This window comes from Streptomyces sp. CA-251387, from assembly GCF_050936625.1.
In the GTDB taxonomy this organism is placed as follows: Bacteria; Actinomycetota; Actinomycetes; order Streptomycetales; family Streptomycetaceae; genus Streptomyces.
Window position 1 is genome coordinate 343,466 of record NZ_JBNJMJ010000002.1, and the last position, 57,671, is coordinate 401,136.

General features: G+C 66.0%; 25 protein-coding genes and 30 pseudogenes. 21 read left to right on the top strand and 34 right to left on the bottom strand.

Going from position 1 to position 57,671, the window contains the following annotated elements:
* Positions 1 to 90: 90 nt before the first annotated feature.
* Complete coding sequence (locus ACQEV2_RS43280; protein ID WP_433056145.1) at positions 91 to 798, bottom strand: hypothetical protein; 708 nt, start codon at positions 796 to 798, stop codon at positions 91 to 93.
* A 46-nt stretch (positions 799 to 844) separates the two neighbouring features.
* On the opposite strand from ACQEV2_RS43280, the pseudogene ACQEV2_RS43285 reads away from it, so the two are divergent.
* Positions 845 to 1,248 (top strand): annotated as a pseudogene (locus ACQEV2_RS43285) (transposase family protein); the annotation flags it as partial.
* Between the two features lie 160 nt (positions 1,249 to 1,408).
* Here the strand turns inward: ACQEV2_RS43285 and ACQEV2_RS43290 are convergent.
* Complete coding sequence (locus ACQEV2_RS43290) at positions 1,409 to 3,961, bottom strand: LuxR C-terminal-related transcriptional regulator (protein WP_433055992.1); 2,553 nt, start codon at positions 3,959 to 3,961, stop codon at positions 1,409 to 1,411.
* Between the two features lie 582 nt (positions 3,962 to 4,543).
* Between ACQEV2_RS43290 and ACQEV2_RS43295 the strand changes: the two are divergent.
* Both ACQEV2_RS43295 and ACQEV2_RS43300 read left to right on the top strand, forming a co-directional pair.
* Positions 4,544 to 5,432: pseudogene (locus ACQEV2_RS43295) on the top strand (IS481 family transposase); the annotation flags it as partial.
* A 1,512-nt stretch (positions 5,433 to 6,944) separates the two neighbouring features.
* Complete coding sequence (locus ACQEV2_RS43300) at positions 6,945 to 7,379, top strand: ATP-binding protein (protein ID WP_433055995.1); 435 nt, start codon at positions 6,945 to 6,947, stop codon at positions 7,377 to 7,379.
* Positions 7,380 to 7,614: 235 nt separating this feature from the next.
* On the opposite strand, the pseudogene ACQEV2_RS43305 reads toward ACQEV2_RS43300, so the two are convergent.
* Positions 7,615 to 7,854 (bottom strand): annotated as a pseudogene (locus tag ACQEV2_RS43305) (hypothetical protein); the annotation flags it as partial.
* A gap of 11 nt (positions 7,855 to 7,865) precedes the next feature.
* A pseudogene (locus ACQEV2_RS43310) lies at positions 7,866 to 8,342 on the bottom strand (transposase family protein); the annotation flags it as partial.
* A 537-nt stretch (positions 8,343 to 8,879) separates the two neighbouring features.
* Here ACQEV2_RS43310 and ACQEV2_RS43315 point away from each other — a divergent pair.
* Positions 8,880 to 9,062, top strand: a pseudogene (locus ACQEV2_RS43315) (IS110 family transposase); the annotation flags it as partial.
* Between the two features lie 433 nt (positions 9,063 to 9,495).
* On the opposite strand, the gene ACQEV2_RS43320 reads toward ACQEV2_RS43315, so the two are convergent.
* Both ACQEV2_RS43320 and ACQEV2_RS43325 read right to left on the bottom strand, forming a co-directional pair.
* The gene (locus ACQEV2_RS43320; protein ID WP_433055998.1) at positions 9,496 to 10,218 is read right to left on the bottom strand and encodes a hypothetical protein; all 723 of its coding nucleotides are present in this window, start codon (positions 10,216 to 10,218) and stop codon (positions 9,496 to 9,498) included.
* A gap of 113 nt (positions 10,219 to 10,331) precedes the next feature.
* The gene (locus ACQEV2_RS43325) at positions 10,332 to 12,038 is read right to left on the bottom strand and encodes a protein kinase domain-containing protein (RefSeq protein ID WP_433056001.1); all 1,707 of its coding nucleotides are present in this window, start codon (positions 12,036 to 12,038) and stop codon (positions 10,332 to 10,334) included.
* Between the two features lie 1,004 nt (positions 12,039 to 13,042).
* On the opposite strand from ACQEV2_RS43325, the pseudogene ACQEV2_RS43330 reads away from it, so the two are divergent.
* Positions 13,043 to 13,687, top strand: a pseudogene (locus ACQEV2_RS43330) (IS30 family transposase); the annotation flags it as partial.
* An 8-nt stretch (positions 13,688 to 13,695) separates the two neighbouring features.
* Here the strand turns inward: ACQEV2_RS43330 and ACQEV2_RS43335 are convergent.
* Positions 13,696 to 13,928, bottom strand: a pseudogene (locus ACQEV2_RS43335) (DDE-type integrase/transposase/recombinase); the annotation flags it as partial.
* A 101-nt stretch (positions 13,929 to 14,029) separates the two neighbouring features.
* Between ACQEV2_RS43335 and ACQEV2_RS43340 the strand changes: the two are divergent.
* Positions 14,030 to 14,221: a hypothetical protein gene (locus tag ACQEV2_RS43340; protein WP_433056148.1), complete on the top strand. Its 192-nt coding sequence runs from the start codon at positions 14,030 to 14,032 to the stop codon at positions 14,219 to 14,221.
* A 180-nt stretch (positions 14,222 to 14,401) separates the two neighbouring features.
* On the opposite strand, the gene ACQEV2_RS43345 is transcribed toward ACQEV2_RS43340, so the two are convergent.
* Both ACQEV2_RS43345 and ACQEV2_RS43350 read right to left on the bottom strand, forming a co-directional pair.
* Positions 14,402 to 14,995, bottom strand: coding sequence for an ATP-binding protein (locus tag ACQEV2_RS43345; RefSeq protein ID WP_433056003.1), 594 nt, complete (start codon positions 14,993 to 14,995; stop codon positions 14,402 to 14,404).
* Positions 14,996 to 15,032: 37 nt separating this feature from the next.
* A pseudogene (locus ACQEV2_RS43350) lies at positions 15,033 to 15,349 on the bottom strand (transposase); the annotation flags it as partial.
* Positions 15,350 to 15,982: 633 nt separating this feature from the next.
* Here ACQEV2_RS43350 and ACQEV2_RS43355 point away from each other — a divergent pair.
* The 3 genes and pseudogenes from ACQEV2_RS43355 to ACQEV2_RS43365 all read left to right on the top strand — a co-directional run bounded on the left by ACQEV2_RS43355 (position 15,983) and on the right by ACQEV2_RS43365 (position 19,524).
* A complete protein-coding gene (locus tag ACQEV2_RS43355) occupies positions 15,983 to 18,664 on the top strand; it encodes a LuxR C-terminal-related transcriptional regulator (protein WP_433056006.1) in 2,682 nt (893 codons plus the stop codon).
* A 498-nt stretch (positions 18,665 to 19,162) separates the two neighbouring features.
* Positions 19,163 to 19,300 (top strand): annotated as a pseudogene (locus tag ACQEV2_RS43360) (Tn3 family transposase); the annotation flags it as partial.
* 122 nt (positions 19,301 to 19,422) lie between these two features.
* Positions 19,423 to 19,524, top strand: a complete 102-nt coding sequence (locus ACQEV2_RS43365) for a Tn3 family transposase (protein ID WP_433056122.1) — start codon at positions 19,423 to 19,425, stop codon at positions 19,522 to 19,524.
* A gap of 337 nt (positions 19,525 to 19,861) precedes the next feature.
* Here ACQEV2_RS43365 and ACQEV2_RS43370 read toward each other — a convergent pair.
* A pseudogene (locus ACQEV2_RS43370) lies at positions 19,862 to 21,113 on the bottom strand (MFS transporter).
* 75 nt (positions 21,114 to 21,188) lie between these two features.
* On the opposite strand from ACQEV2_RS43370, the gene ACQEV2_RS43375 reads away from it, so the two are divergent.
* A complete protein-coding gene (locus tag ACQEV2_RS43375) occupies positions 21,189 to 22,049 on the top strand; it encodes a zinc finger domain-containing protein (protein ID WP_433056009.1) in 861 nt (286 codons plus the stop codon).
* A gap of 226 nt (positions 22,050 to 22,275) precedes the next feature.
* Here the strand turns inward: ACQEV2_RS43375 and ACQEV2_RS43380 are convergent.
* Positions 22,276 to 22,412, bottom strand: a pseudogene (locus ACQEV2_RS43380) (IS5/IS1182 family transposase); the annotation flags it as partial.
* 108 nt (positions 22,413 to 22,520) lie between these two features.
* On the opposite strand from ACQEV2_RS43380, the pseudogene ACQEV2_RS43385 reads away from it, so the two are divergent.
* Positions 22,521 to 23,131: pseudogene (locus tag ACQEV2_RS43385) on the top strand (transposase family protein); the annotation flags it as partial.
* Positions 23,105 to 23,374 (top strand): annotated as a pseudogene (locus ACQEV2_RS43390) (transposase family protein); the annotation flags it as partial. The pseudogenes ACQEV2_RS43385 and ACQEV2_RS43390, both read left to right, overlap by 27 nt.
* A 10-nt stretch (positions 23,375 to 23,384) precedes the next feature.
* On the opposite strand, the pseudogene ACQEV2_RS43395 reads toward ACQEV2_RS43390, so the two are convergent.
* The 8 genes and pseudogenes from ACQEV2_RS43395 to ACQEV2_RS43430 all read right to left on the bottom strand — a co-directional run.
* Positions 23,385 to 23,547 (bottom strand): annotated as a pseudogene (locus tag ACQEV2_RS43395) (IS5/IS1182 family transposase); the annotation flags it as partial.
* A gap of 8 nt (positions 23,548 to 23,555) precedes the next feature.
* Complete coding sequence (locus ACQEV2_RS43400; protein WP_433056125.1) at positions 23,556 to 23,702, bottom strand: amidohydrolase family protein; 147 nt, start codon at positions 23,700 to 23,702, stop codon at positions 23,556 to 23,558.
* Positions 23,639 to 26,680, bottom strand: coding sequence for an amino acid permease (locus tag ACQEV2_RS43405; RefSeq protein WP_433056012.1), 3,042 nt, complete (start codon positions 26,678 to 26,680; stop codon positions 23,639 to 23,641). The genes ACQEV2_RS43400 and ACQEV2_RS43405 overlap by 64 nt, the downstream gene beginning before the upstream one ends.
* A gap of 324 nt (positions 26,681 to 27,004) precedes the next feature.
* Positions 27,005 to 29,911, bottom strand: a complete 2,907-nt coding sequence (locus ACQEV2_RS43410) for an AAA family ATPase (protein WP_433056015.1) — start codon at positions 29,909 to 29,911, stop codon at positions 27,005 to 27,007.
* A 212-nt stretch (positions 29,912 to 30,123) separates the two neighbouring features.
* A pseudogene (locus ACQEV2_RS43415) lies at positions 30,124 to 30,929 on the bottom strand (transposase family protein).
* Between the two features lie 91 nt (positions 30,930 to 31,020).
* Positions 31,021 to 31,768 (bottom strand): annotated as a pseudogene (locus ACQEV2_RS43420) (transposase family protein).
* 137 nt (positions 31,769 to 31,905) lie between these two features.
* Positions 31,906 to 33,113, bottom strand: a pseudogene (locus ACQEV2_RS43425) (IS110 family transposase).
* A gap of 239 nt (positions 33,114 to 33,352) precedes the next feature.
* Positions 33,353 to 34,095: pseudogene (locus ACQEV2_RS43430) on the bottom strand (transposase family protein).
* 9 nt (positions 34,096 to 34,104) lie between these two features.
* Between ACQEV2_RS43430 and ACQEV2_RS43435 the strand changes: the two are divergent.
* From ACQEV2_RS43435 to ACQEV2_RS43445, 3 genes and pseudogenes are all read left to right on the top strand, one after another.
* Positions 34,105 to 34,467, top strand: a pseudogene (locus tag ACQEV2_RS43435) (hypothetical protein); the annotation flags it as partial.
* Between the two features lie 376 nt (positions 34,468 to 34,843).
* A pseudogene (locus tag ACQEV2_RS43440) lies at positions 34,844 to 35,229 on the top strand (flavin reductase family protein).
* 368 nt (positions 35,230 to 35,597) lie between these two features.
* The gene (locus tag ACQEV2_RS43445) at positions 35,598 to 36,440 is read left to right on the top strand and encodes a GNAT family N-acetyltransferase (protein WP_433056018.1); all 843 of its coding nucleotides are present in this window, start codon (positions 35,598 to 35,600) and stop codon (positions 36,438 to 36,440) included.
* Between the two features lie 264 nt (positions 36,441 to 36,704).
* Here ACQEV2_RS43445 and ACQEV2_RS43450 read toward each other — a convergent pair whose 3' ends face one another.
* Complete coding sequence (locus ACQEV2_RS43450) at positions 36,705 to 36,905, bottom strand: IS3 family transposase (protein ID WP_433056021.1); 201 nt, start codon at positions 36,903 to 36,905, stop codon at positions 36,705 to 36,707.
* Positions 36,886 to 37,218, bottom strand: a complete 333-nt coding sequence (locus ACQEV2_RS43455) for a DDE-type integrase/transposase/recombinase (RefSeq protein WP_433056128.1) — start codon at positions 37,216 to 37,218, stop codon at positions 36,886 to 36,888. Before ACQEV2_RS43455 ends, ACQEV2_RS43450 begins: the two co-directional genes overlap by 20 nt.
* A gap of 230 nt (positions 37,219 to 37,448) precedes the next feature.
* Here ACQEV2_RS43455 and ACQEV2_RS43460 point away from each other — a divergent pair.
* Positions 37,449 to 37,603, top strand: a pseudogene (locus tag ACQEV2_RS43460) (IS5/IS1182 family transposase); the annotation flags it as partial.
* Positions 37,604 to 37,720: 117 nt separating this feature from the next.
* On the opposite strand, the pseudogene ACQEV2_RS43465 reads toward ACQEV2_RS43460, so the two are convergent.
* Positions 37,721 to 38,200 (bottom strand): annotated as a pseudogene (locus ACQEV2_RS43465) (IS5 family transposase); the annotation flags it as partial.
* A 29-nt stretch (positions 38,201 to 38,229) separates the two neighbouring features.
* Here ACQEV2_RS43465 and ACQEV2_RS43470 point away from each other — a divergent pair.
* The 4 genes and pseudogenes from ACQEV2_RS43470 (at position 38,230) to ACQEV2_RS43485 (ending at position 43,948) form a co-directional block, all read left to right on the top strand.
* Positions 38,230 to 39,210: pseudogene (locus ACQEV2_RS43470) on the top strand (IS701 family transposase).
* A gap of 151 nt (positions 39,211 to 39,361) precedes the next feature.
* Positions 39,362 to 40,179 (top strand): IS5 family transposase gene (locus tag ACQEV2_RS43475; RefSeq protein ID WP_433056024.1). Its coding sequence is split into 2 segments (ribosomal slippage): positions 39,362 to 39,704 and positions 39,704 to 40,179, totalling 819 coding nucleotides; the frame shifts between segments, so codons are not numbered across the junction.
* 750 nt (positions 40,180 to 40,929) lie between these two features.
* Positions 40,930 to 41,731: pseudogene (locus ACQEV2_RS43480) on the top strand (transposase family protein).
* A gap of 378 nt (positions 41,732 to 42,109) precedes the next feature.
* On the top strand, positions 42,110 to 43,948 hold the full coding sequence (locus ACQEV2_RS43485) for an MFS transporter (protein ID WP_433056027.1): 1,839 nt from the start codon (positions 42,110 to 42,112) through the stop codon (positions 43,946 to 43,948).
* Positions 43,949 to 44,008: 60 nt separating this feature from the next.
* Here the strand turns inward: ACQEV2_RS43485 and ACQEV2_RS43490 are convergent.
* The 3 genes and pseudogenes from ACQEV2_RS43490 to ACQEV2_RS43500 all read right to left on the bottom strand — a co-directional run.
* A pseudogene (locus tag ACQEV2_RS43490) lies at positions 44,009 to 44,403 on the bottom strand (transposase); the annotation flags it as partial.
* 17 nt (positions 44,404 to 44,420) lie between these two features.
* Positions 44,421 to 45,503, bottom strand: coding sequence for an IS110 family transposase (locus ACQEV2_RS43495; RefSeq protein ID WP_433056030.1), 1,083 nt, complete (start codon positions 45,501 to 45,503; stop codon positions 44,421 to 44,423).
* 273 nt (positions 45,504 to 45,776) lie between these two features.
* Positions 45,777 to 46,172: pseudogene (locus ACQEV2_RS43500) on the bottom strand (transposase); the annotation flags it as partial.
* 119 nt (positions 46,173 to 46,291) lie between these two features.
* On the opposite strand from ACQEV2_RS43500, the pseudogene ACQEV2_RS43505 reads away from it, so the two are divergent.
* Positions 46,292 to 46,808 (top strand): annotated as a pseudogene (locus ACQEV2_RS43505) (transposase); the annotation flags it as partial.
* 129 nt (positions 46,809 to 46,937) lie between these two features.
* Here ACQEV2_RS43505 and ACQEV2_RS43510 read toward each other — a convergent pair.
* From ACQEV2_RS43510 to ACQEV2_RS43550, 9 genes and pseudogenes are all read right to left on the bottom strand, one after another.
* On the bottom strand, positions 46,938 to 47,618 hold the full coding sequence (locus tag ACQEV2_RS43510) for a 4'-phosphopantetheinyl transferase family protein (RefSeq protein ID WP_433056033.1): 681 nt from the start codon (positions 47,616 to 47,618) through the stop codon (positions 46,938 to 46,940).
* Positions 47,615 to 47,921 (bottom strand): annotated as a pseudogene (locus ACQEV2_RS43515) (metallophosphoesterase); the annotation flags it as partial. The gene ACQEV2_RS43510 and the pseudogene ACQEV2_RS43515, both read right to left, overlap by 4 nt.
* 141 nt (positions 47,922 to 48,062) lie before the next feature.
* Positions 48,063 to 48,281: a WhiB family transcriptional regulator gene (locus ACQEV2_RS43520; protein WP_433056036.1), complete on the bottom strand. Its 219-nt coding sequence runs from the start codon at positions 48,279 to 48,281 to the stop codon at positions 48,063 to 48,065.
* A gap of 82 nt (positions 48,282 to 48,363) precedes the next feature.
* Positions 48,364 to 49,488, bottom strand: a pseudogene (locus ACQEV2_RS43525) (ISAzo13 family transposase).
* A 1,352-nt stretch (positions 49,489 to 50,840) separates the two neighbouring features.
* Entirely contained in the window at positions 50,841 to 51,272 is a 432-nt protein-coding gene (locus tag ACQEV2_RS43530; protein WP_433056039.1) for a hypothetical protein, read from the bottom strand.
* Between the two features lie 249 nt (positions 51,273 to 51,521).
* Positions 51,522 to 52,587: pseudogene (locus tag ACQEV2_RS43535) on the bottom strand (transposase); the annotation flags it as partial.
* Positions 52,588 to 53,681: 1,094 nt separating this feature from the next.
* Entirely contained in the window at positions 53,682 to 55,454 is a 1,773-nt protein-coding gene (locus ACQEV2_RS43540) for a GMC family oxidoreductase N-terminal domain-containing protein (protein WP_433056042.1), read from the bottom strand.
* Between the two features lie 80 nt (positions 55,455 to 55,534).
* Entirely contained in the window at positions 55,535 to 56,848 is a 1,314-nt protein-coding gene (locus tag ACQEV2_RS43545; RefSeq protein WP_433056045.1) for a hypothetical protein, read from the bottom strand.
* Positions 56,849 to 56,922: 74 nt separating this feature from the next.
* Positions 56,923 to 57,639, bottom strand: a complete 717-nt coding sequence (locus tag ACQEV2_RS43550) for a FadR/GntR family transcriptional regulator (RefSeq protein ID WP_433056048.1) — start codon at positions 57,637 to 57,639, stop codon at positions 56,923 to 56,925.
* Positions 57,640 to 57,671: the final 32 nt, after the last annotated feature.

Consider the following 57,671-nt stretch of genomic DNA (forward strand, 5'->3'; position numbering starts at 1 on the left):
ATCACGAGACACTAGGTCAGGGATCGCTTCAGGTGGGCCGGCAGGGTACCCCCCAACCGGATGAGAAAAGTTCAGCAAGGTGCTGAGTTCCTACTGCGGGACCGTGATCTTGTAGGTGACGTCACAAAGTGCATCTCCGGTACCACTGTGGATGGTGACGAGCGTGCTCTTACCTCTCTGCAAATCGCCCGCCTTCACCTCATACTGCGCGTTCGTGGCATCACACAGAGTATCGTCGGATGAATTTTGATCCCAATCCTTGAGGTAGTATCCGAGATTGATCTTCTCGTTGGAGTCGAGGAAGAATCCCCATCGATTGTTGGGCGCCTTGCATGGGGTGCGCGCAGCGTCCTCCGAGCGGAAGTCGTGGACATCGTCCCAGGTGGGATTGCCCCAATAGTTAACTCTGCATAGAATTGTTGCCGCAAAATTCTGCGCAGGCCAGCTGCCGGCAACACGTTTCGGACTGCACGACGTGGAGTTCCATGGGACGTCGCCGTACGAAATCCAGCGGGTCTCCGTGTCATATCCGATCTCCGATCCGCCCCTCGGGCACTGGCCGATCCTCCATATACCCGGAGCTCCGGTCTCCGTCGTGTGCTGCACCCAGAGGTGACCGTAAACCTCTGCTGTACTGTCCAACCATCCGTCCTCAACGTTTTCGAGGTTCAAGCTCTCGATCGAGATGTACACAGGGACGTTCTCCGCAACCCCCGGGATAGGGGTGCCTGCTGCTGCCGGAACCGCCATCCCAATACCTGCAGCGAGTACAGCGAACGGCGCGACAAATTTCGCCATACATGAAACAGATCGTGACATACAGCCCTCCAAGCCAAGGCCAGCCGGAACATTTGTAGTGATACCAAGGGTTGAGGTTTCGGAGAAGAGTAGATGTCACTCAAAACACCGGTTTTCGCGGGCAACGCCGGGACGCACCCATGACCTGACCGCAGCCCGCGCCCACGGCATCGTCCCAAGCCTGCCTTCCCCGCCAGGTCCTCGTCCTGGCCGATCGCGCCTACCAAGGTGCCGGTGCCACCGTCCGCACCCCTACTACGGCCACCGCGAACTCCCGGAGCACTACCATCAGTACAACCGCGCGACCACGCCCGTCTCCGCGCTCTAGACGAACGTGCCTTCGCCCGCCTCAAGTCCTGGCGACTGCTACGGCAAGCCCGATGCTCGACCAACCGCATCGGCAGGATGATCGCAGCAGTCCACATCCTCCTCACCTGCGACTACGCATGATGAAAGAGGTTTACTGATTCCTAATGCGGTCTGCCAAGCCGCGAGAGCGGTGGGCGGGGTGCGTTCGTAGCGCCGTCCGTCGCGAAGGAGGGCCCAGAGGAGGTTGACGCGGCGGCGAGCGAGAGCAAGCACGGGCTTGATGCTTTTCTGTTTCATCTGGTCAGATGGGACCGTCGCTTGCGGATGATCCCCGGTTCGTCGGGACGGCTCGCTGCAGTTCCCGTCGGCTGGTCACACCGATTTTCCGGTATATGCGGTAGAGGTGGTTGCCTACTGTGCGGACGGACAGTGTCAGCCGCTCGGCGATCTCCCTGTCGCTGAGGCCTTGTGCCACGAGCAGCATCATTTCCCGCTCCCGCAGACTCAATGGTGCAAGTGACTCCAGCAACAACAGGGCTGGCGTGGTTGCTCCCTCGCAGCGGGAGGCGAGTGATTGTGCGTGGTGAGACGCCGCCGTCGCCGCTCGGTCCTGGTTAGACCGACGGTGTAGCCGGGACAACTCTGCATAGGCCTCGGCCGCGAACAGCTCGGCGCCTGCCTGAACGAACGTCTCAGCGGTGCGGCGAAGTAGGCGTATGTCCGCATTGACGATGGACTTGGCGTAGTCGAGGCGGGCCTGCAGGTAGGGGCCTTGGACGATTGTGTCCCAGTAGGGTTGCGTGTGGTCGGCCAGGCCCAGCCGGGCCATTTCGTGGCAGATGACGGCCACATCACCGTGTCCGCCGCGTTCCTGGCCTGTGTCTGCGGCGCGTGTGAGCAGGGCAGCAGCGTGGTTGCGTTCACCGGACAGGAATGCGGTCCATGCCAGGGCGATGTGATGGCAGGCGTTGATACTGCTGTCGACGGGTTGGGGCAGGTCTGCCTTGCCTGGGCGACCGACGCTGGCATTGGCCAGCGTGGTGAGAAGTTGCGCTTTTGTGTGCCATTGTTCCCAGCCCACTTGGTAGCCGGGGTGGAACGTGGACAACTCGCATGCTTGTCGGGGTCGACCGTGCTCCAGCAGAACAGCACTGAGGGCCAGGCCGTATTGGGCGTCGATACGCAGGTGGCGGTCGGCGACGGCACGGTCGTATGCGTGCGCCAGAAGGGCAGCTGCCTCCTTTAGACGGCCGAGGGCAGCCAGTGTCGCGGCGTGGACGAGCTCGAGGCAGTCGGCATGGAAGGGGTGGGCGTCGATGCCGTCGCGAGGGACGATGCCCTCGTAGAGGGCGAGGGCATCAGCCGGATGTCCAGCGTGCAGCAGTGCCGCCATCTGGAAGATGACGGCTTCCAGATAGTGCTCGTCGGCAGGGTTGTCTATCAGTGGGCCGCAGAATTGCAAGGTGCGGTTGAAGTTTCCCTGGAAATAGGAGGCCATCCCGTGAAACAAGCGACCTTGACTGCCGGTCAGGCCAGCGATGATGTCCTCGGCACGGTCGAATCGACCTTGCAACAGGAAGCCACGGGCCCGTGCAGCCTGCAATTCCGGGCACTGTTCGGCGCAGGCGGTCTCCGCGGCGTCCAGCACTGTGGTAGCGGCGTCGAAGTCGGCAAGCGATATGAGTGCCAGAGCGTGTGCGGCAGCCGTACGGGACGAGGGTTGCTGGTGCCACGCAGCGGCAGTAAACCGCAGGGCCATGGCCAGATCGTTGGCGGCAGCCGCACGGTGGGCAGCGTGCAGCAGCTCCTCCGTGCTGACCGAGTCGCCGACCTCCAGACGCCAGTTGGTGATTCGCAACGTCTCGGCGTCCGAGCCTTCTGTACGGTCACTGTAGGCAGCAATCCAGACCCGCAGATGGGCACGGCAACGCAGGACAGGCATGGTCTGCCGGATCACGTGCCCAACAAGTTGGTGAGACAAGCGCACTATGGCTTTAGGAGGTTCGGACGCATGGACCCTCGAGGCCTCAACGTGGAGGAGGTCCTGGTTCTCCAAGTGGAGCAGTGTCGGTGCCGGAACCAGGCGCTCGAGAAGGTCAAGGGGCACCGGCTCGGCAAGCACTACGAGCTCAAGGGCATCACGGGCCTCGGGCTCCAGGTCGCGGATCTTCCGAGTGATCAACTCGCTCAAAGGGACCGACAGCGGGACCTGGTCGGGCAGGGTCCACCCACCAGGAGAAGGTGCAAACAGACCCTGCTGTGCCGCGGCCCGGACCAGTTCCCGCAAAAGCAGCGGATTGCCGTCCGACAGCTGGGCCAGGTAGGTCGCCGCGCTGCGGGCAAGGCCGTCCCCCACGAGGGACGCAGCAAGCCGACGAGTCGATACTTCATCCAGCGGCCCTAGTTCCATCCGATGCAGAAGGTCGTCCTTCCACAGTGCAGTGATCGCCGCCGGCAGCGGTGCATCAGTGTTCACGATGAGCAGCAAGTACGCAGCCTGCTGTCGGGCCAGATCCAGAATGAGCGAGGCCATGGCCGGTTCTAGCAGGTGTGCATCGTCAACGAAAAGCACCGTGTCCTGTCGACTGTTGCCCGTCGGCCGCAAGGCCTGGAGCAGTTCGTGCGCGGGAACGCTGACGACATCCGTGCGCCCGGTGCGTGTGATCTTGGCCATGGAGCTCTGGGGCATGTCCTCGTCTGGCCAGGTCACCATCACCCGAACCACCCGGTAACTATTGGCCAGCACCACCAGCGCATCATTGGCCAGGCGGGTCTTGCCCACCCCGCTGGGACCGGCCAGCAACACCCCTGTATGCCGATCAGAGCGAGTCAACAACCGCAAGAGCCGGGTCATGCACGCTTCCCGCCCCACCAGGGCGATCGCGTCTGCAGGCACCACGTGCACCGTCGACTCAGAGTCGACGCACTCGTGGTGTCTCCCCTGCGCCGGCACCGCTGGACCGACCGGGGCCCGGCTCCCGGACACGCCACGCCGGAGGGACTCCGGATTCCAGTTGCCGCTCCTCCAGCCCGAATCTGACTGGCTCATTTCAGCACCCCATCGCCCATGGGTGCTGTTCCAAGCGCAGAAACGTTTCCCACGCGTCGGCACCCAGACAGGACGCCCCGCACACCGCGTTGCACAGCATGTGGAACGTGAGCAGGCAGCCACAGAGCCCGACGCTTCAAGTGGCCACCTTGCCGTCTCCGAGCCTGCGTGCCGTCTACCGGAAGGCGTTGAGCAATCGCTACTTAACCTGACCGTTTCGCTTTGGTTGGTTGAGGTGGCGTGAGCACAGTGGGCTGGTGTCTATCGGATGCTGGCCGGCCTTGATCATGGCGAAGGCCTCCGCGTGGGGTGGAGGTGTCGAATCTTCACCACACGGAGGCCTTCGTGTCCCACCGTAATGCCCGGCTAACCGTTTAGGGCAGACGACTGCCGATCGACCGCCTCCGCTCCTGCCGCCCCGTCGCCGCAGAGATGGGTATCTCCCGTTCCACGGCCCACAAGTGGGTCCGGTGCTGGCGGTCCGGGGGGGCAGCGGACCCTTCCACACCGAACCACCGCCGCAACCGAAGCCCGCGTCTGCCGGCTGCGGCAAAGCCGCACGCTCGGGCCCGCACGCCTCGCGTCGATCCTGGGCCTGCCCGCGTCGACCGTGCACCGGATACTTACCCGGCACGGCCTGAACCGACTGGCCCTGTTGGACCGGCCGACCGGCCACCTCATCCGCCGCTACAAGCGTGAACGACCGGGCGAACTCGTCCACGTCGACGTCAAGAAACTCGGCCGGGCCCCGACGGCGGCGGACACAAGGACTGGGCCGACAGGCCGACCGTGCCCGCCGCCGTAGCAACGTCGGCTTCGACTACGTCCACTCGCCGTTGACGCCCCCAGCCGCCTCGCCTACAGCGAGATCCACCCAGACGAGAAGACTGCCACCTGCGCCGCCTATCTCCGCCTGGCCGCTGCCTTCTTCGCAGGCTCGGGCATCGAACGCTTCGAGCGGGTGCTAACCGACAAAGCCTGGCCCTACCGCAAGAGCTTCACCTGGCGGCAAGCCCTGGCCGACCTCGGGAGCGACCGGCAAGTTCACCCGCGCCTACCGGCCGCAGTCGGCGCGCTCTACGCCGACCTCGTGCAACGGCAAGGTCGAACGCTTCAACCGCACCTGCTCGACGAATGGGCCTACCTGTGGCCCTACACCAACAACGCCGAACGCACCACAGCCCTGGCAAACTTCGTGCACAGCTACAACCACCACCGTTGCCACACCGCACTCGGCGACCATCCACCCATCACTCGCGTCAACTCGGCGGGTCAATGCAGATTCGTGCCAGGCGGCATGGAGGGAGACGGAAAGGATGCGGCTGAGGCTGGGGGCTTGCCGGCGACAGATGCGAGATGCGATGACCAAGGCGCGGGCACATACGAACTGAGGTCCTCCAACTGCCGTGCGAGGCTTTCGCCATGGGGGGCTGGTATGGATGATCTGGTGGTGCATGCCTCACCGTTAGCGGACAGCGAGAGCCGCGCCGGAGCGCGGGTGGGTCGGTTCTGGATCACCTTCCAGAGACCACCAGCAACCGGAAGGTCACCGTCCGTTGAGTAGCGCTTGCTCATGCTCAGGCCGCGGCAGGCGGATAAACATTGGGGACTATCGAAAGGCGCTGCGCACAGTGCGGCGGCATGCAGGATGTGATCGCCATGGACATCTCCAAGAACCATGTAACCACCCTCGGATCGGGCAGAGTGCATCAGCAAGGGCCAACTGTCGGGGAAACGCACTGCCCTGTGCTCCCCGGTAGCCTGCTAACAGCCGCGACGCCCGCCTGTGGCGTGGCATCGACAGAGCAAGCCCCGAATGCGCTGAGCAACTGGACAGCTGTCTTGCCGTGGTTCCGCAGCAGACTGGCGATGGCCCGGGTGAGACATCGAATACATCGCGTGGTGACTGGCAGCAGCTGCGCGGGCTCTTGGTGCGCGTTGCACTGCCGCATCGTCGCTTCCCGACCCGTAGTGGGCAATGCAGCGGATACCGGCTCTGAGTTACGCCGCCCCCACGGTATGCACCCCTGAAGGAGGTTCCCGTCCCGGCCGCATTGCGACCCTTCATCGAGCGAGGACGATTTGCTATGCCACGATGTCCCGCAGGCCTACCCGCGAAGTGTCCCTGCGGCTTCAGCGCAGCGACCATCTCTGCCCTGTTCCTTCTGCTTGTCGAGCACAACTACCTGATTCCTGAAGAGCGCGCCCTTGGTTGCATCATCCGGCGTGCCGCACGTCCGAGCACGCCCCTCGGCGATCCCGATTCACCTTCGTGAAGCCTCGAACCCGCCAGCCGGTGCACCAGCATGGGTAGTGTCGGGCAGGGCTCAATCCCCGTGTCGGCCTCCCTTCCATCCGGCGCATCGAGCGCGCCCGGTGCGGTTGAGACGGTTGCTCACCACGCGATGAAACTTGTCAATCCGGCGATGGAAGCGCCCCTGCTTCAACTGTTACGGCAGGTCAGATACTCGAGCACAGTGGAACGGCGGCCGCAATATCCCGCACACCATCGGGCATCGCCCTTGCTTGCTGCCGCGAACATGGCGCCGCCCTACCACGGGGGTACCCCGAACTCACGACGAATCAGAGATCACCGCGGACAACTGGCGTCACGTACTGGGCAAGACTCAACCCAACGACCACCTGGCTTCAGGGCGCCCTCGCAATAAGGCCCAGAACATACCGGCTGGGAGAGGGTTCGTACACCTTCCATACGCCCGAAATGCGGACGGCCTCAGTAAGCATTTGGCTGCGACCCAATCGGTGTTCCCCCTCAGGCACGGTGACCATGACCGCTTCCGATGGCCTCCCTCCATTGCCACATACGACGCTCTTGGCCGCCCTGCACAGGGTCAGTCGCTCTCCCGAGGAAGTGGCGACCATCCGACGGAGTGTGGCGGCGCAACTGGCAGCCTGGCAGCTTCAGCATGTCGAGCAGCAGGTCATGCTCATCGTCTCCGAACTCATCACCAACGCCATCACGCACGGCAAGGGACAAGTGTGGCTGGCCCTTAAACTGCTTCACACTCTGGAAGGTCCCACTTTGCGCATAGAGGTCTGCGACCATGGCGCATGGCCAGGTGAGTCGCCGCGCTTCGCCGACAGCAATGCCGAGCACGGACGTGGCCTTCTGCTCGTCCAAAATCTCGCCGATGAGGCGGGCCACTCCCTCGACCCACTCGGCCATGTCGCCTGGGCCCACCTACGGGTCAGCGACTGCTGACTTGATCATCAATCCGGAGCTTCCGGGACGACGCCGTCCGACTAGCTTGATCTTTAACCTGTGCGGCGGGGTCGTGGGGTCGTTGACTTCTTCATTCGCTGTTTCGCGTTGCCTGGTTTGCGGACTGTGTAACACGTCGTGGGCGCGGGGCGGGCCGGGTGTTCTTGCGGCCGGGTGGTCGTCCCGGGCGGGGCGGGAGGGTTTCGGCGCTCTGACGGGCAGGCGACTTGCGGGCGTGTCCACGGCGATGCTCGCCCACCAGCGACAGTTCCACCAGCGAACGGACCGGGCCGTCCGCACACAGCACGGCGTCGGCCAGCTCGAACAGCGCGTCAGAACGCTTGGTCAAACACGAATAGAGCTCGCCCCGGAAGCGTGACGGCTCCGCGAACGGCTCCTGCCCCACGGCAGGGTGCAACAGACTCCTCCCCACGGCCTTCGCGCTTGGTGTGTGCGTTCCTTGGTCGGAGCACATGGTCAGCCGAAGGCCGCCTGATAGGCGCGGTCGGCGAGCACCGGAACACCCTGGCGTTCGCAGATCCGGATGATCCGGTGGGTGCGGGCCGCGGTCAGGTCGTGGGCACTGCCGGGCAGGACAGGCGAGATCCACAGCAGTCGTCCGGCCGGATCAGCTACCACCTGCACGTTCACCCCGTGCCGTCGGTGCTTGTGCAGAAGTCGGCCCGGCTGAACGCCAGTCCGGTCGCACTCCGCAAGGGTGCCGTCCAGCAGGACATAGTCGGGGCCGGCTTCGCGTTGGAGGCGCAGGAGCCCGGGAGCACGGTCGGTGAGCAGGGCGATGCCGGCTGCGGTGCAGGCCTGGGCGGTACCGGCGGAGATACCGAAGCCAGCCCTGAGTTCCTCAAGGGTGTCGTGCCTGTGCAAGTACACCAAGCCGACCAGGGCACGCTGGTGCGGCGGCAGCTTGCAGCGGCGGTCATCCTCACGGGTGACGATGAGCATGGTGACCCACTCGACCACGGCATGGGGCAGGTCGAGTGCGGCAGGACAGGGAACAAACGAGGCTCCTGTGCCGGTGAGTTGAGACGTCGAACACCTCCCTCAACGGCACGGGCGCCTCATGCGTTGCCGACACCTACATCGTCACCCGATCAGTGGCCCCGCTGAAAGGGCTCCCTACGTTGTTCTGCGGGAGGCGGTGGGCCCTTCGTATGGTTCACCCACCCAGGGGCGGGGTGTGGTTCAAAAAGCTCTGCCGCTCGTGGCTTCCACTGAGCTGTTTCAGCCTGGGCACCGATCGGGTGACATGAGTGGCCACTGGACCAGGGCGTCAGCGTGGGAACGCGCTGGCCCGCCACCCGTCAACAGCAGCCGCGCCATCACCCTGGCGAGTGGCCGCTGAAAAGGCTCACTGATTGGCCGCCCGGCGCCCCACGACGACTCGACTGCCAATTAGGAATTCGAATGATCGCTCCGTAGGGAATCGACAGCGAGGTCGTCCGTGAGAGGCGCCAGCAGCACACCGCACGGAGGCACCACATGGCCGCGATCTGGGCCGGCATCGACGCAGGCAAGGCCCACCACCACTGCGTCGCGATCGACGACAGCGGCCGTCGGCTGCTGTCCCGCCGCGTCGCAGACCAGGTGACATGGGGCATCGACCTGGCTGATGGCGGAGCCGCCCTGACCATCGCGATCCTCCTCAACCACGGCCAGCCGGTGTAATACATCTCCGGCCGGGCGATCCACCCGGCCTCCGAGAGCTACCACCTCGGCGTTGTTCAGCATCCGGCACGCGCATCACCGGCATTGCCCTTACCATCCTGGCGCAAACCCTCACACCACGAGGCTCGTCACCCGACGCCGCCACCGGACGCCAGAACCAGACCCTGCAACTGCTCCGCACGGACCCGATCCGGCCATGGCACGCGAAGGAGATCGTCACCGTTCTCGGGATCGACCACTTCCAGCCTTTACGCACAGTTGGGTCCCTGGGTCGCGGCAGGCATGCTGCACCAGGTTTGGTCGTGGCCTCTGCAAACGTGCCCCCTGGGCCCGTGTCAGAACGCCTGAACATGATGCACGACAGCCACTTGCTTGCCGTGCTCCACAGCTAACTACGAGCATTGCGTTCACGGCCGAGTGGATCGACGACTCAGCGGCAGGTGTAGGTGAAGGTGGTTGAGGCGGCCTGCGGGTCGGGGGAAAGTACTTCGAGGGTCGCGGTGGCTTGCAGGGTGCCGTGGCCGTTGAACGTCCATCGGAGCACGACGTTGGTCTGGCGGGCGTTGGGGGCGACTCGCTGCTGGAGCGTGCGGGAAATGGTGCCGTCGCTGCGCTTCCAGCGGTAGGTGACCGTGCCTGGCTTCCCGTTGGTCTGCAGGGTGCCCGTGATGGTGGCAGTGCTGTCGCATGCCGGGTCGCGGGGGCTGGTGTGGACGTTGACTGCGGTGACCGCAATCGGGCCACCATGTCGTTGCCAGGCGAGAAGGGCGAGTGCGGCAAGAAGGATCAGGGGCGGGAGCAGCCAGCCGCTGAGCTGTCGCCGCCTGCGGCGGCCGGATGCTTCGAGCCTGGGCTGTTTGCAGGGGTGTGTCGCGCCGCGCCAGATGGCGGCGGCATGGTCGGGGATGGACGCCGAGACTCTGGGGACTCCGGGGCCAAAGCGGTATGCCTCTCCCGCCCCCGGCCGGCCTCGATCGAGGGCTGTGGCGAGGTGGGAACCTGCCGAGTGGTTCTTGTCATCCACAGTGGGGTGCGGCGGCGGGACCTCGGAGGTGGACAGCGGAGTGTGCCATACCTCGCTGTCGAGAAAGGTGGCGCGGGTGGCTGTGTCGTGGGACAGGGCAGACGGCGCCAGATCATGCGGCAGTCCCACGGCGGTGTCAGCCGACCTGTCCGGTCGCCCCTCGTGGCTGGTGCCACAAGGGTCATGCGGCTGCCGGTGATTTTGGGAAGGCATGGAAAATCCTGTGTGTGACGGTGAGCGGCTCAGCGAGGCGGGTCGCAGGAAGGCGATGCCTCGACAAGTGAGAAGGAGTTGTTGCCCGAGTCGGCGGAGGGACTGGTGGAGGCCCGCACGCCCTGATAGGCGTAGTGGTCAGGAATGCTGAACGCATGGCTGTAAGTGTCGGACACCTGCATTTGCCCCTTGGGAAGACGGATCTGCTCCGTGGCCACAGTCACGCTCCTGGTACCCGCGGCGGAGTTGGTGTGGAACCAACTAAGCGTCAGGATCCCTTCGGCGGCACCGTTGGTCCGCACGGTGACCTGGGTTTGGATGGAACATCCCTGGCCTTGCTGGGGCTTAGAGACTGACACCGAGTACACATCCAGTCGCGGCGAGTGCGACGGCGCGCTGCTGGTCGGTGTGTGGGATGGAGCGGAAGGCAGGGGGAGAGCAGGGGTGGACGTGGCGGCCGCAGGTGAAGAGCTGATGGCGGGCAAGCCGGAGGCGGACGGGGAGCTGGTCGAAGGTGGCGGGTCCTCCGCGGCGGTACCCGATGAGGTGCTCCCCTGGATGCTTCCGTCGGACGGGAACACACCGCCCGGGTTGGCGGTCGGTTGAATGCTTCCGTCGGACGGGTTAGCGGTCGGTGATCGGGCCGCCGATGGGGCCGAATGGTTTCCCGCATCCGGCCATGTCACTATCACTCCCCCGGCCAGCAGCGCGGCCGCTGTCCCCATAAGCACCTTGCCCTGGTGGCTGGATATGCGCCGTCGCCGGGGTGACAGGCGTTGCTTCGCGAGTGCCGATTCTGGCCAGGGCTCGGCCGGCTGACTCCCGGGCACATCGGCCCGCTCCAGCGAGGTGGTCGACAGGGCCGTCGTCCCTGAGTCGTTGGCGCCCGTCGAGGGAAGCAGGAGGGGCAGTAGCGTCACGAGGGCGGCGAGCTTGAACCGGCCGCGCTCCTCCCAGTCCTCACCGTAGGCGGCGGCGACGGCTTCGAGCTGCTCGACGAAGTCCGCCGCGCTGGCGGGCCGCTGCTGGGGAGTCTTGGCGAGACCGCTGAGGATCAGCGGGCGCAGCGGCTCCGGCACCATCTCGGCAGGGATCGGTGCCTGGGTGTGCTGGACTGCCAATTCCACGAGCGTGGATCCCGTGTAGGGCTTGGTGCCGGTCAGGCATTCGAAGAAGGTGGCGGTTGCGGCGTAGACATCGGTGGTCGGAGTCGGCGGGCGGCCCTCCCAGTGCTCGGGTGCCATATAGGCCGGTGTTCCCGCGATGTCCACGGATGCTCCGCTGCGCGCAGCAATCCCGAAATCCACCAGCTTGGAGCAGCCGTCGGCAGTAACGAGAACGTTCTCTGGCTTGTAGTCGCGATGGACTACTCCTGCACGGTGGGCCGACGCCAGGCCGAGCAGCGAACCCTTCAGGACCACCAGGGCCGCTTCAGGGCTGGCAGCACCCTCATGTCTGAGGAGTTCCCGCAGCGCGACACCGTCAACCAGCTCCATCACGATGGCGGCACCCTCGTCGGACTCAACGTACTCGTACAGCCGCGCGACGTGGGGCGACCGGAGGTCGCCAAGCAACCGGGCCTCGGCACGGAACTCGGCACGGAAGTCCCTGTCGGAGCGGATCTCCCGCGCCAGGTACTTGATCGCCACCGGCGTGCCGGTGTTATCGTGCCGAGCGAGGATGACCCGCCCGCTGGCGCCCGCACCCAGTTCCCGGTCGTGGGTGTAACCAGCCACACGCCACTGATCTGGACCTCTTTCCGGCAAAGCCCTGTCTCCCTCGCTTCGATACCCGCTCCGTGAGGTCAACGGACGACCTCGATCGAGAAAGCCCGAGCTCGCAGTGCCGGATACACTTCAATTTCCCTACCGTCGCAATGCCACTCCGGTCGATGACGTGACCAGTTGGGCTAGATATTGCCGCCCGGAACGAACATCGCGTGGCCGCCCCAAGCGGTTGGCCGTATAGAGCTCCACACTGACAGATGTCAAGGCTGCAATTCGAAGCAGCCGTCACGCGGCCAGCATTCGCACCCGTCGCGAAGCCTCACTCTGCCAACGTGGCCCGCCCCACCACAGGATGCACCTCTCGCCGAGGCATAATGAGGGAGATCCCGATGTGTCGAATTCAGTACAGGAAAACACACCTCTTGGGAATCCAGGAGTGCCCACAGCCCACTGCATGGCGGCCCAACCAGACCAGGTGAGTGGCCAACACCAGCCAACTGAACCAGTATCCCAAACACCCAGCTTCATTCCTGACACCTCTCCGCGAGAACGATCAGGCGCTCTCGGGTCTACCGTATTACCGCCCGCCAACGGCCCGCAGAGTAGAAGCTACTCACATCGGAATTTTGATTGGTTCGCGCCACAGACATGCCGAGCGCCTCGCTATCACACGCCGCCGGATCAGCACCTAGCTCAGGCCGCGGCGGGCGTGCCAATGACGTGATTCCAGAGCCGTTGCGCAACTTCCGCCCAGCGCGCGCATGGATGCTGATGAGACGCCTCGTTGAAACTCCAAGCGCTTGACACCGCGAGGGGCCGAGCACGATGCGGGGCACGGGGGCGGACCATCCGTCGTGCAGCTACTTCCCGCCGCCGGTACGGATGGTGGAGTTTCCCAAGCCAGGAGGGCGTGGGGTTTAAGGACCTTGGGGCGCTCCAGGTCGCGGACAAGATCGCGCAGCCGGTGTGGCCATGGTCGCTGGAGCCGGAGGTAGAACCCGGCGTTCCATCCCGAGCGCGAGCTGGTCGCCCGTGCGCTCCGTGTTCCGCGAGCGTGCTTCCGACAGCATGCCAATGGTCCGTCACACCTGAGGTGATGATCAGCGAGCGGCCTGCCGAGGCCGAGGACCGCGCGGTCCCAGGTCACTGCGCGGGCCGCCTCATCATCGGCACCGGCCGGTCCGCAATCGGCACGCTCGTAGAGCGCACGACGAGGTTTATCATGCTGCCGCGCCTGCCGCGGGTGGGCCGCTACGGTACAGAGCCACGGATCAAGAACGGCCCGGCGCTCGCCCGACCGCGGCGCCGAGGCCGTGAAAGACGCGATCGCCGCCACAATGACCACGCTGCCCGAGCAGTTGCGCCGCACGCTAACCTGGGACCGCGGCAAGGAGCTAGCCCAGCATGCCCAACTCCGCGTCGACACCGGCCTGCAGGTCTACTTCCCCGACCCGCACAGTCCCTGGCAACAGCGCACGAACGAAAACACCAACGGACTGCTCCGCCAGTACCTGTCGCGATGGGATACTGACGAACTCGAGGCCGTTGCTCTTGCACTCAGCAACATGCTCAGCAAACGCAGTCGGAAGGCACCCGCCGGAGCCGTCAACGAACATCTACTATCGGCCCAGGAGGCCGGTGTTACGACGACCGGTTGAGTTCCGGGCTGACTGCCCGCATCCGAATGATGCACCACCCAGCGGGAGTTCCGGCACGGTTCCGACGCCACAACGCGATGTCGAGAGCGGCGAGGACGAGCTTGGCCCCTTTTCTGGTGGCCGACCGACCAACCGACGATCAGCTGGGTGAACACGTCCCGACGAAGGCGACGTAGACGATACCGGACCAGGTGGTCACATACGTGAAGTCGGCCACCCACCGCTGGTTCGGACGAGACGCGCCTGCGGGCCCGGCCTTCCGATCACCCCCGCTGCGGGCGGCCGAGGCTGGACGGCAGCCAGCTGCGCGCGGATCACCGTGTTTCTCAAGCAGCCCGGGCCATGGACGGTGCCCGGCTGTATCGGTACCTGGGCAGACCACACGTCAGCCGACGCACGCTGTATCGCCGGGTGCGGCAGGTGGCCCTCTGGCGGCGACGCAAGCTGATCGCCCGCGGCGATCCGGCCCCCGCCGCGGTGGTGGCGGCGATCGCCAGACGGCTGCGGCTGCTGCCGGCCGAGACGGTGGAATAGGCCGCCGACGAGACGCACCTGCTGCCGCAGTCTGCTCCAGCTGGAGCTGCCCAGCCGCCGGCCTCACCTGCCCACCACGGGCAGGAACCGGCAGCTCACGGTGCTGGGAGCACGCTGGAGGTCACCCGGCACCTTCCGCATAACCCAGTGACCAGCGGAAAGAGGTTCAGGCCCTGCTTCTCAGACTGCCGCCTTCTCGGTGGGCAGCTGGGCCCAGTGCATGGTCCCGCCCGCGTGGGCGCAGGTTCCGTGGTCAGTTGTCAGGGCGTCGACGATGTTCAGGCCCCTGCCGTGCTCGTCCGGAGTGCACGAGGTGGTCCAGGCACCGTCGGACTCCGCGGGGCCGCCGTCGGTGATGGCCACCCACACCCGATGCTCCATTCGCTCCTGATGCAGGTGCAGTGCTACCGGCGGGCGGGCGTGCTCCAAGGAGTTGGTGACCAGCTCGGACACGACCAGCATCGCCGACTCCGCTGTTTCCTGCCCAACCTGCCAGTCCTGAAGGACGCTGCGGGTGATCGCGCGAGCCGCACTAGCGGCCTCAGGCCGATGTTCCAGCGGCCAGGACTCGTCCTCATTGTCATGCACACGCTGGGCGGGCGCTGGCTGGCTCCTGCGGTCACGCGACCTGCGCGCGCTCCAGGGCTGGCGCTCCAGGTCCTCGACGGTGGCATACATGACGATCACTTCCCGGTTGGCTGCCGCGGGAGCCGGCCTTAGTAGTTCCGGCCCTTCCGGCCTGTACAACCTCATTTCTATGGGATTCGAATACATCGGACATTAGGGATGAACCCCTAGCTTTCCCTCCCCTATCCCTCACCACGGCGAAGAGCGCGCGGTCGATCCGCCGCCGACGCTCCAACACCGACCGGAAGAACGACCCGCCGCGCACCTGCGGGATCTTCAGGTCCACATCGCCGGCCTGCATGGTCAGCAGACGTTCGCGGTGGCCGTTGCGCCAGGTCGTGCGCGTCTCGGAATGCCCGCCCGGGGCGGCACCGATCACGCCGGCGGCCTCGGCCTCGATGAGCTCCTGCAGGACGCGCTCGAACCCCCCTGACGCCTCGCCTCCGTCGCCCGACGTCGTGACTCCAGCAGCCGCCTCAGCTCAGACCGGGGCAAGGCCATCGCATGCTCCTCCGGTTGAACTGCCTCACCGGGCAGACTTGCGCGATGGCCTGCCTTGCTCTGGAGCCTGCGCGGTCAGCGGATGCACGCCCCGAGCAGCCACCGCGCGGTCTGAGGACCACGCCCGGCTACACCACTTCTTGGGACGTGATCCCGTGAACCGCGGCGACGGACAGATCCTGCCGTCCAGGAAGTCACCCAACCGCACAGTCTCACTCCGCCGCATCAGCGCCCGGTGGACAACCGGCCTGGCCCTCCGCACCACTTTCATCCTGTTCATGCAGGTCAGGGCCAGGCTCATCGGGCTCGGGCCCTGCGTCTCCCCCCGTACACGTAGGGGCCTCTGCCCTCCCCCGACCTGGGAGGCCTCCGAAAGGTTAGGGGTAACCCCTAGCGCCGGGTTCCACGCCTCTCGCGTAGGAAGGAAGTCAGGAACATCGTCACCGTTTCCTGCACCAAGAGGTGTTTTCTGATGACTTCCACTTTTAATGCCTGGCCTTTCAGGACATTGACATCTACGCCTCCGCCGCCTGCCGGGCGCCTGCCGGTTCCGGCCCAGTACGACGATCTACTGCGGGTCGCGGTCCACCATCACACTGCCGTGCTGGTCCACTCGGTGCCGGAAGGTGTCCGATGATGGATGGGCGAACGGTGCGGTGGCCGCTGTGCGGGCGCGAGCATGAGCTGGAGACCTTCGCGAAAGTGTTGGCTGACCGGCGGGGCTGGGGTTTCGTGATAGACGGACCGGCGGGGGTGGGCAAGTCGCGGCTGGCCGATGAATGCCTAGCCCGGGCAGTGCGAGCGGGGTTCCGTGCAGGGCGGGCAACAGCGAGCACGGCCGCCGCCGCAGTGCCCCTGGGCGCGATCGCGCACTTGCTCCCGGCGGGGGCAGACCTGTCGGACCCGGTGAAGGGTTTCGCCGCGGCGGCTGCGGCGCTGGCCGGACCGGACCGGCGCCGGTGGGTGGTGCTGGTCGATGATCTCCATCTGTTGGACATCACATCGGTGGTGCTGCTGCGGCAGTTGATGGACGCCGGACTGATCCGCTTGATTGCCACCATCCGCCGCGGCGAACCGGCCAGCGATGCGGTCCGCGCCCTGGCCCACAGTGACGCCGTACGTCGGATCGAGTTGGATGCGTTCGGGCCGGAGCAGGTGGAGGCGGTACTGCATGCCGCCCTGGGAGGGCCGGTGGGGCGGCGCACGTTGCAGGTGCTGTGCAATGCATCGGACGGGAATCTGCTGTACCTGCGGGAACTGGTCCTTGGTGCCCTGGCTGCTGGCACATTGACCAACGACGGGGAGATGTGGCATCTGGCCGCAGGCCAGATGCCGGGGACGACGCGGCTGGCCGAGCTGATCAGCGACCGACTCGACTCCGCCGGCCCGGCTGCTCGGCCGGTCCTGGAGTTGCTGGCACTGTGCGATCCGCTGCCGCTGGCCGAGGCCAAAGCCGCCACTACATGGCAGCTGCTGACTGACCTGGAACGCGGCGGACTGATCCGCACCGTTCAGGATGGGCGGCGCACCACCGTGGCGCTCGCCCACCCCATGTACGGCGAGATCCTGCGGGCGGACATGCCCGCCCTGCACCGCCGAGCCCTACTCCTTGACCAGGCCGAGCGGGTCCAGTCCTACGGAGCCAGACGTCGCAATGATGTCCTTCGCATAGCCACCTGGCGGCTGGCCGCCACCGGCACCGCCGACCCTGACCTCCTCCCCCAGGCCGCCATACTGGCCAGCAACGCACACGACTACGAGCAGGTCGTCACCCTCCTGGAGGCTCTGCCCGCACCGCACCACACCACGCAAACCCGCCTCCTGCTCGGCGAGGCCCTGTTCCAGATGGGCAACTGGAAGGCCGCCGAAGCAGCCCTCTCCGAAGCCGACGCCTCGGCCGCCGGCGAGCGGGAGAAGCTGGCCGTCGTCCTGGCCCGAACCGCGAACCTTGTATGGAGCAATGCTCCTGCCGCTGAGGCGCTTTCAGTCAACGACGAGTTCTCGACCCAGGCTGCCAGTGCCAGCAGTCGGCGCATACTGCAAGTCAACGAAGGATTCCTGCGGATCGCTGCCGGCCAGCCCGCTCAGGGCCTGACTCTCCTGGGCGACCTGGAAAGTGAGCCAAGGCAGGCACCGGACCCCAGAGCATGGCTGCGCGCCGCACTGATGAAGCCCGTCGGACTGGCGGTGGTCGGCCACACCAACCAGGCCGTGGCGTGGGCACAGCGTGCCCACGCCACCCACCTCCAGATAGACCACGCCGTCCCGGCCTTCCAACCGGCCCTCCAGCGTATCCCTCTGGTTCTCGCACTGACCGAAAGTGGCCAACTGGCCGACGCCCTGACCACCGGTAAGAGCGCCTACGCCCAGCTCACCGACTCCAGCCTGATCGCGCGGGCCTGGATGGCGCTCTTCCTGGGCCGCGCACAGTGGTTGGCCGGCCACCCTGTCACCGCCCGCCACTGGTACGCCGAAGCCGCCGCTCTTGCCCGCACCATCGATCACGCCATGGCACTCCGCCCAGCGCTCGCCGGACTTGCTGCTTGCGCGGCCATACTCGGCGATCTCAACGCGGCCGAGACAGCCCTCGCCGAGCAGCACATCACCCCACTCCGGACTACTGGCCTTCTCTCTCCGGGAGAGGAACACCTGGGTCAGGCATGGCTGCTGGCGGCCCGCGGCCACCTGGCCCAGGCCCGGACCATCCTCAGCCAAGCCGCCGACACTGCCCGCTCCACGGGCCACCTCACCTGTGAGGCACTGCTGCTCACCGACGTCGCCCGACTGGGCGGCGCACAGTCCGTGGCCGGTCGACTGGCCGACCTCGCCCAAGAGTGCGACGGCATCTTCGCCCCAGCCCGCGCCCGCTTGGCAGAAGCTCTCGCCGCCAACGACCCCGACAGGCTTCTGTCCGCCGCCGACGAGGCCGAAGCACTAGGCGCAGACCTACAGGCGGCGGAGGCCGCCACCGCGGCCGCCACCGCCTGGCGCCTGGCCGGCCACACCCGTCGCGCCACCGCCGCCGCCAACCAGGCCGCTGCGGCCCTAGCACGATGCGAGGGCGCCCGCACCCCCCTGCTGGCAGCCGCCCCGGCCGCCGCCGAACTCACTGCCCGTGAACGCGAAGTCTCCCTGCTCGCCGCCGCCCGCACCACCAGCAAGGACATCGCCCAGACCCTGAGCCTGTCAGTCCGAACCGTGAACAACCATCTGAACCACGCCTACAGCAAGCTCGGCGTCACCACCCGACGCGAACTCGCTGCCGCCCTCGGTGTAAAGGGCGCCTGGCCCGAACCACGCACGCTTGAATCTTGAAGTTGTTCTGCTCCCTCGCGGAGCTCAGGAAGGGGATTGCGGCCCACCTTGCGGTGGCATCTGGCCGCAGGCCTGCCGGCGCACTGGCGCGGAGCACGGCCTCCATGCCGATCAGGGACATGCCGTGCGTCCTCGGCTGCTTCGACTGCTGTGGGTCACCCTGGCGGCTTGCTCATGCCTTCCTCGCCACTCCGGCCGAGGAGAACGGTCGCAATCGCGGGCCGGACGGCCTGATTCCGCTGTCTGTAACGAGATCCAGCACCTGTTCCTCAATCTGGATGCGGCAAAGGCGAGCGCCGCAGCATGGCTGCAAACACGCGAGAAGAGAAGTCCGGTCAATATCGAAGATCGGGGCAAAATCGAGCGGACCGCGTACCCGCGGTTCAAGTGGCTGATCACCACGCATGAGCTGCATCTGTTCTTCTCTCCGACACGCGATGAGGTCGCGTGGGCGTCGGAGGCCCGGACTGCGACGAGCATCTGCTGGCCCTGCTGTTGATGACCGCGTTCCGTGAGGTGGGCCGTGTGATCCGTACCGTGCAGCTGCTTCGGTATCTGACGGACGCGCCGCTTCGCCGGCGGGTGACGGCGGCGACGAACAAGGTCGAGTCGTTCAACCGGTTCTCCCAGTGGGTCGGGCTTCGGCAACCGCGGTGTCATCGCCGACAACGACCCCGTCGAGCAGGAGAAGGCGATGAAGTTCAACGCGCTGCTCACGAACGCGGTGATCTTCCACAACGCCCTGGGACATCGCCGAGATCGTTCGCCAGTTGCTGGAGGAGGGATGGGAGATCGGCCCCGAGGACCTGGCGCACATCTCGCCGTACCTGACCGAGCACATTAACCGGTTCGGCGAGTAGTCCACCCATGAGCTCGGCCTCCAGCCCGAGGCGTACGAGACAAAGCTGGACGTCGACTTCACCCCGCTGCGCGAGCAGGACCTGGCCGCCGCCGGATTCGGCCAGGCTGCCTGAGTAGACCGGTGTCTTGGGTGTCGTGGAAGAACCAGCGTGAGCCCGACGAGGATTCAGGCGAGCGCTTGCTCAGCGACAAGGAGCATGACCAGATGCGATCCAGGCGACATTGACTAAGGTCTCGACGACGGCACTTCCGAGGCCTGGGCTGTCACCCTTCAGGCTTCCCGGGGAGAGCGTAGGCCAGCCGTGTGTCGTCTGCGCCGGCTACCTCTCAAAACGGTCACTCATCCTGCCGGTCAGACGGTTCGGGAGAGCGGGGGCCGACGTGGTGCCAGCCGGCGACCCAGCAGGCGGTTAGCAAGATGGCCACTCCAGCGGTGGCCATGGCGGCACCGGTTCCGGCCGCCGTCGAGATCGCGCCGATACAGACGGGCCCCACACCCTGCAGAGTCATGCTGCCCGCGTGGAGCAGGCCGAACGCCTGGCCCTGGGTCTGGTCGGGCAGCGAGTCCAGGAAGCCCCTTTGCAGACCCAGGCCATGGGCGAAACCAATGCCCGCAACCAGCAGCAGGACTGCGCTCGCCAGTGCCCCGGGCTCGGCGGCGAAGGCCACCCAGGGGCAGGCCCATCACCGCGATCAGCGGTGCCACGAGCCGCTCCCGGATCAGTGGTTGAAGCAGCCGGCCGACGGCCAGGTCGCCCAGCAGCATGCCGACGGGAAGACAGGCCATGAGCAGGGCGTAGGCGCCGGGGGCAAAGTGGCGCTGGCCGGCATAGGCGATGAGCAGTCCCTCGACACCCGCCGTGAACGCCGCTGGCAGCCACTGCGCCAGAAGGAGCCGCCGCAGACCGCGGGCGCGCAGCAGTCTGCCGACCCCCTGGAGGCTGCTGCGCACCGGGGATCCGGACGGCTGTTCATCGGGAGGAAGGTCCGGCAGGCCCAGGCGCACCGCGATCGCGACCGCGACCGCGAGATAGAGAACGGCTCCGGCCTCCAGCGTTTGCCTGGCCCCGAACATCGCGACGGCTGTCCCACCCAAGCCCAGGCCCAGTAGCTGCGCGCCGGAGGAGGCCATGCTGTTCAGCGACCGTCCCAGGACGTAGGCGTCTCCGGTCAGCCATCGCGCCACCAGCCGACCCGACGCGCCGTTGAATATCGGTGTCACCAATGCCACGAGCGCCACCAGAGCCAGGCTGACCGGGACGGGTAGCGGCAGCAGTGCCAGGGCCAGTACCACGGCGGCCTCCAGCAGGTAGCTGCCGGTGATCAGTGCCCGGGGCGGTAGCCGGTCGGCGAGTGAGCCGAGCAACAGGGTGCCGAACAGTTGCGGCAGGAACCCGGCTCCGAAGGAGACGGCGCTCAGCAGCGGCGAGCCGGTCGTCGCGAAGACCAGAAGGGAGAAGCTTGTGATGCGCAGCGAGTCGGCGGTGATCGCCACCGAGCGGGTGAGGAAGAGCAGCCGGAAACGGGGCTCGGCCAGCACGTCCCGGTACGTGGCGCGACGCGCAGGCGCCGCGGGGTGCATTTTCATGTCGGGCAGCCTTCCGGGGGCGGCCCGGTGCCTGCGAATGATTCGTTCCAGCACGTAAGGTCGTATGCTCGTGCCGTGCTCCGGTTCCAGGCATCCGCTCAGGACCTGCTGCGCAGCCGCTTTGCCCTGTCCCCTGCCTTCGAGCTGGCCAACCTGCTGCGCACGCTTCACAGCGGCGGATACCGGCTTCTGCCGGAGGCATGGGCGGCACGGCCCGGCTTTGGACGGCTGCGGCGTGAGACCGAGCTGGACGCGGCCCTCGCCCTGCACACGTCGCGGTCCGGCGCGGACTTCGTCGCAGTGCCACCCAAGGGGCTGGCCCAGACCTGGGCCGACGATCTCGCCGCGATCCGCGCCACACCGCCGGCACAGGCCCGCACTGAGATCGCACATATCACGGCGCTGCAACCGGCTCGGGATCCGCGGGTGCGCGAGGTGCTGGCCGCGCCAGACGCCGTCGAGCGCATCGCTGCCGCGCTGGACCGCGCCTGGCACGAGCTGCTGGCCTCCGACTGGCCGCAGCTGTGCGGCGGTGCCGTAGGGCTGGCCGCCGCCGTCGAACAGTTCGACTGCCCCACCTGTGAAGTGCCCGCCGGAAGCACCTGCCGCACCCGCGGCGGCAAGGTCGCCCCGAAGTACCACACCCCGCGCTTCATGCTCGTCCCCCAGCTCCGCGCCGAGCTCGAAGTCCGTACCCCCGCCGACCGCGGCCAGCCCCGGCCGCCCGTGGGAGAGGGGCCCGGCCGGGCTCCATGGCCCGCTTTGAGAGTCAGGGTGTTGCTTGCCCTCGATGGTCTTGGCGCTGGCCTGCAGACTGAAGCCCTCCTCACGTCAGCGCCGACTGGCCATTGGGGCGGAGGCCCAGTCGCTGGGGCGTCGAGGAATCTGGCGACGTCATCCGGCATGCGGAAACGGGCGCTCGAGGCACGGATGTGACGCTGATCCGCCCGCGCGAACGGCTCGGACATCTCCGCCGCGTTCGTGCGGAGTGTGCTTGGAGCCCGCTGTGGTCCACCAGCTCGGGCGGATGGACGAACGGGAGCCTCCCGCCGATCGAGCTCCTCCAGCCACCACACCATCGCCGCCTCAAAGACCACGGGCTCGACCAGCCCCGGCAGGCAGGAAGCAGTCCCGGGTCCAGCGGAGACGCTCGTATCACAACAAGGGTGAGGACGGTGGCCGCGATTGACGACATTCGATTGTGGCTGCATCGAGCCTGCGGAAGATGCGCCAGGACTTCAGACGGGCCACGCCCCGCTCCACCGGTGTCCGCGCCGCGGAGAGAGCGCGGTTGACTGTGCACTGAGCCTCTTCGAGTCGGCCCCCGATCAGGTGACGGTCCGCGAAGCGCAACGAGCGAGGGCCCCGAGATGTCTGACGTCTCAACCACGCTGCTCAAGGGCCTCGTTGGTCATCTATCCTGCCGCACTCGACCTGCCCCATGCTGGAGTGGGTGACCATGCTCGTTGTCACCCGTGGGCGACCGGCGCTGCAAGCTCCGCCCGTCTCAACGCGTGATGGCGGAACTGGTGTACCTGCGCGAACACACCACCCTCGCGAAGATCGCTGCCGGGTTCGGGATCAGCGAGTCCAGTGCGACCACGTCGGCGACAGCCCGGCCGACTCCTCCCACAAGCACCGCCGACACGGGGTGAACATGCAGGTGGTCACCGATCCCGGCGGCCAATTGCTCTGGCTCTCACCCGCGTTGCCAGGCCGAACTCACGACCTGACTGAGGCCCGCACCCACCGAATCATCCGCATCTGCGAGCGCCAGGACGTCCCCATCCTGCCCGACCTCGCCTACCAGGGCGGCGGCCCCTGGGTGACCACGGGCATCAAACGCAGGCCCCCTGCCGGAACTCACCCTCACCGAGAAGACCGTCAACTCAGCCCTGGCCGCGGCACGGGCACCGGCCGAACACGGCGTCGCCCGCCTGAAGTCCTGACGGATCTTCCGCAAAGCCCGATGCAGCCCAGCCCGCATCACGTGCCTGACCCGGCAGATCCTCATCCTCGCGGACCGCGCCTACCAGGGCGCCGGCGCCACCGTGCGCACCCCGTACTACCACCATCACAAACAACCAGAGCACTACCAGCAGTTCAATCGCGACCACGCCCGCCTCCGGGCTCCCGGCGAACGAGCCTTCGCACAACTCAAGACGTGGCGACTACTTTGCCGCGCTCGCTGTTCCACTCGCCGAATCGGAACAGCAGTCCGAGCCATCCATACCCTTCTGACGTGCACATATACAGGATGAAAACGGCTCACTGGGTCGACGAAAGGTAGCCGCCGGGCGGACGTCGGACCGGTGTCGTTACCCACGGGCCGGCGCCCGGATAGGCGCGGTCGGCGAGCACGGGAACACCCTGCCGTTCGCAGATGCCACAGCAGTCGTCCAGCCGGATCAACTACCACCTGCACATTCAACCCCGTCTCAGTTACACGCTCCGGCGGTGGACAATGCGTCCATCGACAACGGTCAAGGTGATGGGGATGTGGGGGAGGGTCTCGGGAGGTGAAGTCAGCGGGTCGGCGGCGAAGGCAGTGAGATCGGCGTACGCGCCCTCACGAATACATCCGGAAATCCCCCTTCGCCACTGGCCGAGGCGGCAGCCGTGGTGTAGCCGGCCAAAGCCTGTAGGCAGGTGAGGGCTTGCTGTGGCAGGAGGGGAATGCGATCACGCTCTGTGACAGGACGGCGCAGTTGGGCACTGGCCATCACAGTGCGCGGATCGAAACCGGCAACGGGCCAGTCCGAGCCTAGGGCCACCTCTCCCCCAGCCCGGACAATGTCGCCATAGCGCCAGATCCGGCTCATGCGCTGAGGGCCGATACGGAGGGACCAGTTGTCACTACGGTCGGCCCGAATCCAGTCCATGTGAGTGGGTTGGACAGAGGCGATGACGTCAAGGTCGGCGAAGCGAGTCACGTCGTTGTCGGCGAGAAGTTCGACATGTTCGATGCGGTATCGGCCGATAGCCGGCTGCCCGATACGGTGGTAGGCATTCAATGCCGTGTTCACCGCGCGGTCGCCGACAGCATGGGTCCAGGCAGGCAGGCCCATGGCGCGGCAGGTACGGACTGCCTCCTCGAACACGGAGGGTTCCTTCCACAGCGAAGTGATGGATTGGCCATAAGTATCTGGTTCATGTAGCCAGGCCCGGCCGCTGTCGATGACGCAGTCGAGAAAGAATTTCACTGCTGCGAGTCTCAGCATCGGAGTACCGCCTGGGGGCGGTCCCAATGTTCTGCGCAATTCAGTGATGCGGTCGTGGAGATGGTCTTCGGATCCGGGAAGACACCAAGGGGCGAAGCGCACACGGACTGTGAGCTGCTGCTCTTGGGCGAGGGCCGTCAGGACGGCAGCGGTGTGAGGGGCGTCGTCGAGGACATGTATGCCTGTGAGACCGCAGCGGTTCTGTTCGGCGAACAGGTCTTGCGCCTTCTGGTGCAGCTCTTCCAGTTCCATAGCGGGAACGTAATCGTGGGCTGTCAAGCAGGCGCTCAGCCCGCGAAGTTCGCCTGTGGGTCCTCGTTCGTCACAAACGATCTCTGAGCGATCGCCGAACTCTCGTGACTCTGTGATGCCTGCTATGCGCAGGGCCGCAGTGCTGAGCAGGGCATTATGCCCGTCTGACATCGTCAGACGGGACGGTCTGCCTTCAAGGGCATCGTCTATGAGGTCGCGGTGCATGTTCCGGCCCAAAGCGGCGTACTCAACACCGTAGCCGATCACCCAGCCCTCAGGGGGACAGGTACGTGCGTACTCGGTCAGGTGCTGGCGAAGTTCGTCCACGTCCGTCACACCAGTGAGGTTCAGGCCGCGCGCCATGCCGAGACCCGCGATGGGATGCTGGTGGCTGTCGATCAAGCCGGGGGTGATAGTGCTGCCTGGGGCCGCAATGATGTCTGTGCGTTTCCCCAGGTGAGGACGGATGTCACTGTCGTCACCGACGGCGATGATGCTTCCGTCGCGAACAGCAAGGGCGGTGGCTGTCGGCCGAGCGGCGTTGAAGGTCAGGATGTGCGTGTTGACCAGGGCAAGGTCTGCTGGCCGGCTGACCCTCCTCCTCGGCCGCTGCCGAGCATTCCGGTCGGGGCTCGAAAATACTCGGCGGGCGTCGCCACCGTCAGCAAAGCTGGCGGAGGCACGAACCTTATCCTGGGGGTGGGCCGTGAACAAATAGATGGCTCCACTGATCAGTATTACGGCGATGGTAAGAGGGGCAGCCCACACCTGATACCAGGGTGCACCGGGCGGGCTTAGAACGGGACGGGGCCAAGAGACGTTGACGGTCTCGAAAGTCAGCCAGAGCACGGCGAGAGCATTCAGTAAAGTTCCAATCCGTCCCAGCCTTATCTGCCCCGCTGGGACCCAGGTGCGGCGCACCCTTGCGATAAAGGCACCCAGCGCGATGGCCAGGAAGACCAGATAAAATGCTGCAGTTCCAAAGGTGATCAGCGTGGCGACGGCGGATCTGCTCAGTCCGAATAGCAGGCCGGTGGCGCTGAGGATGGTCATGACTCCTAGTGCGCCCATGGGTACATGTCGTCTATTGACCCAGCGGAGCAGAGAAGAGGCGGGCAGGACATCGTCCCGAGCAATGGAGTAGAGGCCACGGGCGGCGGCTGCCTGGGAGGCTATCAAGCAGGCACCGAATGCGATGATCACTACGAGGCTGAAGGGCTTGGCTGACCAGCCGCCGAAGGAGGAGACCACTGCTGTACTGACTGGATCTGTGTCTTCTCCAGAGACGATTTTCTTCGGGGCGGGATGGGACAGTCCGATCGCGACAGAATTAAGAATCACGATTCCCCCGATGCTGAGCAGCGTCCACCAGATCGCGCGTGGTACGTGCCGTGCGGCCGCCTTTGTCTCTTCCGAGGTCGCCACGCAGGCATCGAATCCGATGAAAACCCACCCACCCACAGCGAGGGCAGCCAGGAACGCCGCAGGGGCCGATCCGCCGGAAAGCTCCTGAGCATTCAGCGTATCGGTCAAGGTGGATAGACCATTGCGACGGAACACCAGAAGAAGAGAAAATCCAATCCCTATTGCGACGACCACCTCGACGACAACACCAACCTTTATCATTCCCCCCAACACACTGATACCCAAAAAATTTACCAGTGCGCAGATGAGAAGAAAAACTGCCGCCACTCCGACTAGGCGTGCCGGTGTAGCGGTCCAGCCGAAGAGAGCGAAGAACCAGGGTGCTGCCAGATAGGCGACAGCCGTGTTTGCAGTTATCCCTGCCCAGATGGTCAGCCATCCAGTGGACCAGGCGTAGGAAGGGCCCATTAGCCGCCGAGTCCACTGATAGGAGTTTCCAGATATCGGAAACTGGGAGGCGAGTTCGGAGTATACACACAGAAGAAATAGCTGCCCGACCAGGCATACCGGAAGCACCCAAACCCAGGCAGGGCCAGCCAGCATAGTGCCCACCGAGACCACCGCGTACAGGGCAACCACCGGTGAGACCACCGCAAATCCTATGGCGATGTTGCCAAGTATCCCCAGACTACGATTGAGCTCCTGGCGATACCCCAGCTTGGCGAGCACATCGGCGTCGACATCCTCAGCGATTCGGTTCGTGGAGCGACGAAATCTATTGATCATCGGATACCCCGCAAGGGAGCGGTCATTCGAGGAAGTGCAGGGGCACAACGCCACTAGGTTGGCAATTTCCAAAACACCGCGAACACACCTCAAGGCGGAGCCGCTCTCGGCAACATGAACGACGCAGCATGCGACCCAACATCAGCATAAGCGGCGAGGACACCTTGGCAATCTCGACTAACTGACGAAAGCTCCGACGGATAAGCCGGACGCATCCCTGGCACGATGAACTCCTCCTCGCGGGGACCAGCGTCCCCAAGCAGATCATCACCCTGGAGTAGCAGGACTGAGAGGTTCGCCGGACCGGCTCTTGTGTGTGGGGGTTTCCTGGAGTGCGGCGGCGAGGCGTTGGCGGCTGGTGATGCCCAGTTTGCGGTAGGCCTTGGCCAGGTGTACCTCGACGGTTTTGACCGTGACGTAGAGCTGTTGGGCGATGTCGCGGTTGCTGAGCCCGGTGGCAGCGAGGTCGGCAACACGGCGCTCGCTGGGAGTCAAGGCTTGGGGCCCGGTCAACGTGAGCCGACGTGGCCGGGCGCCGGCGGCACCCAGTTCGCTGAGGGCGACCTCGACCAGGTCGGCGGCGGCACACTGATGGGCCAGGTCCAGTCCGCGGCTGAGAGGAGGGCGGGCCTCCGCGCGGTGCCCGGACCGCCGAATGGCGGCACCCAGGTCCACCAGCGCGTGGGCCAGTTCGAGCCGGGCTGTGGAGTGTTCGAGGACTTCCACGGCCTCAGTGAGCAAGGCAACGCCTTGTGCCCCGCCGGCAACCTGGCCGGCAATGCGCAGCGCATGGCCCAGAGGACGGGGCGCCCCCCAAGCGCGGGCGAGGGCAATTTCTTCTTCAGCATATCTGAGCGCTTCCGAATTCCGGCCAAGGGCATGCAGACATTCAGCGGCCCCGGAGCGCCACGCCGTGAAGGCCGGGTTGCGCCCGCCAGTTGCAGCAAAGCTATCTCCGGCGAAGAGCATTGCTTCCAGTGCCTGGTCGGGGTGGTGCTGGCGCAGCAGCAGACGACCGTAGCATTCGTGAACGCGGAACCAGTTACCGATGCGCCGGGGCTGAAGGATATCGATATTCTGCAACAGGTCAGCGGCTTCAGTGAGTTTTCCCTGCTCCATGAGAGCGGTAACAGCCACCGACAATGCTAGCGGCACGTTGACCATGTCTCCAGTCTCTTCCTCCAGGCGGAGTGCATGATGCGCATCGGCCAGCGCTTCGGTCAGATCTCCGCGCCACAGCCACATTACTGAGCGGTAGGTGTAAGCGGCGACGGTGTCGCCCTCTGAATGGAACTGCTGGGCTTGCGCGAGAAGATGGTCGAGGATGGGTAGGACATCCTCCAAATCGGTTGCCATGAGCGCGAAGGAACTACAGGCATATGCGGCTATTCGGGGTGCGCCGAGCGGATCGAATTCACCACTGATCGCCATGTCTCCGCAGCCCAGTCCGCGGTGGGCGCGACGGGCCACGGCCTTGCGATCTGCGCCAGTGAACGCTTCATGGAGAGAAAGCAGGCCGTCCAGAATTCGGCCTCCGACCGTCTCCTCGGATGGTGCGGCGAGCAGTGCTGCCATGCGTTTTTTCACAAGATTGTAAGCCGCCGGGTCGTCCTGGGCCATGTCCAACAGTGCTGCGGTGAGCAGGTTGTGCAGTTCGGTGTGGGTAGGGGCCAGTTCCTCGATTGCGTTGGAGCAGAGTGCCAGGGCCTCGTCGTTGTGTTCCTGCCAGGCAAGCATCAATGCCAGCCGGGAGACGATTTCGGCTCGGGAGATCGGATCATTCGTTTCCGCCAGAGCCATATGTAGATATTCCCCTGTTGCCTGGGGCTCGAAGCGAATAGCGAGGGTTCCGAGCCGGATGATAGTGTCGACCCGATCACGCGCCTCGAGCGGCTCGGCCATACATCGCCGTAGGTAGGCGCTCGCACTCTCTGGGGAACCGCGGGCCAGCGCGGTGCGGGAAGCGGCGTGGAGAGCCGCGATGACCCACTGCTCACCAACTGGCGACGTGCGCAGCAGGTGAGCTGCGGCCCGCTCGGGATCAACTTTCTGTTCGACGAGCAAGGAAGCGATATGGCGATGCTTATCGTTCCTCAATACCGGATCGATGTTCTGGTAGATCGCCGCGCGTATCAGGGGGTGCGAGAACCTCACCTTCGGGTTGGGAACAGCATCAGCGATCTCCAGCAGCCCTAGCTTCGCCAGTTGGGCGGCGGCCGCAAAGGCCTCGTGTGTCTCTATGCCGGCAACCGCGGCCGCTTGCATAAGCTCACTGTCCTCCCCCAGCAAGGCCGCGGCTCCGGCCATGGCGAGGTGCTCCGCCGGAAGCCGGCCAAGGTGCAGCGCGACCCGGGAAGAGAGTGCCCGGGCCCCCACCTCCTCCACGATCCGGGCATTGGCTGCAGTGGGTGCGATCCCCTCCTCGGAGATCGCGCGGACCTCCTCGTGCAGGAGTAGCGGACTGCCACCAGACGCTCTGCAGCAGGCGCCCACAAATTCCTCTTCCGCCTCCGGCCCTAGAGCACGATGCACAATCTCGGACGCTGCCTGCTCGCTCAGAGCCCTTGGGTGCAGCAGAGCGCACGTGTGGTCGGTAGTGATCCGTCCCAGCAGTTCCGCCGGCGCCTCCGGCTCGTCGGGCCTGAGGGATATCACCACCAAGACGGCCAGTTCCTCCAGCCGCGGCTGGAGATGGGCGAGGAAACGCAAGGACGCGGTATCAGCCCAGTGCACATCATCGATCAGGAGGACAAGGGGTTCCTTCTGGCACAGATTCGCTGTCAGCCAATAGAGCCCATGAAGAATAGCGAACTCTCCGTGCAGTGGAGCATCGGGCCCGTATTCCTGACCCACAAGCGCCGCTGCAGCACCTGCCGCCCCTGACAGCAGCCTCTTCCTCTGCTCAGGCGGCACAGCAGCCAGCGCCGGCTCAAACAACTGACGTGCCACACCGAAAGAGAACTCTCGCTCCAGATCAACCCCTCGCGCCGTGAGCACCCGCAGCCCCTCACGCCGCGCCTCATCCCCGGCATATCTCAACAGAGCCGTTTTTCCCATCCCAGCCTGGGACTCGATCGCGATGAAACCGCTCCTGCGCGCCAGGGCCCCCTGCACCGCCGTGACCAGCACGTTCTGTTCCACCTGCCGGTCCCAGAGCCCATGGACGCTGTTCATACCACCAGCATGCGCGGGCAACCCACGAGACGCCACACTCCACGAGGTCTCATGCCCCATCGAGCCAGGCCACCACACACGAGGACAATGCATCTACTGAGCTTCTTCAACTCGCCCACCGATCGGGTGACACCCCACAGGGATCTGAGCAGGTCAGGACGGACTGCGCTCGTCCCCGGACGCTCAACTTGAAAAGGCTCAGTGAACCTCTTTCATCCTGCGTATTCGCAGGTGAGGAGGGTGTGGGCTGCTGCGACCATTCTGCCGATGCGGTTGGTCGAGCATCGGGCTTGTCGTAGCAGTGGCCAGGACTTGAGGCGGGCGAAGGCGCGTTCGCCTGGAGCGCGGAGACGGGCGTGGTCGGGGTTGTACTGCTGGTAATGCTCCGGCAGTTCGCGGTGACCGTAGTACGGGGTGCGGACAGTGGCGCCGGCGCCTTGGTAGGCCCGATCGGCCAGGACGAGGATCTGGCGGGTGAGGCAGGCCTGGACGATGCCGTGGGCGCGGGCTGCGGTCAGGTCGTGGGTGCGTCCCGGCGTTGCCCGCGAAAACCACAGGGGTGTGCCGTCCGGACGCGTGATGACCTGGACGTTCATGCCGTGCTTCTTGTGTTTTTGCGAGTAGTACGGCTCATCGGCCGTGATCCGGTCGGTGGGGATCAGCGTCCCGTCGAGGATGACGAAGTCGCCTTCGCCCAGACCGACGAGGGCTTCGTGCAGGCCCGGTGCCCACGCGGCCAGCACCTCCACGGTCTCGCCGACGTAGCGCCAGGCTGTCGCTTCCGACACTCCGAAACCGGCGGCCACCTGTGCGAGGGTCTCGTTCTTCCGCAGGTGGGCCAGAACCAGCAAGGCCTGCTTGAAGCACCCCAACTTCCGCCAACGCGTGCGAAGTTCATGCCTTCGGGCGTAGATGAGCCACCAGACGTGCTCAACCAGCTCGTACGGGACGTCGAGCATGGCAGGATACGGAACCAACGAAGCCCCCCGGCCGATGGCGTGCTGAGTGAGATCACCACACCAACGACGAGGGGCTTCGCCATGTCACCCCCACCTGACCAGCCCATTTCATCCCCACCGCACAGGATGAAAGAGGTTCACTGAGCCTTTTCAGCGTTGCCGCTCCAGGGTGAGGACGGCAGCGGAGATTGACGACATTTGATTCGGGCTGCACCGGTGCCTGCGGAAGATCCGCCACGACTTGAGTCGTGCGACGCCGCGCTCGACCGGTGCGCGTGCCGCGGACAGCGCGCGGTTGACGGTTCGTTGGGTGGGGGTAAGGTCACGGCCCGGCGGGCGCCTGAGGGGTCTCGTCACCCATTGGCCGGCTCCCATGTAGGCACGGTCGGCGAGGACCGGGACGCCCTGGCGTTCGCAGATCCGGATGATCCGGTGGGCACGGGCCGCGGTGAGGTCGTGCGCGGCCGGGCAGCACGGGCGAGATCCACAGCAGCCGCCCGGCCGGGTCGGTCACCACCTGCACGTTCACCCCGTGTCGACGGTGCTTGTGGGAGAAGTCGGCCCGGCTGTCGCCGACCCGGTCGCACTCCGCAAGAGTGCCGTCGAGCAGGACGTGGTCGGGATCGGTCTCGCGCAACACCTTGAGCAGGCCCGGTGTACGCTCGGCGAGCAGGCTGATCACCCCGGTGGTGTAGGCGTGGGCGGTCCCCACCGAGATACCGAAGCCGGCGGCGATCTGGGCGAGGGTGTCGTGGCGGCGCAGGTACACCAGGCCGACCAGCGCACGCTGGTGCGGCGGGAGTTTGCAGCGGCGGTCACCCTCGCGGGTGACGATGAGCATGGTGACCCACTCGACCAGGGCGTGGGGCAGGTCGAGTGCGGCAGAATACGGAACCAACGCGGCTCCTGTGCCTGTGGGTTGAGACTTCGAACACCTCCCCCAACGGCACGGGAGCCTCGTGCGTTGCGGACACCACCAGCGTCACCCGATCAGTGGTCCTTCTGAAAATGCTCACTGATTCCTAATGTCGTCTGTCAAGCGGCGAGAGCGCGGGGCGGTGCGACTTCGTAGCACCGTCCGTCGCGTAGGAGGGCCCAGAGGACGTTGACGCGGCGGCGGGCAAGGGCGAGGACGGCCTGGGTGTGGCGTTTGCCTTAGGCGCGTTTGCGGTCGTAGAACTGACGCGACTCGTCGCAGTGCCGGAGGCTGAACAACGCTGAGGTGTAGAAGACGCGTTGCAGGCGGCGGTTGTATCGCTGCGGGCGCCGTAGGTTGCCGCTGATCTTCCCTGAGTCCCGGGGCACTGGGACGACGCCGCCGAAGCCGGCGAGGCGGTCAGCCGTGCCGAAGACCGTCATGTCGCCGCCGGTGGCGGCCAGGAACTCGGCGCCGAGGATGACGCCCAGGCCGGGCATGCTGGTGATCACGTCGAAGGCTTGGTGGTCGCGAAACCGGGCCTTGATGTCCTTGTCGAGAGCGGCGACTTGCTGGTTGAGCGCCAGCACCTCCTGCGCCAGCGTGTGCACCAGCTGGGCGGCCAGCTTCTCGCCGGGCAGGCTGGTGTGCTGCCGTTCCGCGGCCTGGACGGCGATCTCGGCCAGCCGGCCGGGGCGCACAACGTGACGGTTGCGCAGCCAGGCCTCCAGCCGCTTGGCGCCGATTCGGCGGATGGCCGCCGGGGTCTGGTAGCCGGTCAGCAACGTGAGCGGGCCGGTGTTGGTCAGATCCAGCGCTCGTTCCAGGCCGGGGAAGACGCCGGTGAGCTGGGCTCGCAAGCGGTTGACGGTGCGGGTGCGGTCGGCGACCAGGTCCATGCGCCGACCGGTGAGGATCTTGAGGTCGGTGACGGTGTCGTCGTCGGCGCGTAAGAGGTGCAGGTCGCGCGCGTAAGAGGTGCAGGTCGCGGCGGACGCGGATCTGGTCGGCGATAACCGCGGCGTCCTTGGTATCGGTCTTGCCCTCGCCTCGGTAGCTTTCGGAGGCGCGGTGGATGGCCCGGCCGGAGATGTAGTGCACCGGCTGGCCGTGGTTGAGCAGGATCGCGATGGCCAGGGCGGCTCCGCCGTCGGCAAGGTCGATGCCCCAGGTCACCTCGTCGCCCAGAGCCAGGACGTCGGTGAGGAGTTCGAGCAGTTCGGGCTCGTCGTTGGCGACGCGACAGCAGCCGACGGCCGCTCTCGTCGATCGCGACGCAGTGGTGGTGCGTCTTGCCTGCGTCGATGCCGGCCCAGATCGCGGCCATGTGGTGGTGCCGCCGTGCGGTGAGTTGCTGGTGCCTCCCGACGGACGACCTCGCTGTCGATTCCCTACGAAGCGATCATTCGCAATTCCCAAGTGGCAGCCGAGTCGTCGTGGGGCGCCGGGCGGCCAATCAGTGCGAGCCACAAGTGGCAGAGCTCTTTGAACCACACCCGACGCCCCTGGGTGGGTGAACCATACGAAGGGCTCACCACCTCCCGCAGAACAACGTAGGGAGCCTTTTCAGGGTTGCCTCTCCAGGATGAGGACTGCCTTGGCGGCTGACGCGAGTCGGTTGGGGCTGTAGCGAGCGTGGCGGAAGATGCGCCAGCGTTTGACGGCAGCAATGCCTCGTACGACTGGCGAGCGCAGCCGGGCGTGCGCCTTGTTCAGCGACTTGTCTTGCGTGGTGAGCTCCTTCCCGGGGCGTCGTCTGGCCGGGACTGCGACGCCTGGGCCGGCACCGGTGTAGGCCAGGTCGGCCAGGGCTGGGATTCTCATGCGTGCGCAGGTGGCGATGATGCGGTGCCTGTGGGCCACGGTGAGGTCGTGGGTGCGGCCCGGGGCAGCGGATGGGAGACCCACGAGGTTGCCGCCGGAACCCGTGATGACCTATAGGTTCACCCCATGTCGACGGTGTTTGCCCGAGTAGTCCCTCCGGGAGTCGCCCACGCGGTCGCACTCCGCGAGAGTTCCGTCCAGTAAGACGTAGGGCTCGTCTGCCTGCCGTAGCCTGGGTGAGAACCGGCGCTTTCTGGGCGAGGAGAGCGTGGACGTAGGCATGTGCGGTACCCACGCTGATACGGAACCGGCGGCGATCTGGGCGAGTGTGTCGGGTTCGCACAGGTACACCAGTGCCACCAGCGCCCGCTGGGACGGCCGCAGCTTGCACTGCGGTCACCCTCGCGGGTGACGATCAGTATCGCCCCCGACTGGTACGAGGAGCGGCACGAACGGCAGCGCAAGGGGCATTCCTCACGGCGCATCCGCGTCGAGCATGCCATCGCACACCTGAAGAACTGGCGGGCCCTTGCCGGACACTCGCCGAACTCGTCCCCGACTTCGCCGAGCTGCTGACCCCCGGTGGGGGCAACGACGCCCGGCTCACCGAGTGGGTCACCGCAGTCCGTGCCGCTGACCTGCCCTCTGCACAGTCGCTGCAGGGCCTCGAACTCGACCGTGCCGGGTGGATGCCAGCCTCACCCTGCCTTACCACAACGGCCGCACACCGCAGGCGTCAACACCCGCACCAAAAAGATCACGCGGCAGGCGCTGGATTCGACCTCCTTCGCCACCGCATCCTCCCCCAACAGCAAGGAAGCGCGTCACTACGGAACAGAGCCAAAAGAAGCACCTGATGGGCATGACAACCGATCAAGGCGCGGGTAGCCCGGGGCCATCCGTCAGAAATGTGCTGCATGACTATGTACATCCTGTTTGAGCAGCGCTTACTCAGGGGGATTGCGGGGGACATGCGTGTACTGGAGCGATGACGGAGACCTCGCCCATGGCTCTTGGCTCCCGATCTGGGGAGTCCGATGTCTGCGCTGCCGGGAGCAGCCCTGGACGATCTCTCGAGGGTAGTGCGGGGCCGGGTGGTCCGCGTGATCTGGGCAGAGTGACTGCAGTTGACTTCCGGCGGGCGCTGGGCCTCTTTGTCACAGGTGTCACGGTGGTGACTACGCGAGCGGGGGGCGGATCCGATCACGTGATGACGGCGAATGCCTCAGCTCGGTGTCGTTGGAGCCGCCGTTGGTGTTGGTATGCGTGCGGCGGGCTGCCTGCTTCCACGAGGCCCTGCTGGAATCCGGTCGGTGGGGTGTGTCCGTCTTGGCAGAACACGCGCAGGCCGCCGCGGTGCACTTCGCGACCAGTGGTCGCCCGTTGGAACACCAGCTGGACGTGGTGCCCTGCGGCGTGGGGCACACACCGGTGTTGCTTTGCTCACCGATGCGCTGGCCACTCTGGAGTGTTCAACTCACGCCGTCCATGAGGGCGGGGATCACACCATTGTCGTGGGCAGCGTGCTGGCCGTCTCCACGCCCAGTCTGGGCCGGTCTCCCCTCGCTTTTTGGAACAGCCATTTCCATTCCCTCGGACAGGCCAACCATGGCCGCTGACCGGAAAAACACGTCGGGCACTGCACCCTGACCTTCGGAATAAGAACAAGGAAGATCATCTAGGCATGGACATCATTAAGGCGACACCTTCTGGCAACCCTGGATCACCAATCCCATGAATGTCGTCGTCTCAACAGAGAAATCCTGAACTCATAGGACGTGAAGCAAGTGGCCAGCACCGCACAGATCAGTCTCCGCAGCCATCCTCACCCTCATGATCTACACGTGAAAAGGGCTCCGGGCCGAGCGTCGGCGAACGACACATCTACGCCCACCGCGCATGACGAACTGCAGCGGAACGCTGCTGGTGCGGTAGCGGGTGGGGTGCGCTGCACTGGGCCGTCTGATCCGTGGAAGGGAGTGCGCCCATGGACGTGAACGCGCCGATCTGGCTGCAGGACGAGAGCGGGCTGATCGCCCGCCCCATGGCCCCGGACGATGACACGGCCGTGCGGCAACTGATGGATACCGACTGGCTTCCCGGCCAGCGCCCCGCCCACTCGATCCCACTCACGCCCGATGCGCGGCTGCGTGAAAACGAAACCCTCGTCGTGTGCAACGCGCAGGGCGAAGCGGCGGGGGCGGTGTGCGTGGGGGTGCGCCCCGCCGACGAGGCAGGGCTCATCGTGTGGCTGCACGGCCGGGAAGACTTTAGCGTGATCAGCGCGCTCCTCGCCCTGGCCAGGGCCCATCTCGGTCACCGGCCGCTGTACGCGTTCACTGGGCCGGCCACCGCCACCGGCATTCCCGGCCTGCCCATCAAGCACCGGCCCGTCACCGAGCGTGCGCTGACCGCAGCCGGTTTCGTCCCCACCTCTGCGCAACGCTACTTCCTCCGCGACCTCGTTACCCCACCGCCCGTCCCGCCGGAATACCCCCTGGCCGACGTCACTCCCATCGCCGACCCGCCGGGCTGGCAACTGGAACTCACCGACACCGACAACCGCCACATTGCCACCGCGATTCTGCGCGCCCCCACCCCGGACACCGCCGACATGGCCGTCGTGTGGCAGCTCAGCGTCCGCCACTCACACCGCTGCCTCGGCGTCGGCACTCGCCTGCTCGCCCAGTGCCTCCACCACGCCGCCAACCACGGCGCGCACCACCTCACTGCCGATGCCCCCGACGGCGACATCCCCGCAGCCCGACTGCTCACCAGCGCCGGCTTCCTGCCCCTCGACACCCTCACTGTCTACCGCCGACGCCCCTGACGGGACATCCCACAGCGACAGACCCGGGCGGCCGAGCGACGAGATCGCCAACGGTCCGCGGATCTGTTTTAGCGACTTCCAACCCTGGATAGATCTGGCTTGTTTGGCTTTCACTGGATATATGTCTGATTTCGCACATGTAGTCCCTGCAGGGTCCGGCCCGCCCATGCCCGAGAGCAGGTGAGCGTGCGCATGGAGATCACGAAGGGAAAGTGAGGGAGGCTCAGGTCTGTCCCGAGTGGTGTGGAGTCGGGATAGCTGACTTCACGCTACAGGCGTTGCGCGTAGTTCGTACTCCACCGGGCTGAGCATGCCCAGGGCGGAGTGTCTGCGTTGGCAGTTGTGGAAGATCTCCAGGTAATCGAACAGAGCGGTGGACAGCTCCAGCGGGTGCGTCGACGGCGGTTGAGTAATTCGACCTGCACTCGGACCCAGAAGGACTCCATCATCGCGTTGTCCACGCACTCTCCGACCGAGCCATGGAGGGCACCAGGCGGGAGACGCGGGCGCGTTCGGTGAACGCCCAGGAGCCGAATTGCACCCTGGAGTGGATGATGGTGCCGCCCGGCTGCCGGTGACGGTTGCCGATGGCCATGCTCAGCGTGTTGGTGGCCAGCGCCGCGGTCGGTGAGGCGTCGATCGACCAGCCCACCAACCGGCGGGAGAAAGTGTCTGGGACGACCTCACAGTACACCTTGCCCTCCAGCGTGAAGTGTTCGGTGATGGCCGTGACCCACAGCTGGTCGCGGGGGTGTCGGGTGAAGTCGCGGTTGACCAGGTCGGCAACCGAGGGGGGCCTCGGGACTGGAGCGGCGGGTGCGGTTTCCGCTCAGGCCGTGCAGGCCAGCCCGCTGCATCAGCACGGCGCCGTGGTGCACGTGAATGCCTACTGAGCTTGAACTCGGCTTGTCGTAGCCGCTGACAGTGAGCCTCTCGCACCCTGTGCTGGAAGGGTGAAATGAGCTGGTCAGCGGGAGCGGTGACGTGGCAGAGCCTCTCGTCGTTGGCGTGGTGATCTCACTCATCACACCGGCGGCCGAGGGGCTCTGTTGGTTCCGTATCCTTCCACGCTCGACGTCGCGCAAGCGCTGGTCGAGCATGTCTCCTGGCTCATCTACGCCCAAAGGCGTGAGCTGAACTCGTCCTGGCGAAAGTTGGGTTGTGCCTTTGCCCTGCTCAAGTCCTGGCGCCTGCTGCGAAGGGCACGCTGCTCCACCAACCGCCTCAGTCGCATCATCGCACCCGCCCACACCCTTCTGATCTATGCAAACACAAGATGAAAGAGGCTCACTGGCGTGGGGATTCGCGGCGGAGATGCCGATCGACAGGGGTAGGCCCCGGCGGTCGACGATCAGGTGGATTTTCGATCCGTTCTTGCCGCGGTCGGTCGGATTCGGTCCTCAGTTGCCCCCTTTGAGTGGGCGGACGCTGACGGAGTCGATCGCGCACCGCGGCCAGTCCAGGTCGCCGCGGGAGCCGAGTTCGTCCAGGACCAGGCGGTGGAGCTTGGCCCACACCCGGGCCTCGGTCCACTCGGTGAACCGGCGAAAGGCGGTCACCCCCGACAGCCCGAAGCCCGGTGGCAGTTGGTTCCAGGTACATCCCGAGGTGGCCACGAAGATGATCGCGGCCAACACCTCGCGGTCACCTCGCCGACGCCGTCCCCCGCCCTGCGGCCGTTCCGGAGCCGGCGGAACCACCCGCTGAAACAGCTCCCACAGGTCCTCCGGCGCCATCCGCTCGACAAGCGCAGCAGTCATCGCCCCAGACTGCCGCAAGATCACACCAACTGAAATGGCGCCTTGCGCAGTTCGTTGCCGATGTCTTCGCTTCGGTGCCGCGGCAGGGTCAGCGGCGGTGGGGCGAGTGTGAACTGCGGGGTCTGATGCTGGATGGGCGGCGTAAGTCGATCAACAGCCGATGGACGAGTGGCTGCCGAGCGGGAACATGCAGGCTCTGCAGCAGTTCGTGAACCAGTCGCCGTGGAACTGGCTGCCGGTGCGGCGGCGGATTGCCGAGCGGTTGTGCGAGGCGATCCGCCTCGAGGTGTGGGTGGTCGACGACGTGTCGTTTCCCAAATGCGGGAGGGCGCCGGTGGGGGTGTGCCCGCCAGTACTGCGGGGGTCAAGCGGGTGAACTGCCAAGTCGCAGTCAGCGTGCATGCGGCCACCGACACGGCATCGAGCCCGCTGGAGTGGGAGCTGTTCCTGCCGGAGGAACGGGCAAGTGGTCACAGCGGCGCAGGCGGGCCAAGGCCCCTGGTGAGGTCAGTCATGTTTCCAAGACCCGTGTGGCGTTAGGACTGCGGGGCGGTCAATCCGAACGAGATCGCACGGCCGTCAACCACCCAGCCGTGTCAACCCGTTTATAGCGGACTGGGGCCGCCCACCCTGCCGCGCTATCGCGAGCCGACCCAGCCTCCGCCTGATGACGTCGCACTTCGCGGTGCTTCAGGTGCGGCCCTCGCGCAAGGAGGCCTGCCGCACCGGCCAGGAACAGGCTGGCGGACGCAGCCGGTGGGGCAGCGTGATGCCCCGGCTACTGGATGACCAACCTGCCCGCCACTACACCCATCGCCGACCTGGCGCGGTGGGCCAAGATGCCCTGGCGGATCGAGCACGACTACCGCGAATTCAAGCACGGCCTGATCCTGGACCACTTCAAAGGTCGCACCTGGCGCGGCTGGCACCACCACGTCACCCTCGTCACCGCCGCCCAGGCCTTCCTCACCCTGCGACGGCTCGGCCCAAAAGCTCACACGCCGACCTGACCCTCTACCAGGTCCTCGACCCCCTTTCAGGACCTACTACGGTGCTGGACCGGCACCTGCACCACCTGTGGCCGCCCCTGCCGACCAGCAGACCAGCACCTAACGAAGCATTAGAGCGTGTCCTACGTGGTGAGGCATTGTTGGTCCAGGCATGGGGCGGGGTACGTGGAGTTGGATTGTTCCGGACGGGCTGTGGGAGATCGCGAAGCCGCTGATCCCTCCGCCGAAGGTGCGGCCGCAGGGCGGCGGTACGCAGGACACACCTGATGAAACGCTGTTCGCGGCCATCATCTATGTGCTGGTCAGCGGCTGTGCCTGGCGTCAACTGCCGCCCTGTTTCGGCATATCGAAGTCGACGGCGCATCGCCGGTTTCTGATCTGGTCGAGAGCCGGCGTCTGGGGGCGCCTACACGAAGCGGTCCTGCATCAGCTCGATGACGCCGGCCTCATCGACGTCACGCGCGTCGTCCTCGACACCGCCCATGTCAGGGCCAAAAAGGGGGCGAACACACAGGTCCGAGTCCCGTGGACCGGGGCAAGCCGGGTTCCAAGATGCACATCCTGTCGGACGCGAACGGCCTGCCCCTCCTCGTCGGCGTCTCGGCCGCCAACACCCACGACAGCGAAGGGTTGAAGCCCATGATCGAGGGTCACCAAACGAGACACGACCCTCACAATGGCAGGTACTTCAAGCCCCAGCGCCTGCACGCGGACAAAGCCTACGACCGTGCCGACCTGCGCAGATGGCTCCGATGGAAGCGGATCGGAGTACGCATTGCCCGCAAGGGGATCGAGTCCAGCGAACGATTAGGGCGACGCCGCTGGGTCATCGAGCGAACCATGTCCTGGCTGTCCGGCTACCGCCGACTCAGCCCCCGCTACGAGCGCCATCCCCGCAACTACCTGGCCTTTCTCGGACTCGCAGCCGCCCTGTGCTGCTACAAGCGCCTCGTCCGCCTCACCACGTAGGACACGCTCTTATAGGACGTGCCAGCTCGAGTCACGACAATGCCCTAACTGAGTCGTTCTATCAGGGCCTGCAACGGGAACCATCCACGGGAGGCATCGGACCTCGAAAGCGCAGCCACGCTTGGAACTCTTTCGCTGGCCGTCCCAGCACAACCCGTGCCGACGCCACTGCGCCCACCCCCGGCACCAGCTGAACCACCTCGTAGCCAATGTCAACAGCCTTAGTCCTCAGTAGTCCTATTCGATTGAGTAGCCGATACGCTCCCATTCGACCAGCGTGGCGAATACGGTCGTGAGATTCAACTAACCGGGCTGGGAGTATAGATGAACAATCTGGTGAGAATTGCACGCAAGTCAGGGCTTGGAATTGCCACCATCGCGCTGGCAGGAACGGGCGTCATGGCCTTGGCTGGTCCTGCATCGGCGGCAACCACTCCCGTCTATGGCATGAATTGCGTGACCGGCATATGGGGTGACCAGGGCTGGGGTACCTGTACTGGTGCTGGCCGGTGGGTAGTTCGTGCGGAGTGCGCTTGGAGCCCGCTATGGTCCACGAGCCCTGGCGGATGGACGAACGGGACCATCACGAAGTGGACGCCTTCATGCGCCTTCGGAGTCGAGTCTGTCCGCATTGTCGAGTACTGATTCTTTCCTCCGCCTCCCCACGCGCTGAGCCTCTTTCATCCTGCTGGAAGGGTGAAATGAGCTGGTCAGGGGAGCGGTGACGTAGCAGAGCCCCTCGTCGTTGGCGTGGTGATCTCACTGATCACACTGGCGGCCGAGGGGCTCTGTTGGTTCCGTATCCTTCCATGCTCGACGTCCCGCATGCGCTGGTCGAGCATGTCTCCTGACTCGCCTACGCCCGAAGGCGTGAACTGAACTCGCCCTGGCGAAAGTTGGGTTGCTTCAAACAGGCTCTGCTCGCGTTGGCTCACCTGCGGAAGAACGACCCGTTTGCCCAGGTCGGCGCCAGGTCCGGTGTGTCCGAGACGACAGCGTGGCGGTACGTGGACGAGACCGTCGAAGTCCTGGCCGCGTGGGCACCGGCCTGCATGAGGCCGTGGTGAGGCTGGGCGAGGGCGACTTCCCCATCCTCGACGAGACGTTGATTCTCACCGACCGCATCCGGGCGGACGAGCCGTACTACTCGCAGAAGCACAGGAAGCACGGCATGAAGGTCCAAGTCATCACAGCACCGGACGGAACGCCGCCGCGGTTCTCACGGGCGGCACCAGGACGGACCCACGACCTGACCGCAGCCCACCTACGGCATCGTCCAGGCCTGCCTGACCCGGCAGTTCCTCATTCTGGCCGACCGCACCTATCAGAGCGCAGGCGCAACTGTCCGCACCCCGTACTACGGACACCGGGAACTGCCCGAGCACTACCAGCAGTACAACCGCAACCACGCCCGCCTGCGCGCATCAGGCGAACGTGCCGTGGCCTGCTCAAGTCCTGGCGCCTGCTGCGAAGGACATACTGTTCCACAAACGGCCTCAGCCGCATCATCGCATCCGTCCACACCCTTCTGATCTGCGCAAACACAAGCTGAGAGAGGCTCACTGAGCCTCGCTCAGCGTTGCCGCTCCACGGTGGTGCCTGTGTCTGAACCCTCATCGATCGTGGTCATCCTTCAGGGCGCGCGAGGCTCCTTTCGAGACTGCCTCGCTGGTCGGGTGCCAATCCCCTGGTGGCACTTGAGGAACCACATGCTCCGGGTGCGGTCGCGATAGCGAAGCGGATGAGCGACTTGCTGCTGTGAGTGGTGCTCCAGGCACACGGGCCGCAGGAATGGAGCAAGAGACACTCACGACAGATCAGCAGGATGTCGTCAAGACTGTAGGAAGTCGTTGCTGACGGATGAATTTTCTCAGGTCAGCCGCGGCTTTCCGTTTGTGTGAGCGGCGGGCCGCCCGTAACGAGATGAGCCATGACGACGACTAGGCCCCCTCATGTCGAGGGTAGCGAACCTATTGAAGGGCACATATCTATCCCCGCGCAGAGTCGTGCGTCCGCGGGGGTGCTGCTCGCGGATGAGGGATCTCATGATGCCGTGGCGAGCTCGCTTGAGGGCTCTCTTTCTCGCGAGCGGCGCAGCCTTCTCAGCGTTGTGCGGCTGCAGGGCTGGTCTGCTGTTTTTCTGACTCTGATGGTGGGCGCGGTTCTGCATGTGCTGTGGCTGGCACTGCTCGCTAACAGCGGCGGTGATTTGGCAGCGCAGGATGCCTGGGCGGGTTTCGCCGGCGAGCACCCGGGCTCGGCCTACCACTTTGGTTGGTACGGCGGCCTGCACCCCGTTTCCTACAGTGTCATCTCTCCTTATGTCATGGCGTGGCTCGGTGTCCGCGCGACGATGCTGGTCGCTGGCACCGTTTCGTGCGGTTTGCTGGCGCTGGTCCTGGTGCGGAGCCCTGGGGTGAAGCGGCCGGTGCCGCCTGCGATGGCAGGCGCCTTCGGGCTCACCTGCAGCGCTGTATCGGGGCGCGTCACGTTCGGGCTCGGTCTGTGCTTCGCGCTGGCCGCTGTGGCTGTTGTCTGGTGCTGGCCGCGTATGCCCCCGTGGGGCCGGGCGGGCCAGGGGATGGCTGCGGTCGTGCTGTCCGGGCTCGCGACGGCGAGCAGTCCGGTGGCTGGGCTGTTTCTCGGCGTTGTTGCTGCTGCCATGTTCTTGCGCGGGCGCCGGGCTGCGGCGAGTGCGCTGGGGCTTGCTCCATGTGTCGTCGTGGGCCTGTCGGCATGGCTGTTCCCTTTCTCGGGGACTCAGCCGATGTCGTTCGGCACGGCGGTGATGCCGTTTCTCAGTGCTGTCGGAGCGGTATTGCTGGTCCCGAGGCAGTGGCGGACGGTCAGGCTTTCCTGTGCGGTTTATGCGGTCGGTGTCGCTCTCACCGCGGCTGTCTCGTCGCAGGTGGGCAGCAACGTCACTCGCCTCGCGCTCCTCTTCGCGGGGGTGGTGTTCGCCGCCGGCATAGCGTGGAGCACTCCACGATCGCGTCGGTGGTTCGTGCTCTGTACGGCTTTCCTGGCGGTCACCGCATGGCAGGTCACCAATACGGTCGGGGATCAGGTGAGGACCGCACCGGCAGCATCGTGGAACCAGGAGGAACTTGTACCGCTGCTCGACCAGCTGCAGCGACTGCATGCCGGGCGTGGGCGGGTCGAGGTCGTCCCGTCTGCGAGTCACCGGGAGTCCTCCGCCCTCGGCATGCGAATCAACCTCGCCCGTGGCTGGAACCGGCAGGCCGATGCCGAGCGAAATCCGCTGTTTTATGACGGCACCCTCACGCCGAAGAGTTATCGCTCGTGGCTTGAGCGCTGGGCGGTGCGCTATGTCGTGCTCCCGAGAGAAGGCCGACTGGACCATGCCGGGGTTGAGGAGGCCAAGATCGTGAAGTCGGGACAGCCCTACCTTAAAGAGATCTGGTCGAACGCCAACTGGAAGCTCTACGAAGTACGGAACCCCACCCGGCTGGTCGAAGCACCTGCGATCATCGAACGCGCAACGGCCGACGAGCTGACCGTGACTGTGCCGTCAGCGGGAGCTGTTCTTCTTCGCATTCCATATTCGCCTTGGCTTGCAGTGGTCGACGAGGAAGGCTTTGACGTATCCCCGACAACAGGCAACAGTGCTGCAAGCCGCAACGGTTGCCTCACGAGGGCTCCAAGGGACAAGGCGGGCGATGAGTGGACCTACCTGCATGCCCCCGCGGCCGGAAAGTACCGCATAGCAGCCCCATACCAACTTCCGCGGGGCACACCGTGCCCGTAGTCCGTCGCGTCATGCGGCCTGGGCGACCGTGATCTTGTGCGTGTTCCGACAGGCCGGTTTGCGGGTGAGGCGCCGGGTCATGAGGGTGATGGCGGCCCAGGTGATGAGGGTCTCGAGTGCTGGACGAGGCGTTCGCAGTCGCGTGCGTGCCGACGGGCGTGCATGATCCACGCCAGGCTCCGCTCGACGACCCACCTGCGGGGCAGGACGACGAAGCCGGAGGTGTCCTTGGGTCGGCTGATGGTCTTGATGGTGAGGTTTAGGTGCTTCTTTGCCCAGGTCACGAGCTTTCCGGTGTAGGCGGAGTCGGCCCAAACGATGGTGATCTCGGGGCGCATGAGGCGCAGACGGAAGAGGACTTCCTTGGCGGCGGCGCTGTCGTGGAGACCGGCGGGGGTGACCATCGCGAAGAGCGGAAGGCCACGGGTGTCGACCACGAAGTGCTGTTTGCGGCCGAGGCTGCTATATCGCGTCAAGCCGCTCGTGGAAGATCTTCAGGGAGACCTTCCACGCTCCTGCCGGCGCGTTCGAGAATCTTGAAGAGCTGACGGCAGACGGCCCGCTTGAGGCAGCGCTGCGCGTCGCGCGGGCTCTTTCCCTCCGCCACCCTGCGTGCGACATACGCCTTGGTGCCTGTGTCGCAACGGGCACGTACCAACGTGATGGTGTGGACGGCCCGGTTGAGTTGCCGGTCGCCACTGCGGTTGAGTCGATGGCGGTTGGTGAGCCCGGAGGAGGCCGGGATTGGGGAGACGCCGGCGAAAGAGGCGAAGGCTGCCTCGGAGCGGAACCGGCCCGGGTGGGACCAGCTGACAAGTACCTGGGCCGCGGTGATGGGACCCACGCCGAGCAGGCCCAGGAGCTCGGGAGCAAGCTGGCGCACGAGGCCGAGGATCTCCGCTTCGAGGTCTTTGGCCTCGGCTTGGAGAGCCTGGATGCGCTGGGCAGTGGACCGTAGTGCCCGAGCCGTCATGCGATGCTCGATGTCGTGCGCCGGGCGGTCTCGAAGCTGAGCACAACGGGTGATCTGAGCCGGGCGCTTGAGCCTGCGCAGCTCGGCGCGGAGGCCATCTGGTGCTGACACGATCATGGCCTTGAGCTGGTTGATCGCTGCGGTTGAGGCGAGGACTGCCCCATTACGGGCAGCCAGTAGGACGCGCAGGGCCTCTCGCTCACCTCGTAGTCGGGGCTGTATCAGGTGCTCGGTGGCGAGGGCTTCCTTGGCCGCGCGGATGGCGTCGAGCATGTCGGTCTTGCGTCCGCCTCGGACGGCGGACCGCTTGGGGCGGCAGACCTCGACTACGCGTTCACCGGCTTGGTCGAGGAAGGCGGCGAGGCCGGCCCCGTAGCTGCCGATGCCCTCCAGGGCCCAACAACGGCGGCCGGGAACCTTCTTGCGGGCGAAGTCCAGCAGACGCCGATAGCCCCGGGCGTTGGCGGGGGCGTCGGTGGTCTCCAAGACGGCACCAATGGGGCTGACGGCTGCTGCGGCGAGGGTGTCGCGGTGAGTGTCGACGCCGATGACGCCGTCGACTTGTTCTGCGAGCATGGTCACGCGGTTGTTCTCCTCCAAGACGAACGGCCGTAGTCGGCGTCGGCCTGGGTGGAGTCACCGCGTGGCGGAACTGTGATGAGTCACGCCGTGATACGGCGGACAAGCTGCTGATCAAGCCAACGGGTGGGCCAGGCCGACGCCCACACCCGGCAGACATCTCGGCCGAACGGCAGCCCCTGAGGGGGCGCCAGTTGATTTTCGAGTCATGCCGGATCATGAACGTCGAGCCTGGCAGCAACCCAACCCGGGCCGCAGAGGAATTCTCACAGTTGATTTTCTTGCCGCGTCGTAGCCGCGGGTGGCCTTGGAGACGGTCTCGGCGGCCTTGACGCTTTGGGAGTCGATTGATGGTGGCGGCGGCTCGGGGTTCTTTGCCTATTCCGCGGCGGATCCGGCCGGCAAGAGCATCGCGGATCTGGCCGATGCTCCCGGCGGCGGCCCAGCGGGCCATGAAGCCCCATACGATGCGCCACGGCGGGAAGTCCGCAGGCAGAGCCCGCCACTTGCAGCCGGTGTCGACGACATAGCGGATCGCGTCGACGATCTCGCGGCGGGGATGCTTCTCCGGCCGGCTGCCGGCCGGGGCGTCGCAGACCGGGGTCGGCACCGGCGATTCGATCAGGCCCATCCGGCGTTCGACAGGTGCGAGGGATAGCGGCGACGACGCATCACGGTCCTCGATGTGCGGCGGGGCTGCCCTGCGGCGACCCCACCGCTGGTCAGGCGGTGGCGATGAGGTCGAGGGTGGATTCGATGGAGTTGAGCTGAGCGACGATGCGCCGTACCCCTTCTCGATGACGCCGCCGAGCGCCCGGGCCTGGGCCCGGCAGGGCCAGACCCCGGTGATCCGGGTTCGTGGCCGTTCTCGCCACCGCACCTCGATTGCCGCACTGGCCTGCCACAAGCCGGGGGAACGCTCCGGGCTGACCTACCGGCCACGTCGTGATGCCCGCCGGCGCGACGGATGCAAGAGCTTCGCCTGGACCGACTACCGCGACCTGCTCATCACCGCGCACCAGCAGCTCGGCGGCCCGATCGTGCTCGTCTGGAACACCTCAACGTCCATCTCGCCTACGGCATGCGGCAGTTCATCGACCGACAGGACTGGCTGACCGTCTACCAGCTGCCCTCCTATCCGATCTCAACCCGGTCGAGGGGATCTGCTCGCTGCTGCGGCGCGGCTGGCTGTCCAACGCCGCCCTCACCACCCCTGAGCACCTCATCCAGACCATCCGCCACGGGATAAGGAAGATCCAGTACCGTCCTCATCTCATCGACGGGTGCCTCACCGGTACCGGGCTATCCTCACCTCGACGACTTCATGAGTTCAAACTCAGTAACCCCAGGGCGAGTTCGGGGTGCACGCGGCGAAAGCCGTTCGAACCCTCTGGAGCAGGGGGCTGAACCGCAACGGTGTTGTCGAAGCACTCCGGCTCAGGTGTGCGGCACGCTCACCGCTGTCGCCACCAGCCCCCGCCGGACCGTCCACCGGCCCTCGAAGAGGTCGACCCGACGGTCGCCCACCCACGGGCCGGGGACGAGGAGCCGGGCGCGGAAGCCACCGCTGTACTGCTCACCGGAGTCGGCGAAGACGTCAATGTCGGCCTCGGTGAAGCCCAGCCACTGGCCCGTAAGGGGGAACCACGCCTTGTAGACGGACTCCTTGGCGCTGAACAGCAGCCGGCCCCAGTGGATGCCGGGGTGGCTGTCGGCCAGCCGGCGCAACCGGTCCGCCTCGGCGGGCAGGGCGACGGCCGGCAGGACGCCTTCCGGGAGCATCTGGTGGGGTTCGGCGTCGATGCCGAGGGAGGCCAGGTCGGCGGCGGGCACCAGTGCGGCGGCGCTATAGCCGTCGCAGTGGGTCATGCTGCCCGCCAGGCCCGCCGGCCAGGCGGGGGCGCCGCATTCGCCGGGCAGGATCGGCTGGGGTGACACGCCGAGCTTCTCCATGGCACGGCGGGCGCAGGAGCGTACGACGGCGAACTCCCGGCGACGCTTGACGACCGCCCGGGCGACGACCGCCTCCTCCTCGGGGTACAGGACGGTGTTCGGGGGCTCCTCGTCGCCGAACGCCTCGACGGCGACCACCGTGTCCGGCAGCAGTTCCTCAATCACCGGGCCCCGTCTCTCCTGGGCAGAATCCGGCGCAGCCGTCCCGGTCGTTCCGGTCCCTTGTGCCACTGTCGCGGATATCCCCGTAGGCCATGGCCTGGACGTCCGTCGGGTGGCAGTCCAGCGGATAGTGGTTGACGAGGACCGTGGGCACCAAGTTCCTTGAGCCGTGGGGCGAGCCGTCGCTCGGTCTCGGCCACCTGGGCCTCGCATAGGTATTACTCGTCATTGCACACGGCTCCGGTGTCGTGTGTGCGGGTACCTCAGCCCCTCCTCCTTTTTAGTGGCGCAGCCGGAGGGCAGGAACGGTAGTCGTGCAGCGAAGATGTGGCCGTGAACGGGATTTGCCAGACATTCCGTTTGCCGACTTCGGCATGCGAGCGGACAGATACGCCGCCGGTTCGAGCGCAGTCAGGCCGCCCCAGATACCGAACTTCTCAGGCATGGTCAGCGCCGCCTCCAGCATTGCTGAACTACTGGGCATCCTACGCAAACCTGTTTGGCTAGACGCATGGTCTTGTCGTCATTCCCGCCGCGCGCCTCGCGGAAGAAGATCTTCGGGTCTACCTGTGGATTACTGCATGCCGCCCCATCTTGCCCGCTATGGGCCGACGAGCGAGTAACTGAACCGAGCAGCGGTTGCTGTACAGAGGAATAGCTCACCACTGACGACTCTTACACATGCTGGTTGATGATTGCTGGGTACAGACTGCTAGTTCCGGACTTGCGAAACGAGAGTAGTTTCTACTCACATGGCGAAGATGCCCTCCATCGCCCGGTGGATCATCGTCCGGGATCTCTGCGGGAGAGCTTCGTGGTCCCGCGCCAGGCGGCGGTGCTGCATCAGCCAGCCGAAGGTCCGCTCGATCACCCACCGCTTCGGCAGCGGCTCGACCTCCTTTGTCCGTGGCCGCTGCACCACCTCGACATCGATGCCCAGTCCGGCGTCGTGGTTGAAGATGCTGTTCTGGTAGCCGCCGTCGGCCCAGACCTTGGTCACGCCGGGATGGTCTGCGGCCAGGTCCTCGAGCAGGAGTTTGCCGCCGACTGTGTCGTGCACGTTCGCGGCGGTGATGAGGACGGCCAGGACCAGGCCGAGGGTGTCGGTCGTGCCGACCGCGGGCTGCCAACAGCGGCGGATCGAGGCGACGGCGAACGCTGCGGTGTCGTGATCGGTGCCGCTGGTGACCCAGCCGGTGTTCGCTGTCGTGTCGTCGATACCGTACGGGATCGCCTTCTCGGTCTGGCCGGGGAAGTCGTGCGTCTTGGCCTGAACGGACTGCTGGGCAGGCCACCATTCGTGCCCGGCGTTCTTGTAGTTGCCGACCAGTTCCTTCTTCTTGGTGTCCACGCTGATCACCGCGTCTCCGGCGTTGCGGTGATCTCTCGCCTGTGCCTGCTCGTTTGAGGTAGCGGAACTGAGTGTCTCGGGCCGGGTGCTGGGCGCCTTCGATGGTCTTGGTGTTGGCCTGCAGGCTGAAGCCTTCTTCCCGCAGCAGGTTGCCGACTGTGTCGGCGGAGACGCGGTGGCCCTGGCGATTCAGTTCCGCTGCCAGGTTCCGGGTCGACTTCGTCGTCCAGCGACATCGGGTCACCCCGCTCGTCGAGCTCGACCAACGCCAGCAGCGCGGGCCGCAATTCCGGGTCGAGTTCTGTCGCCTTCTCCGCCTCCGCCCACGCGGACTCGCCCCAATGGCTCCTTGGCCGGACTCCAGTTCAGCCACCCCGTGCGAGACCGTGCCCTCGCGGACTCCCGCTGCACGGGCGACGAGCCTGATCCCGGTGTCCCAGCGACCGATCCTCCGCCCCTATGGCCAGCCAGCGCTGGCGCTCGTCGAGATGTGGCAAACAGCGCCTGGAACTTCGCAGCCACGACCGCACCTCGATCCCCTCCGTTGTCCCCATACCAGAACGATCCCCGCAGCCGGAAGCCACGACTTGTTCCCCCGGCAAGCCCTTAGTGGGTTCCAAACGAAACACGAGCCCGAATGCAGCCGACGCCAATTCTCGCAACCTCCCGCCACCGCATACGATTGGTGACCGTATGCCGCGACGTTATGAGCGTCATCCGTGCCGGCTGCCTCGGAGTCACCCCAGCACCCGCCTGCTGCGACTAATCAAGCTCGTCATTCAGGTGCGGCGGTATGAAGTGGGTTGAAGGGGAGCGTTTCATACCCAGGGCGATACATGAGAGACGGGTCCGTACAGGGGGGCACCAGATGACGATGGGGCCGTAAATGCCTGAGATGTATACAGCATCACAGATGCCCGGTTGGTGGTCCAGCTGTCTTGCACCCACGCACTAGTCCTGTAGAGGACGTCCACTCCGGGGTCATTGTCTACCCAGGCTGTAGAATCGCCGATGTAGCCTCCGGAATTAGTCATGAGGTTATGGAAATTGACCTTCACCCATCCATTCGTGTCATTTGTGACCCAGATCCGAGCTTGCTCCCAGCCATTTTCTTTGTGAAGGCAGATAGTCGCCTTCAGTCCGGGCGCTACGTTCGGATTTGCCTGTACGTTATATGTGCACGTGTCGCTTCCAGCCGCGTGTGCGTTTGTTGACATCAAGCCAACGACACTTGCCCCTGCTACCGCTGCAGCCGCAGCAGCTCTCATCATCTTTCTAGGAATAAGCATTAGTCTCAGACCTTCCTTTCCGGCACAGCCTTGGCGACCTCCGGGTCGCTCTTAATCAGCCTCACGTCTGGAGCGGTTGCCTTGCCCTCAACCGCGCGCTGGATTGCTTGCTTCATCTGCAGATGAGGGCCCGTATCGAAGGTCGCAGCCGAAACTGGCCCAGCGAAGTCAAGAGCTGGGGATGCCGCGAGAATAGCAGCACCGGTTCCCATATTCATGAGCTCCCCACAATAGGAAAATACCTCTCGGAAGCAAGTTGCGTCCACCCTCACGAACCTTGCCGAATTTTGCGTGGTTGAGGATCCAGAACACCTACTCCGGAGGTTTTCAGCCGATCATTCGGAGGAGTAATCGCTCTGGAAAATGCAACAAGAGGTGATGGTATGTGCCTAGAAATCACGACTGCGTGAACCGCCGGAAGTATTTTTATGGCAGCACGACGTCGCAAGGCTAGAGTATGCAATACTCTTTATAAGTTCAGTAGCCTCATTGGCATCTCTTGAGGTAGTTACAACCGGCTTAGCCGGTGCTGCCTCAGAAGTCACTTTCTCCCATTGTTTCATCCCGGATACGGCTTTGATCCAGTTACCCCAGGTCGCGCTTGCCGGCGAGGCGGCGGGTCATCAGGTCGGTCATGGCGAGATGGATCATGGCTTCGGAGCGGGCGGGGAGCGTCTCGCAGTCGCGGGCGAGGCGGCGGTGGAGCATGAGCCATCCGGTCCGCTCCACCGTCCACCGCTTCGGGATCGAGGCGAATCCCCTGCTCCCCCGGGTACGTTGGACGACTTCACGGACGGCCGCGTGGTCGACGAAGTGCTTACGGTAGTCTCCGTCGACCCAGGCCTTGCGCAGGCCGGGGTGGTCGGCGGCGGCCTGCTCGAGGAGCTGTTGACCGGCGATGGAGTCCTTGGCCGCGGCGAGAAGCAGGCCGAGGGTGTCGGTGATGATTCTGCGCTTGCTAAAGGCATCGAGGCCAGGTCCACCGGAGACGTCCGCCCGGCGCCCATGGAGCATCATCCCCCACCGCTTCGGCCGTGGCTGCCGTGAAGACGTCGAACGTCGCCGTTCTCTGAGTAGGCCTCTCCTCGACCAAGTCGCGTGAAGACGTCCGCTCGACGGCTGCACGACCGCCACCACCACAAGCAGGAGGACCGCACGCTCTGACCAGAGGCTTCACAGTCCAGCTCGAAGTAGGCGTGACGACCCTCACGACTCGAACACCCCGGTGACTCGACCTGACCCACCAGGGCCGTGGGAAAGGAATTAGGTCCACCGGTCCGCCGCCTGCGGGGTGCGGAGCTTTGGGCGGTTCCAGCCCAGCGCCTGCTTGATCATCCGGAAAGTGTGCTCGAGATCGAATCTGCGCAAAGAACGCCTGCCAGCGCAGGTCGACGCCTTCGCCCGACAGGTCGGTGGCCGACGACCGCAGCCAGACGGGGAGCGGATCGTGACCCCTGGGCAGGCAGTCGACCTCCAGACGGATCAACGTCCCTTCGATGACGGGGAGTTCGCCGGTGTGGTCGTCCACGCGGATCGGTGGTCAAGCGAGGATGGTTGCGGTCCCAGGCCATTGCGCGAGCGGTGCGGTAGCGGTCGGTGACCTGCACGGTCGCGGCATCGGGCTCGCCCCAGGTGTCGGGCTTGGCGAAGGGGAACTCCTTGCCGTGCTTCGGAACGCGTCCGCCCTGTGGCGGCGAGATCCACGGCACCGGGACCGGCTTGCGCATCACGCGGTCCGTGCGCATTCGCCCGAGAACCTCCGCTGGTAGTCCTTCCAGCAGATAGGCCATGCGTGGAGCGTCGTCGCCGGCGTCGAAGACGATCTGGATGTCGCGGTCCCCTGCTGCCAACGGCCCATGTCGATGGTCCTCGACCACGCGGCGGATCTGGGCCGCGGTTACCTCGGCAACGTCGTCGTCTGGCCCCAGCCCGCAGTGCGTCGAGGAGCTGGCACCGAGGCCCGGCCCTACTCGAGCGCGGCAACGCACGAGTAGGGCCAGCCGGGCACGAACTGGTCGGACGAGCGTCCGCTGCGGCCGTAGACGTGACAGAACAAGCGGTCTGGACTGGTCGGCGCATCCGGCCGCAGCCAGTGGGTGACGTCCACCGCCAGGACCAGACGACCGTCGGCGGCATCGGGTTGCGGCAGCCCGGCCAGCACCTGCCGCAACCGCGGCACGTCCACGTTCCCGCGATTGAGCGCGTCGTACATCGCGCCGTGCCCGGGCCGGTGCTCGGCCGTCAGCGTGAGGTCCACCGGCGTGGTCACCGGGCCGTCCGCGCACAGTAACGCGTCGGTCAGCTCGAACAGCGTGTCTTCGCGCGCGGTCAGGCAGTCGAAGAAGCCATCTCAGAAGTGTGACGCCACCGCGAACGCTTCCCGCCGAACGCCAGGTTGCAGCCGACTCATTCCCCACGGCCTTCATGATGGTCAAGTGGCTCTTTGGTCGGAGCACATGATCAGACGGAGGCCGTGTTCACGTTCCCGGAATCCTCATACGAGCGAGCACGTTCGGGACATGGTTCGAGCCGACAGGCGGCTCCGCCACACCACACCCGGCGCTGATGACGATGTCAACAGCGTGGGCCCATCCCTGCGAGTCGTCGACAGAAACCTGTACTCGACGCCTGCGGGATTCCCAAGCAGGGAAGTGGTGAATCGGCTCGCACCGACGACATTCCTCACGACGAACCGTCCATCGCTCAGCAGAACAGGTCCGTCGAACACCGTGGTCAAAGTCCCCGCATCCCGTCCACGGTCATCCGCCTCACTGTGATCAACGAAAATCCGGACCTTGACCAGCACCGTCTGGGCCCGCACCCGAACGATGATGTGTGTGTCGCACGCTGCCGCAGGTTCGTTGTTGAGAGCCAGTGTCGTGGGGATCCACTCGGTCGAACCGAGAGCCATCACTGGGTGGTTCACATACAGGTCGATCCCTGCGATCTGCACAGCAACAACTCCCCCTTCCATCCGCCACGCAGCTGGAGGATATGGGCCAGCAGTGACAGAGCCATCGCGCCAGAAGTTAAAAGAACAAGCTGAGCCTCATTCGACAGGTCAGAGGCATGACCACCGGCTTCTTCGGAGGCAGGGCGGCTCTTCGTCATGTGGATGCGGGGATCAGTGCCGTGGCAGGGCCGGACGAGTACACTCGACGCGCCAGCGTCGAGCATCCTGCTGCGCGAGGTGCTGGGCGGGCGGCCGACCCAGCCCAGCCTGCTGGAAGACCTCGGCAAGGGGCGCTACTTCAGTGACTCGGTCGCACGCGTTCTGACCGCCTGCAGGGCCCAACTGGTCCGGGTGTCGATTCGAGTCGTCGCGCCCCCGCAGTGTGGCCTGGCGCCCGTTGAGGGCCCCTGACTCGGCCGGAAAGAGGAGTTGGCGGGGCCCAGGCACACCCCGGCCGACACGCCCCACACACCTCACGCATCCGTCACGAACCGCTGAGCCACCCCCAACGCGGCCGCCATGATGCTCAGCTGTGGATTCACCTCCGGACAGCTGGGCAGCACCGATCCGTCGGCGATCAGCACCCCGTGCACGCCACGCAGGCGCCCCTCCGAGTCGGCCGGGAACCGGTCGGAGCCGGCGCCTGCGGCGGCCGTACCCGTGGGGTGGAACGCGGATACATGGAGCTGCTGTGCCGTCATCTTGTCGAGCAGGACGCCCAGTTGGTCGGGGTTGCGGGCGCGCGGGGCATGCGGTACGCCGGTCAGGACCTCCTCTGCGCCGGCGGCGAACAGCAGGCGGCCCATGGCTCGTTGGGCGCGCAGCAGGCGGCGGGCGTCGCGCGGTGCCAGGTCATAGCGCAGCAGTGTGCGGTTCCGGCCGAGGACCCGGCCGGAGGGGCGGTCGGCGACCATGGCGCCGAGTGTGGCCAGTTGCTCCGTATCGTCGACCTCGCGTCGCAGTTCGCGTCCAACGCCCGGCAGTACGAACGAACTCATGCCCGGGGGCGCGGCGGTGGCTTCGATCAGGATGCCGTCGGCGCGCAGTTCCTCCACCCCGACGCTCTGAAGTACCCCTTTCCAGCCGGTGACGGGGCGGCTGAAGCGGCCCGCGACGCTGACGGCCGGGTGCACGCTGAGGTTGCGGCCGAGGCGGGGGTGCCCGCCGAGGCCGGAGCGGCGCAGCAGCTGCGGGGTCTGCAGGGCGCCGGCGGCGACCACGACGAGGGGACTGAGGATCTCCAGTTCGCTGCCGTCGGGGCGGCTCACTGCCACTCCGGCAGCGCGTGGACCGCCCGGCCGGTCGCGGTCGGTGAGGATGCGCTGGACGCGGGCGCCGGTCACGATCGCGGTGCCGGCCGCGCAGGCTTCGGGGAGCACGGACAGCTGGACGCTCTGTTTGGCGCCGGTGGGGCAGCCGACAACGCACTGGCAGGAGCCCCGGCAGCCAGGGGCGTTGCGGCGCAGGGGCGCCGCGGCCCAGCCGAGCTGCTTCGCGCCAGCCAGGGCGAGGAGCCCGTTGTTGCCGAGGACGTCGAGGGGCTGCTGGGCCACGCGCAGGGTGCGTTCCACCTCGTCGAGGTGTGTGTCGAAGCCGTCGGCGACGGCGAATCCGTAACGGTCCCGCCAGCGCGCAACGACGTGGTCCGGGGTGCGATAGCAGGTGCCGGAGTTGACGATGGTAGTGCCGCCGACCGCGCGGCCGACGGGCAGGACCAGCGGAGGGCTACCGAGGGCGATCGTGGCGCCGCCGTCCCGGTAAAGGTCGGTGAAGCGGTCGAGGGGCGCCCTGCGCGCGAACGACGCGGTGGTGTGGTGCTCTCCCTCCTCGAGAATGACGACGCGCATTCCCGCGCGGGCCAGTGTCCGGGCGGCCATGGCGCCGCCCGCGCCCGAGCCGACGACGACGGCATCGGCCGTGGAGCGGGTCGGCCAGTCACGGGAGGGGGTGCAGTCGAGCGGTGGATCGTCGGGGGCGGGCGGCGCGGGCGTGGAGCCGTGGTGCACGGCGCGGGCGGTGCCGGCCGCCAGCAGCACCGGTACCTTGATCGCGTCCAGGAGGGGCAGCAGGGCCCGACGGGCAGCGAGCGACGCGATGACCTGCTGCCGTTCCGCGGGGGCGAGCGCGGGCAGTCGCCGTCCCGTACGGGCCACGGCGTAGACGTTGATCGCCGTGGCCGCGCCGCGTATCACCGCGCGTGCGTGGGCCGGCATGGCCTCCAGCAGCGTCTCGACCCGCTGCGGCACGGTCCGGGTCCACTCGGCCGTACCGTCGTCAGCGAGCAGTGTGGCGGCAAGTGCCCTATGCCTGCGTGAAGTTGAGGGACTCATCGGTCGCCGACCTCCGCATGGGCGGTGCCGGAGAGCTGCCACGTGGCTTCCTGCCGCCAGGTGCCCCACCAGCGCTCCAGAGTGATCGTCGCGTCCGCGGTCTCGCTGTTACGGCAGACGGCAGGTGAGCCATCGGGGTCGGTGTAGTCGAGTGCCAGCGTCCGCTGGCGCGGCTGGGTCACCGTTACCTGTATGCGGCGTCGGCCCACGCGGCCGGCCACACGCCATTTGGGCAGGCCGATGTCCGCCCGAAACCGGCCGAGTCCCGCCCAGCCGACGGCGGTGCGCTCCGCGCGCCGGGGCCAGGCGCGTCCGTTTCGCAGCAGGCGTAGGAACACCAGGGGTGGCAATCGGTCGAGTCCGCGTCGCATGGACACGGCGGCCACGATCTCCAGGACGTCGCCACCGCCGAGGTCGGCGTGGAGCCAGGCCCAGCGTCGGGCGTTGCCGTGGCCGTAGATACGGGCGCTCGCTCCGACGGCGCCATCCAGCCGCAGCTCGTTGTCGCCGTACCGGACGGTTCCGTCGTAGCGGCACCGGGCGGCGGGCAGCATGTGGCTGGCGGGCAGCCAGGGGCGGCGCCAGGACCAGCGAGGGAAGGTGTGAAGCGGCCCGCTGCAGGGCGTCTCGGTAAGCGACCAGGTGAACGGGCCAGCAGAGCCGGCGAGTCGGCCAGGCTGGGCGAGGATGCCTTCGGTGGCATAGCCCTGTGGGTGATGCATCCACGGTACGGGGCCGAAGCGTGCATGCTCAGCGGGGCCGTCCTTGGGGAAGACGGCGACCCAGCCATGTGCGTAGGCGCCGGAACCGTCAGCGGGGGCCACCACTTCGTGGTGCAGCCAGACTCCGTTGCCGGTCGCGGGGTCAGTGAGGGTGGTGTACCAGACCTCCGTGCGCCCCGGTTTCCCGTCCCAGCGCGGCGCCAGATGCCGATCGGCGATCGTGGCCGGACGCGGGAAGCGGAAGCTTGTGAGGAAGGGCAGCAGGCCGACGGCGAGGGGGAAGCGAAGGGTGCCCTGGCCCACGCGATCGCCGTCCTCGTACAGGGTGTACGGCAGTACGGTCATCGAAACGAGCGGTCGCGCGGGCGAGAGGGACTTCCAGCCGTCCAGCAGCAGCCGTCGGCCCTCCATAGTGAAGGTGATCCGGTAGCGGATCCTGCGGCGGGCCAGGGCCGAGATCTCCATCTCGCCCTCGGCTTCGGTGTCGTCCGCCCGGCCGGCGATTCGCACCCGTCCCGTCAGGCGTGCCTGCGTCGTGCGGTGGGGCAGCAGCAAAGTCTCGGCGCGGACTTCAAGGTCCAGCCGCATGAGGCGCTCGTGCTCCTCATCGCTCAGGTGTACTCGGCCAAGCATCGTCTCCCGGAACGCCGTACCGCGTGAGGTCACCGGGCACCGTCCCGGCGTTCGCGGGAGGGGGCCAGTCCTTCGAGCATGATGCGTTCCGTCGCCGACAGGTAGGCACCCGCGGCGATGCGTGCCGCTTCCTGGTCACCGGCGGCCACAGCCTCGACGACCGGTGCCAGACGGTCGTGCGCGGCCCGGGCCTCGACGAAGGGCCCGACCAGCGCCGCGCGCACCGGTAGGTAGGCGTTGAACAGCGTATTGGTCAGCAGCACGTACACCCGGTTGCCCGTGGCGCGGGAGAGTGCCCGGTGCACCTCGGCGTCCGCCAGTTGCACCTCCTCGCCGCCGTCCGCGTCCCCAACCGCCGCGATCAGCGCACGCAGCTCGGCGATCTGGGCCACCGTGGCGTGGGCAGCGGCGCGTTCCGCGATCAACGCACCGATGCTGCGGCGTACTTCGAAGATCTCGCCGATCCAGTCGGGACTGTGCCGCACCAGCATCGGCAGCAGATCCGCCCCGCCCAGGCGCAGGAAATCCCGTACGCGCGTACCCACGCCGTGCCGCGTCTCCAGCAGCCCCGCCTGCACCAGCCGGCCGAAGGCATGCTTCAGCGTGGTGCGGTTGACCCCGAACTTGTCGGCCAGTTCACGCTCAGGTGGCAAATAGCTCCCGGCCGGGTGGTGCCCGGCGAGAATGTCCTCGCGCAGCCGCCTCTCCAGCACATCGACGGTGGTCTCGCGCGGCAGTGCTTCCATCCCAACCCCCGGACCGGTGAGTGGATCAGTGA

Excerpts from the sequence above, each read along its gene's own strand:
- ACQEV2_RS43345 (WP_433056003.1), bottom strand. The coding sequence starts at position 14,995 with ATGTATTCGAATCCCATAGAAATGAGGTTGTACAGGCCGGAAGGGCCG.
- ACQEV2_RS43355 (WP_433056006.1), top strand. The coding sequence starts at position 15,983 with ATGATGGATGGGCGAACGGTGCGGTGGCCGCTGTGCGGGCGCGAGCAT.
- ACQEV2_RS43280 (WP_433056145.1), bottom strand. The coding sequence starts at position 798 with ATGGCGAAATTTGTCGCGCCGTTCGCTGTACTCGCTGCAGGTATTGGG.
- ACQEV2_RS43300 (WP_433055995.1), top strand. The coding sequence starts at position 6,945 with ATGACCGCTTCCGATGGCCTCCCTCCATTGCCACATACGACGCTCTTG.
- ACQEV2_RS43445 (WP_433056018.1), top strand. The coding sequence starts at position 35,598 with ATGGACGTGAACGCGCCGATCTGGCTGCAGGACGAGAGCGGGCTGATC.
- ACQEV2_RS43410 (WP_433056015.1), bottom strand. The coding sequence starts at position 29,911 with ATGAACAGCGTCCATGGGCTCTGGGACCGGCAGGTGGAACAGAACGTG.
- ACQEV2_RS43485 (WP_433056027.1), top strand. The coding sequence starts at position 42,110 with ATGACGACGACTAGGCCCCCTCATGTCGAGGGTAGCGAACCTATTGAA.
- ACQEV2_RS43340 (WP_433056148.1), top strand. The coding sequence starts at position 14,030 with ATGGACGGTGCCCGGCTGTATCGGTACCTGGGCAGACCACACGTCAGC.
- ACQEV2_RS43290 (WP_433055992.1), bottom strand. The coding sequence starts at position 3,961 with ATGACCCGGCTCTTGCGGTTGTTGACTCGCTCTGATCGGCATACAGGG.
- ACQEV2_RS43550 (WP_433056048.1), bottom strand. The coding sequence starts at position 57,639 with ATGGAAGCACTGCCGCGCGAGACCACCGTCGATGTGCTGGAGAGGCGG.
- ACQEV2_RS43545 (WP_433056045.1), bottom strand. The coding sequence starts at position 56,848 with ATGCGGCTGGACCTTGAAGTCCGCGCCGAGACTTTGCTGCTGCCCCAC.
- ACQEV2_RS43530 (WP_433056039.1), bottom strand. The coding sequence starts at position 51,272 with ATGATGCTCCATGGGCGCCGGGCGGACGTCTCCGGTGGACCTGGCCTC.